This is a genomic window from Streptomyces sp. NPDC014907, assembly GCF_055562975.1.
Genome location: NZ_JBVHEG010000013.1, coordinates 1 through 57,671 on the forward strand (window position 1 = coordinate 1; position 57,671 = coordinate 57,671).

At 73.1% G+C, this 57,671-nt stretch carries 42 protein-coding genes, 1 tRNA gene and 1 rRNA gene (1 of these 44 running past the window's edge); 28 read left to right on the forward strand and 16 right to left on the reverse strand.

The window, feature by feature from the left end; translation table 11 throughout:
- Both rrf and ACZ3IL_RS25925 read left to right on the forward strand, forming a co-directional pair.
- Nucleotides 1-94, forward strand: a 5S ribosomal RNA gene (gene rrf, locus ACZ3IL_RS25920); the annotation flags it as partial.
- Nucleotides 95-98: 4 nt separating this feature from the next.
- Nucleotides 99-171: transfer RNA gene (locus tag ACZ3IL_RS25925), tRNA-Thr, on the forward strand.
- Nucleotides 172-286: 115 nt separating this feature from the next.
- Here the strand turns inward: ACZ3IL_RS25925 and ACZ3IL_RS25930 are convergent.
- The gene (locus tag ACZ3IL_RS25930) at nt 287-2,932 is read right to left on the reverse strand and encodes a SpoIIE family protein phosphatase (RefSeq protein WP_467393974.1); all 2,646 of its coding nucleotides are present in this window, start codon (nt 2,930-2,932) and stop codon (nt 287-289) included.
- Nucleotides 2,933-3,202: 270 nt separating this feature from the next.
- Here ACZ3IL_RS25930 and ACZ3IL_RS25935 point away from each other — a divergent pair, with 270 nt between their 5' ends.
- The 10 genes from ACZ3IL_RS25935 (at nt 3,203) to ACZ3IL_RS25980 (ending at nt 18,051) form a co-directional block, all read left to right on the forward strand.
- Nucleotides 3,203-8,671 carry a HAMP domain-containing protein gene (locus tag ACZ3IL_RS25935; protein ID WP_467393976.1) on the forward strand — a complete coding sequence of 1,823 codons (5,469 nt, stop codon included), beginning with the start codon at nt 3,203-3,205 and terminating at the stop codon, nt 8,669-8,671.
- Between the two features lie 295 nt (nt 8,672-8,966).
- The gene (locus ACZ3IL_RS25940) at nt 8,967-9,638 is read left to right on the forward strand and encodes a response regulator (protein ID WP_467393978.1); all 672 of its coding nucleotides are present in this window, start codon (nt 8,967-8,969) and stop codon (nt 9,636-9,638) included.
- Between the two features lie 137 nt (nt 9,639-9,775).
- Nucleotides 9,776-12,571, forward strand: a complete 2,796-nt coding sequence (locus tag ACZ3IL_RS25945) for a DNA translocase FtsK (RefSeq protein ID WP_467393980.1) — start codon at nt 9,776-9,778, stop codon at nt 12,569-12,571.
- A gap of 251 nt (nt 12,572-12,822) precedes the next feature.
- Complete coding sequence (locus tag ACZ3IL_RS25950) at nt 12,823-13,650, forward strand: helix-turn-helix domain-containing protein (RefSeq protein ID WP_467393982.1); 828 nt, start codon at nt 12,823-12,825, stop codon at nt 13,648-13,650.
- A gap of 89 nt (nt 13,651-13,739) precedes the next feature.
- Complete coding sequence (rimO, locus tag ACZ3IL_RS25955; protein WP_467393984.1) at nt 13,740-15,233, forward strand: 30S ribosomal protein S12 methylthiotransferase RimO; 1,494 nt, start codon at nt 13,740-13,742, stop codon at nt 15,231-15,233.
- Nucleotides 15,230-15,904, forward strand: a complete 675-nt coding sequence (gene pgsA / locus ACZ3IL_RS25960) for a CDP-diacylglycerol--glycerol-3-phosphate 3-phosphatidyltransferase (RefSeq protein WP_467393986.1) — start codon at nt 15,230-15,232, stop codon at nt 15,902-15,904. Before rimO ends, pgsA begins: the two co-directional genes overlap by 4 nt.
- A complete protein-coding gene (locus ACZ3IL_RS25965; RefSeq protein WP_467393988.1) occupies nt 15,901-16,437 on the forward strand; it encodes a CinA family protein in 537 nt (178 codons plus the stop codon). Before pgsA ends, ACZ3IL_RS25965 begins: the two co-directional genes overlap by 4 nt.
- Before the next feature lie 94 nt (nt 16,438-16,531).
- Nucleotides 16,532-16,906: a helix-turn-helix domain-containing protein gene (locus ACZ3IL_RS25970; protein WP_388694338.1), complete on the forward strand. Its 375-nt coding sequence runs from the start codon at nt 16,532-16,534 to the stop codon at nt 16,904-16,906.
- A gap of 148 nt (nt 16,907-17,054) precedes the next feature.
- Nucleotides 17,055-17,525, forward strand: coding sequence for a Dps family protein (locus ACZ3IL_RS25975; RefSeq protein WP_467393990.1), 471 nt, complete (start codon nt 17,055-17,057; stop codon nt 17,523-17,525).
- A gap of 253 nt (nt 17,526-17,778) precedes the next feature.
- Nucleotides 17,779-18,051 (forward strand): hypothetical protein, encoded by a 273-nt coding sequence (locus ACZ3IL_RS25980; RefSeq protein WP_467393992.1) that lies wholly within the window; start codon nt 17,779-17,781, stop codon nt 18,049-18,051.
- 170 nt (nt 18,052-18,221) lie between these two features.
- On the opposite strand, the gene ACZ3IL_RS25985 is transcribed toward ACZ3IL_RS25980, so the two are convergent.
- The 3 genes from ACZ3IL_RS25985 to ACZ3IL_RS25995 form a co-directional block, all read right to left on the reverse strand.
- Nucleotides 18,222-19,034, reverse strand: a complete 813-nt coding sequence (locus tag ACZ3IL_RS25985) for an Fpg/Nei family DNA glycosylase (RefSeq protein ID WP_467393994.1) — start codon at nt 19,032-19,034, stop codon at nt 18,222-18,224.
- A gap of 267 nt (nt 19,035-19,301) precedes the next feature.
- Nucleotides 19,302-23,951: an ATP-dependent helicase gene (locus ACZ3IL_RS25990; protein WP_467393996.1), complete on the reverse strand. Its 4,650-nt coding sequence runs from the start codon at nt 23,949-23,951 to the stop codon at nt 19,302-19,304.
- A gap of 369 nt (nt 23,952-24,320) precedes the next feature.
- Nucleotides 24,321-25,244 (reverse strand): hypothetical protein, encoded by a 924-nt coding sequence (locus ACZ3IL_RS25995; protein ID WP_467393998.1) that lies wholly within the window; start codon nt 25,242-25,244, stop codon nt 24,321-24,323.
- A 79-nt stretch (nt 25,245-25,323) separates the two neighbouring features.
- Between ACZ3IL_RS25995 and ACZ3IL_RS26000 the strand changes: the two genes are divergently transcribed.
- The 4 genes from ACZ3IL_RS26000 (at nt 25,324) to recX (ending at nt 29,080) form a co-directional block, all read left to right on the forward strand.
- Entirely contained in the window at nt 25,324-25,518 is a 195-nt protein-coding gene (locus tag ACZ3IL_RS26000; RefSeq protein WP_041662943.1) for a DUF3046 domain-containing protein, read from the forward strand.
- 428 nt (nt 25,519-25,946) lie between these two features.
- A complete protein-coding gene (locus ACZ3IL_RS26005; RefSeq protein ID WP_467394208.1) occupies nt 25,947-27,077 on the forward strand; it encodes an AI-2E family transporter in 1,131 nt (376 codons plus the stop codon).
- Between the two features lie 298 nt (nt 27,078-27,375).
- Nucleotides 27,376-28,509: a recombinase RecA gene (gene recA / locus ACZ3IL_RS26010; RefSeq protein WP_467394000.1), complete on the forward strand. Its 1,134-nt coding sequence runs from the start codon at nt 27,376-27,378 to the stop codon at nt 28,507-28,509.
- 4 nt (nt 28,510-28,513) lie between these two features.
- On the forward strand, nt 28,514-29,080 hold the full coding sequence (gene recX / locus ACZ3IL_RS26015) for a recombination regulator RecX (RefSeq protein ID WP_467394002.1): 567 nt from the start codon (nt 28,514-28,516) through the stop codon (nt 29,078-29,080).
- Nucleotides 29,081-29,165: 85 nt separating this feature from the next.
- On the opposite strand, the gene ACZ3IL_RS26020 is transcribed toward recX, so the two are convergent.
- The 8 genes from ACZ3IL_RS26020 to ACZ3IL_RS26055 form a co-directional block, all read right to left on the reverse strand.
- A complete protein-coding gene (locus ACZ3IL_RS26020; protein WP_467394004.1) occupies nt 29,166-29,573 on the reverse strand; it encodes a rhodanese-like domain-containing protein in 408 nt (135 codons plus the stop codon).
- Entirely contained in the window at nt 29,570-30,082 is a 513-nt protein-coding gene (locus tag ACZ3IL_RS26025; RefSeq protein ID WP_467394006.1) for a cupin domain-containing protein, read from the reverse strand. Before ACZ3IL_RS26025 ends, ACZ3IL_RS26020 begins: the two co-directional genes overlap by 4 nt.
- 255 nt (nt 30,083-30,337) lie before the next feature.
- On the reverse strand, nt 30,338-30,424 hold the full coding sequence (locus ACZ3IL_RS26030; RefSeq protein ID WP_388694379.1) for a putative leader peptide: 87 nt from the start codon (nt 30,422-30,424) through the stop codon (nt 30,338-30,340).
- A gap of 32 nt (nt 30,425-30,456) precedes the next feature.
- Entirely contained in the window at nt 30,457-32,166 is a 1,710-nt protein-coding gene (locus tag ACZ3IL_RS26035) for an FAD-dependent monooxygenase (protein WP_467394008.1), read from the reverse strand.
- Between the two features lie 325 nt (nt 32,167-32,491).
- Nucleotides 32,492-33,382 (reverse strand): amino acid ABC transporter permease, encoded by an 891-nt coding sequence (locus ACZ3IL_RS26040; protein ID WP_467394009.1) that lies wholly within the window; start codon nt 33,380-33,382, stop codon nt 32,492-32,494.
- Complete coding sequence (locus ACZ3IL_RS26045; protein WP_467394011.1) at nt 33,379-34,053, reverse strand: amino acid ABC transporter permease; 675 nt, start codon at nt 34,051-34,053, stop codon at nt 33,379-33,381. The genes ACZ3IL_RS26040 and ACZ3IL_RS26045 overlap by 4 nt, the downstream gene beginning before the upstream one ends.
- Before the next feature lie 120 nt (nt 34,054-34,173).
- Nucleotides 34,174-34,995 carry a glutamate ABC transporter substrate-binding protein gene (locus tag ACZ3IL_RS26050; protein WP_467394013.1) on the reverse strand — a complete coding sequence of 274 codons (822 nt, stop codon included), beginning with the start codon at nt 34,993-34,995 and terminating at the stop codon, nt 34,174-34,176.
- A gap of 53 nt (nt 34,996-35,048) precedes the next feature.
- A complete protein-coding gene (locus ACZ3IL_RS26055) occupies nt 35,049-35,834 on the reverse strand; it encodes an amino acid ABC transporter ATP-binding protein (protein WP_467394015.1) in 786 nt (261 codons plus the stop codon).
- A gap of 359 nt (nt 35,835-36,193) precedes the next feature.
- On the opposite strand from ACZ3IL_RS26055, the gene ACZ3IL_RS26060 reads away from it, so the two are divergent.
- Both ACZ3IL_RS26060 and ACZ3IL_RS26065 read left to right on the forward strand, forming a co-directional pair.
- Nucleotides 36,194-36,907, forward strand: a complete 714-nt coding sequence (locus ACZ3IL_RS26060) for a response regulator transcription factor (protein ID WP_467394017.1) — start codon at nt 36,194-36,196, stop codon at nt 36,905-36,907.
- Nucleotides 36,908-36,925: 18 nt separating this feature from the next.
- The gene (locus ACZ3IL_RS26065; protein ID WP_467394019.1) at nt 36,926-38,347 is read left to right on the forward strand and encodes a sensor histidine kinase; all 1,422 of its coding nucleotides are present in this window, start codon (nt 36,926-36,928) and stop codon (nt 38,345-38,347) included.
- Nucleotides 38,348-38,535: 188 nt separating this feature from the next.
- Here the strand turns inward: ACZ3IL_RS26065 and ACZ3IL_RS26070 are convergent, their stop codons facing one another.
- Nucleotides 38,536-39,534: a TAXI family TRAP transporter solute-binding subunit gene (locus ACZ3IL_RS26070; protein ID WP_467394021.1), complete on the reverse strand. Its 999-nt coding sequence runs from the start codon at nt 39,532-39,534 to the stop codon at nt 38,536-38,538.
- Nucleotides 39,535-39,626: 92 nt separating this feature from the next.
- On the opposite strand from ACZ3IL_RS26070, the gene miaB reads away from it, so the two are divergent.
- Together miaB and ACZ3IL_RS26080 are read left to right on the forward strand one after the other, a co-directional pair.
- Nucleotides 39,627-41,147 (forward strand): tRNA (N6-isopentenyl adenosine(37)-C2)-methylthiotransferase MiaB, encoded by a 1,521-nt coding sequence (gene miaB / locus ACZ3IL_RS26075; RefSeq protein WP_467394022.1) that lies wholly within the window; start codon nt 39,627-39,629, stop codon nt 41,145-41,147.
- A 292-nt stretch (nt 41,148-41,439) separates the two neighbouring features.
- The gene (locus tag ACZ3IL_RS26080) at nt 41,440-42,156 is read left to right on the forward strand and encodes a class III extradiol dioxygenase subunit B-like domain-containing protein (protein ID WP_467394024.1); all 717 of its coding nucleotides are present in this window, start codon (nt 41,440-41,442) and stop codon (nt 42,154-42,156) included.
- 137 nt (nt 42,157-42,293) lie between these two features.
- Here the strand turns inward: ACZ3IL_RS26080 and ACZ3IL_RS26085 are convergent, their stop codons facing one another.
- Complete coding sequence (locus ACZ3IL_RS26085; RefSeq protein ID WP_467394026.1) at nt 42,294-42,614, reverse strand: antitoxin; 321 nt, start codon at nt 42,612-42,614, stop codon at nt 42,294-42,296.
- Between the two features lie 419 nt (nt 42,615-43,033).
- Here ACZ3IL_RS26085 and miaA point away from each other — a divergent pair, with 419 nt between their 5' ends.
- The 6 genes from miaA (at nt 43,034) to hflX (ending at nt 51,346) form a co-directional block, all read left to right on the forward strand.
- Complete coding sequence (miaA, locus tag ACZ3IL_RS26090) at nt 43,034-43,972, forward strand: tRNA (adenosine(37)-N6)-dimethylallyltransferase MiaA (RefSeq protein WP_467394028.1); 939 nt, start codon at nt 43,034-43,036, stop codon at nt 43,970-43,972.
- Nucleotides 43,973-44,080: 108 nt separating this feature from the next.
- Nucleotides 44,081-44,593: a hypothetical protein gene (locus ACZ3IL_RS26095; RefSeq protein WP_467394211.1), complete on the forward strand. Its 513-nt coding sequence runs from the start codon at nt 44,081-44,083 to the stop codon at nt 44,591-44,593.
- Between the two features lie 22 nt (nt 44,594-44,615).
- Nucleotides 44,616-45,494 carry a diaminopimelate epimerase gene (dapF, locus tag ACZ3IL_RS26100; protein ID WP_467394030.1) on the forward strand — a complete coding sequence of 293 codons (879 nt, stop codon included), beginning with the start codon at nt 44,616-44,618 and terminating at the stop codon, nt 45,492-45,494.
- Nucleotides 45,495-45,752: 258 nt separating this feature from the next.
- Complete coding sequence (locus ACZ3IL_RS26105; protein ID WP_467394032.1) at nt 45,753-47,954, forward strand: RelA/SpoT family protein; 2,202 nt, start codon at nt 45,753-45,755, stop codon at nt 47,952-47,954.
- Between the two features lie 147 nt (nt 47,955-48,101).
- Nucleotides 48,102-49,595 carry a M1 family metallopeptidase gene (locus tag ACZ3IL_RS26110; RefSeq protein WP_467394034.1) on the forward strand — a complete coding sequence of 498 codons (1,494 nt, stop codon included), beginning with the start codon at nt 48,102-48,104 and terminating at the stop codon, nt 49,593-49,595.
- Nucleotides 49,596-49,852: 257 nt separating this feature from the next.
- Nucleotides 49,853-51,346 carry a GTPase HflX gene (gene hflX / locus ACZ3IL_RS26115; protein ID WP_467394036.1) on the forward strand — a complete coding sequence of 498 codons (1,494 nt, stop codon included), beginning with the start codon at nt 49,853-49,855 and terminating at the stop codon, nt 51,344-51,346.
- A gap of 78 nt (nt 51,347-51,424) precedes the next feature.
- On the opposite strand, the gene ACZ3IL_RS26120 is transcribed toward hflX, so the two are convergent.
- Together ACZ3IL_RS26120 and ACZ3IL_RS26125 are read right to left on the reverse strand one after the other, a co-directional pair.
- Nucleotides 51,425-52,594, reverse strand: coding sequence for a trypsin-like serine peptidase (locus tag ACZ3IL_RS26120; protein WP_467394038.1), 1,170 nt, complete (start codon nt 52,592-52,594; stop codon nt 51,425-51,427).
- A 228-nt stretch (nt 52,595-52,822) separates the two neighbouring features.
- Nucleotides 52,823-53,998 carry a trypsin-like serine peptidase gene (locus tag ACZ3IL_RS26125; protein ID WP_467394040.1) on the reverse strand — a complete coding sequence of 392 codons (1,176 nt, stop codon included), beginning with the start codon at nt 53,996-53,998 and terminating at the stop codon, nt 52,823-52,825.
- Between the two features lie 565 nt (nt 53,999-54,563).
- Between ACZ3IL_RS26125 and ACZ3IL_RS26130 the strand changes: the two genes are divergently transcribed.
- Together ACZ3IL_RS26130 and ACZ3IL_RS26135 are read left to right on the forward strand one after the other, a co-directional pair.
- Nucleotides 54,564-55,922 (forward strand): diaminobutyrate--2-oxoglutarate transaminase family protein, encoded by a 1,359-nt coding sequence (locus ACZ3IL_RS26130; RefSeq protein WP_467394213.1) that lies wholly within the window; start codon nt 54,564-54,566, stop codon nt 55,920-55,922.
- A 370-nt stretch (nt 55,923-56,292) separates the two neighbouring features.
- On the forward strand, nt 56,293-57,671 hold the 5' portion of the coding sequence (locus ACZ3IL_RS26135; protein WP_467394215.1) for an IucA/IucC family protein. The gene runs 427 nt beyond the window's last position; only the first 1,379 of its 1,806 coding nucleotides appear in the window; its start codon is at nt 56,293-56,295; the stop codon falls past the right edge of the window.

Sequence of the window (57,671 nt, forward strand, 5' to 3'; positions counted from 1 at the left end):
AACGCCCGGTTACATTCCGAACCCGGAAGCTAAGCCTTTCAGCGCCGATGGTACTGCAGGGGGGACCCTGTGGGAGAGTAGGACACCGCCGAACACCTGCCCTTTTAGCTCAGTCGGTAGAGCGTCTCCATGGTAAGGAGAAGGTCAACGGTTCGATTCCGTTAAAGGGCTCAGACGAAAAGGCCCCCGCCTTGTGGCGGGGGCCTTTTCGCGTTTCCGGAACGGTGAGAACACCTTCCGGTGCCTTCCCCCGAAGGGAAGGCACCGGAAGCGGGACACCCGAGGGTCAGCGGTCGTCCGGCTCGCGGAGACGCATCGCGAGAATGGCCATGTCGTCGGAGGCCGGCTCCTGGGCGAAGCGCTCGACCGCGCGCAGCACACGGGCCCCGACCGCACCGGCCGTCAGGCCCGTACACGTCTTGAGGACGTCGGCGAGGCCGTCGTCGCCCAGCATGCGGGAGCCCTCGCGGCGCTCCGTGACGCCGTCCGTGACACAGAGGAGGACGTCGCCCGGATCGAGCGTCACCGTCTCCTCGTACAGCTCCAGGTCCTCCATGACGCCCAGGAGCGGCTGCGGTTCGGCCGCGGGGCGGACCGTGCCGTCCGGGCTGAGGCGCAGCGGAAGCGGATGGCCCGCGCAGACGACCTTGAGGATCGCGGAACCGTCCTCCTGCGGACGCATCTCGCCGTAGAGGAGGGTCAGGAAGCGGCTGCGCGCGCCCTCGTCCAGGATCGCCGCGTTCAGGCGCTCCAGGACGGCCGGCCCGCCCAGGCCCTCGCGGGCCAGGAGCCGCAGCGCGTGACGGGCCAGGCCCGTGACGGCGGCCGCCTCCGGACCCGTACCGCAGACGTCGCCGATGGCGAAGCCGTACGCGCCGTCGGCGATCGGGAACAGGTCGTAGAAGTCGCCCCCGACCTCGTTGCCCTCGCCGGCCGCACGGTAGATGACGTCGACCTCGACGCCCGGGATCTCGGGGAGGCCGGGCGGCAGGAGACTGCGCTGGAGGGACTGGCTGATCGCCACGCGCTCCGAATAGAGACGGGCGTTGTCCAGGGCGAGGGCGGCCCGGCGGGAGAGGTCCTCGGCCAGCTCCAGGATCTCCTGGCGGAAGTGGTCCTCGGAGGGCCGGCCGAGCGTCAGCATGCCGATGACCCGGTTCCGGGCCACCAGGGGCAGGACGACCGTCTCGCCGGCGACCGTGGTCGCGGTGGCCAGAGTGGTGTCCACACCCGGCGGAAGAGGACCCGACAGATGGTTCAGGGCCTGCGTCGAGGCGTCCAGCGCGGCCCGGTGGGCGGCGTCGCCCGGCGCGGTCCAGACCCGGGCGCCGGGAGTCGGCACCGGATCGGGCGGAGCGATCGAGGAGAGCAGCTCCTTGAGGCCGTCGATGCGGTCCTCGTCCTCGTGGAGCACGTACGAGAGGTACGGGTCGGAGGACTGGTCCGCGATCGTGTAGACCGCGCACCAGGTCGCGAGGGTGGGGACCGTCATCTGGGCCATCAGGGCCAGGGTCTGGTCGCGGTCGAGCGTGCCGGCCAGGAGGTCGGAGGCCTCGACGAGGAAACTGAGGGAACCGCGGCGCAGGCGCTCCAGCTCGCCCAGGCGGGCGGACTCGACGGCCAGGGCGATGCGGTCGGCGGCGAACTGGAGGCGGAGGGCCTCCTCGTTCGAGTAGCGGTTCGCGGCCTCGGCCGCCACGCCCAGGGAGCCGGTGAGCCGGCCCTCGACCTTCAGGGGCACGGTGACCACCGAGCGCATCCCGGTGTTCTCCAGGAGCGGTACGGCGCCCGGGACGGCGGCCAGGTCCTCGTGGACGGCGGGCATCCGGGCGGAGCCGTAACGGCTGGCGCCGGTCTCGACGGGGACGCGGGCGAAGCGCTGGCGGGCGGCCGGAAGACCCGTGGAGGCCCGTACCTCCAGCTCCGTCTCGTCGTCGGTGGCGAGCAGCAGGAAGGCGGCGTCGCCGTCGAGCATGTCGCGGGCGCGCTCCACCGTGCGCTGGAGGAGGCCGTCCAGATCGTCCGGCGCCGGGGAGCCGATGAAGACCTCGAAGGGATCGGTGGCGCGGCTCTCGGCGCCCGGCTCGGCGGCCGGGCGCTGCGGGGTCTGCAGGACGGCCCGCTCGTGCTCGCGCACCAGGAGACAGACCGTGGAGGGCTCGCCCTGGGAGTCGCGGACGCGCAGGTGCGAGGCGTAGACGGGGACGATCCGGCCGTCGGCGCAGCGGATGCCGTAACTGCCCTCCCAGCGGGAGAGGCGCAGCGCCTCGGCGAGACCGGTCCCGATGCCCGGGGTGTGGGGCCAGGCGGCGAGATCGCCCAGGGGCTTGCCGGTGACCTGGCCGGAGGCGTACCCGAAGAGTTCCTCGGCGTCCTCGTTCCAGGCGCCGACCGTCCCGTCCCGGCCGATCTGGACGACGGCGACGCGGACGCGGCTGTCGGCGACCGGGAGGAGGGCGTCGGGGAGGACGGGACCGGCGGAACGGGTCCCGACGGGGCGCTGCGGGAGGTCGAGGTGGAACCAGACGTGCTTGCGGGTGGGGGAGTAGTCGACGCCCCAGCGGTGGGCGAGGGCGGCACAGAGCAGCAGGCCGCGGCCGCTCTCGCGGTCCGGGGCGGCCAGGGTGCGGCCGCTCTGGACGGGGATCTCGCGCTCCGGATAGCGGTCGGACACCTCGACGCGGACGCTGTCGTCGGAGAGCAGGCAGAGCACGTCGGCGGAGGTGCCGGCGTGGATGACGGCGTTGGTGACCAGCTCGCTGGTGAGGACGACGGCGTCGTCCACCAGTTCGGGGTGTCCCCAGCCCTGGAGGGTGTCCCGGACGAAGGCGCGGGCGGACGCGACGGACCGCCCGACGGGCTCGAAGGTGGCAGTCGCCCGCGCGGTGATCACAGCTCTCCTCGTACGAGTCTCGACGCCCGGCTCTGCCATGCTCGGTCTGCCCCTCCCGCTGCCCGGTGGTCGTGCGCTCACCACACCGCCCCGGCCGGGCGGACCGGAGCGGCTGGACAGCCGGATGCCAGGTTACTTACCTTCGCTGTCCCAGCGGATGCCGGTCACCGCAGATTCCGCCCCCCGGGGGGGGCGAGGACGCCGTCGAAGCTGCCGAACTGTTATCGCCTGGTTCGGTCACGGTGAAACACTGGGCAGGCTACCGGCAGAGCCGGAGCGGTACGGTCGACCCCTTTCGGGAGGGACACGGTGGAGTCTGGCACGGCGGCGCGTCGCGGCGGAGGCAGCGGTACGCGCACGAGAGGCGGCCGTTCCCGTGGAGGGACGGTCCAGGTGGAGGCGGCGGCGCTGGAGCGGCTGCTCGCCGCCCTCGCGGCGATGCGGGACGGAAACCTCCGCAGAAGGCTCACGGTCTCCGGGGACGGGGTCATGGCGGAGATCTCCGCCGTGTTCAACGAGGTCGCCGACCGCCAGATGCACGTGACGGGCGAGCTGTCGAGGGTCCGGCGGGTGGTGGGGCGCGAGGGCAAGCTGTCCGAACGCCTGGATACGGGCCCCACCGAAGGGGCGTGGGCGGCGGCGATCGAGGCCGCGAACGCGCTCGTCGACGACCTGGCCCGGCCGGTGTCCGAGGTGGGGCGGGTGCTCTCCGCGGTCGCGGAGGGCGACCTGGAACAGCGGATGGACCTGCGTTCGGAGGGGTCCGACGGGACGGTGCGGCCGCTGCGGGGCGAGTTCCTGAAGGTCGCGCGCACCGCCAACAACCTGGTGGACCAGCTGTCCGTGTTCGCGTCCGAGGTGACCAGGGTCGCCGTCGAGGTGGGGACCGACGGCAAGCTGGGCGGGCAGGCACAGGTGCGCGGGGTGTCCGGTTCGTGGAAGGACCTCACCGACTCCGTCAACACCATGGCGAACCAGCTGACGGCCCAGGTGCGGGACATCGCGCTCGTGACGACGGCGGTCGCGGACGGCGACCTGTCGCAGAAGGTCACCGCGAACGTCGCCGGCGAGATGCTGGAGCTGAAGAACACCGTCAACCGGATGGTGGACCAGCTGTCGTCGTTCTCCTCCGAGGTGACCCGGGTCGCGCGCGAGGTGGGGACCGAGGGCGAGCTGGGCGGCCAGGCCGAGGTGGCCGGCGTCGCCGGCGTGTGGAAGGACCTGACCGACTCCGTCAACACGATGGCGGGCAACCTCACCAATCAGGTGAGGGGGATCGCCGAGGTGACGACCGCCGTCGCCAACGGAGACCTGTCGCAGAAGGTCCGGGTCTCGGCGCGCGGCGAGATCGCCCAGCTCGCGGACACGATCAACCAGATGACCGAGACGCTGCGGACGTTCGCCGACGAGGTGACCCGCGTCTCCGGCGAGGTCGGCGCACAGGGCCTGCTCGGCGGTCAGGCGCAGGTGCCGGGGGCGGCGGGGACCTGGAAGGACCTCACGGACTCCGTCAACACGGTCTTCCGGAACATCACCACGCAGGTGCGGGACATCGCGCAGGTGACGACGGCGGTGGCCAACGGCGACCTGTCGCAGAAGGTCACGGTCGACGTGGCCGGCGAGATGCTGGAGCTGAAGAACACCGTCAACACGATGGTGGACCAGCTCTCCGCGTTCGGCTCCGAGGTGACCCGGGTGGCCCGGGAGGTCGGCGTCGAGGGCCTGCTCGGCGGCCAGGCCGAGGTGCCGGGGGCGGCGGGAACCTGGAAGGACCTCACGGACTCCGTCAACACGGCCTTCCGCAACCTGACCGGTCAGGTGCGGGACATCGCGCAGGTGACGACGGCGGTGGCCAACGGCGACCTGTCGCAGAAGGTCACCGTGGACGTGGCCGGCGAGATGCTCGAACTGAAGAACACCGTCAACACGATGGTGTCGCAGCTGTCGTCGTTCGCGGACCAGGTGACCCGGATGGCCCGGGACGTGGGCACCGAGGGCCGGCTCGGCGGCCAGGCGCGGGTGGACGGGGTCTCCGGACGCTGGCGGGAACTCACCGACTCGGTGAACTTCATGGCCGGCAACCTGACCTCGCAGGTGCGCCAGATCGCCCAGGTGACGACGGCCGTGGCGAGCGGCGACCTGTCGCAGAAGATCGACGTGGACGCGCGCGGCGAGATCCTGGAGCTGAAGAACACCATCAACACGATGGTCGACCAGCTCTCCGCGTTCGCGGACCAGGTGACCCGGGTCGCCCGCGAGGTGGGCACCGACGGGCGGCTCGGCGGTCAGGCGCAGGTGCCCGGCGTGGCCGGGGTGTGGCGCGACCTGACCGACTCGGTGAACGGCATGGCCGGGAACCTCACCACCCAGGTCCGCAACATCGCGCAGGTCGCCACGGCGGTCGCGCGCGGCGACCTGTCGCAGAAGATCGACGTGGACGCGCGCGGCGAGATCCTGGAGCTGAAGAACACCCTCAACACGATGGTGGACCAGCTCTCCAACTTCGCCGAGCAGGTGACCCGGGTCGCCCGCGAGGTGGGCACCGAGGGGATCCTGGGCGGTCAGGCCGAGGTGCAGGGGGTCTCCGGCACCTGGAAGGACCTCACCCAGTCGGTGAACTTCATGGCGAACAACCTCACCATCCAGGTGCGGAACATCGCCGAGGTCACGACCGCGGTCGCCATGGGCGACCTGTCGAAGAAGATCACGGTCGACGCCCGGGGCGAGATCCTGGAACTGGTGACGACCGTCAACACGATGGTCGACCAGCTCTCCAACTTCGCGGACGAGGTCACGCGCGTGGCCCGCGAGGTGGGTACGGAGGGCATCCTCGGCGGCCAGGCGCGCGTGCGCGGCGTCACGGGCACCTGGAAGGACCTCAGCGACAACGTCAACCTGATGGCCAACAACCTGACCAGCCAGGTGCGGAACATCTCCCGGGTCTCGGCGGCCGTCGCCAACGGCGACCTGACCAAGAAGGTGACCGTCGAGGCGCGCGGCGAGGTCGCGGAGCTGGCCGAGACCGTCAATACGATGGTGACGACCCTGTCGTCCTTCGCGGACGAGGTCACGCGGGTCGCCCGGGAAGTGGGCACGGAGGGCGAACTGGGCGGCCAGGCCCGGGTGCCGGGGGTCTCCGGCACGTGGAAGGACCTGACCGAGTCGGTGAACTCGATGGCGTCCAACCTGACCGGTCAGGTGCGGCAGATCGCGGCCGTCACGACCGCGATCGCCAAGGGCGACCTCACCAAGAAGATCGACATCGACGCGCGCGGTGAGATCCAGGAGCTGAAGAACACCATCAACACGATGGTCGACCAGCTCTCCAACTTCGCCGAGGAGGTCACGCGCGTGGCCCGCGAGGTGGGTACGGAGGGCATCCTCGGCGGCCAGGCGCGCGTGCGGGACGTCGACGGCACCTGGCGCGACCTGACCGAGTCCGTGAACGAGATGGCCGGGAACCTGACCCGCCAGGTGCGGGCCATCGCGGCCGTCGCCACGGCGGTCACCCGGGGCGACCTCAACCTCAAGATCGACGGCGTGGACGCGGCCGGTGAGATCCAGGCGCTCCAGGACAACATCAACACGATGATCACCAACCTGCGCGACACGACCCTCGCCAACGAGGAGCAGGACTGGCTCAAGGGCAACCTGGCCCGCATCTCCGGCCTCATGCAGGGCCGGCGGGACCTGGACGACGTGGCGTCGCTCATCATGAGCGAGCTGACCCCGGTGGTCTCGGCCCAGCACGGTGCCTTCTTCGTGGCGATGCCGACCGGCTCCGCCCACGGCGACGCCGAACTGGTCGGCGAGGGCGACGGCTCGTACGAACTGCGGATGCGCGGGAGTTACGGATACTCCACCGGGTCCATGCCGACCTCGTTCCGTCCCGGCGAGACCCTCATCGGGACGGCGGCCGAGGAGAAGCGGACCATCCAGGTCAACGTGCCGCCCGGCTACCTGAAGATCTCCTCCGGGCTCGGGGAGGCCGCGCCCGCGCACGTGATCGTGCTGCCGGTCCTCTTCGAGGGCAAGGTCCTCGGGGTGATCGAGCTCGCCTCGTTCCAGCCGTTCACCCAGATCCAGCGCGACTTCCTCAACCAGCTCGCCGAGCTGATCGCCACCACCGTCAACACCATCAGCGTCAACACCAAGACGGAGGTGCTGCTCCGGCAGTCGCAGGAGCTCACCGAGCAGCTCAAGGAGCGCTCGGCCGAGCTGGAGCACCGGCAGAAGGAGCTCCAGGGCTCGAACCTGGAGCTGGAGGAGAAGGCCGAACTGCTCGCCCGGCAGAACCGCGACATCGAGGTGAAGAACACCGAGATCGAGGAGGCCCGGCAGGTCCTGGAGGAGCGGGCCGAACAGCTCGCCGTCTCCATGCGGTACAAGTCCGAGTTCCTGGCGAACATGTCGCACGAGCTGCGCACGCCGCTCAACTCGCTGCTGATCCTGGCGAAGCTGCTCGCGGACAACGCCGAGTCGAACCTGACGCCGAAGCAGGTCGAGTTCGCGGAGACCATCCACGGCGCGGGTTCCGACCTGCTCCAGCTGATCAACGACATCCTCGACCTGTCGAAGGTCGAGGCGGGCAAGATGGACGTCTCGCCGACCCGGATCGCGCTCGTCCAGCTCGTCGACTACGTGGAGGCGACCTTCCGGCCGCTGACCGCCGAGAAGGGGCTCGACTTCTCGGTGCGGGTCTCGCCCGAGCTGCCGGCCACGCTCCACACCGACGAGCAGCGACTGCTCCAGGTGCTGCGCAACCTCCTTTCGAACGCGGTGAAGTTCACCGACACGGGCGCGGTGGAGCTGGTGATCCGGCCGGCCGGTTCGGACGTGCCGCAGTCGATCCGCGAGCAGCTCCTGGAGGCCGGTTCGCTGCGCGATCCGGAGGCCGACCTGATCGCGTTCTCGGTCACCGACACCGGGATCGGGATCGCGGCGAGCAAGATGCGGGTCATCTTCGAGGCCTTCAAGCAGGCCGACGGCACGACCAGCAGGAAGTACGGCGGCACGGGGCTGGGGCTCTCGATCAGCCGGGAGATCGCGCGGCTGCTCGGCGGTGAGATCTTCGCCGCGAGCGAGCCCGGCCGGGGTTCGACGTTCACCCTGTACCTGCCGCTGAACCCGACCGAACCCCTCGCGCAGGGGACCGGGCAGGGGACGCAGGAGGGCGACGCGCCGCAGCAGGACGCGGAGGAGGGGGAGGCCGGGGCCGTCCACCCGTTCCCGCACTTCCCGCCGCCCGTGCGGAAGGAGGCGCGGTCGGGTGCCGGGGCGCTGTTCCGGCACCGCAGGAAGGCGGCCGCGGAGGCGACGGGATCGCGGGACGCGGTGCCGGGGCGGTCCGCTGCGGAACGGCCGGAGCAGGAGGCGGAGGAACCGCGCCGCACCTTCTCCTTCTCCGGCGAGAAGGTCCTCATCGTGGACGACGACATCCGCAACGTCTTCGCCCTCACCAGCGTCCTGGAGCAGCACGGGCTCGCGGTGCTGTACGCCGAGAACGGGCGGGAGGGCATCGAGGTCCTGGAGCAGCACGACGACGCGGCGGTCGTGCTGATGGACATCATGATGCCGGAGATGGACGGGTACGCGACGACCACCGCGATCCGGCGGATGCCGCAGTTCGCCGGGCTCCCGATCATCGCGCTGACGGCGAAGGCGATGAAGGGCGACCGGGAGAAGGCGATCGAGTCGGGCGCCTCGGACTACGTGACGAAGCCGGTCGACCCCGACCACCTGCTGTCCGTCATGGAGCAGTGGATGCGGCGGAAGTGAGTCCGGTCCCGGGGGCCCGCGCGGAGCGCCGTGCGGGCCCCCGGTCCCGGGCGGCGTACTGTCGCCAGGGGCGTGTGAAGTGCCCGGTCACGGGGAACCTTCTGGTCTTCCACCGCGTTTTTCCTCAGTGCACAGTGACATCGCGGTGACAGGGTGTGGCGACGGGCGGGGTGCGGCTACGATGACCGGCACAAGGACTGACGGCGCTAGGGAGTCGTCTTCCGGGGCGGCGCCCGGTGCTTCCCCCGGTCAGGGGGGCCGGGGAGAGCCGTCGCCGGGACGAGGAGGACGGGGCATGGTGCAGAAGGCCAAGATCCTCCTGGTCGATGACCGGCCGGAGAATCTGCTGGCGCTGGAGGCCATTCTCTCCGCGCTCGATCAGACGCTGGTGCGGGCATCGTCCGGGGAGGAAGCGCTCAAGGCGCTGTTGACGGACGACTTCGCGGTCATCCTGCTGGACGTCCAGATGCCGGGCATGGACGGTTTCGAGACCGCCGCCCACATCAAGCGGCGCGAACGGACCCGGGACATCCCGATCATCTTCCTCACCGCCATCAACCACGGCCCCCACCACACCTTCCGGGGGTACGCGGCGGGAGCGGTCGACTACATCTCGAAGCCCTTCGACCCGTGGGTGCTGCGGGCCAAGGTCTCCGTCTTCGTCGAGCTCTACATGAAGAACTGCAAGCTGCGCGAGCAGGCCGCCCTGCTGCGGCTGCAGTTGGAGGGCGGCGAGAGCGGTCACGGCAAGGAGTCCGCCGGTCTGCTCGCCGAACTGTCCGCCCGCCTCGCGGCCGTCGAGGAGCAGGCCGAGGCGCTGTCGAAGCAGCTCGACGACGACTCGGCCGACGCGGCCGCCGTCGCCACCGCCGCGCACCTGGAGCGCAAGCTGACCGGACTGCGCAGGGCCCTGGACGCCCTGGAGCCCGGTACCGGCGCCACGCCGTCCCTGCCCTCCCCGAGCTGACGCGCCGTCACCCGGCGTCCCGGCCCGCAGCGGCCGGGGCGGCCACCGGTGAGGCCGCGTCAGCTTCGCGCCCCGGTGCGAACGACACGAACGGGTGAGTGGGGACAGCCGGTTCCCACACGGGTAACCTCGGCCCCATGGCTTCACGTACGTCCGGCAAGGGTTCCCAGGGCACGGCGGGCACCGCAAAGCCGCGCGCCGGCCGTACGGCGGGCGCCGCGAAGAAAGCGGCACCCGCGAAGTCCCCCGCCAAGCCGCCCGCGAAGAAGGCGCCGGCCAGGAAGGCCGCGCCCGCCAAGCGCGCGCCCGCGCGGAAGACCGCGGCGAAGAAGGCCCCGCCCCGGCCGGCCCCGTCCCCGACCGGGGGCGTCTACCGGCTCGCGCGCGGCGCCTGGCTCGGTCTCGCCCACGCGGTCGGAGCGGTGTTCCGGGGGATAGGGCGCGGCGCCAAGGGGCTCGACCCCGCCCACCGCAAGGACGGCCTCGCGCTCCTCCTCCTCGGCCTGGCGCTGATCGTCGCCGCCGGGACGTGGTCCCGTCTGAGCGGTCCGGTCGGCGACCTCGTCGAGATGCTGGTCACCGGGGCCTTCGGCCGGCTCGACCTGCTGGTGCCGCCGCTGCTCGCCGGAATCGGCGTACGCCTGATCCTCTATCCGGAACGTCCCGAGGCCAACGGCCGGATCGTCATCGGTCTCTCCGCCCTCGTCATCGGTGTCCTCGGCCAGGTGCACATCGCGTGCGACTCGCCGGGACGCGGCGACGGCGCCGACGCCCTCCAGGACGCGGGCGGCCTCATCGGCTGGGCGGCGTCCCAGCCCCTCGTCTTCATGATGGGCGAGGTCCTGGCCGTACCGATGCTGGTGCTGCTCACCGTCTTCGGCCTGCTCGTCGTCACCGCCACCCCGGTCAACGCGATTCCGCGGCGGCTCCGCGCCCTCGGCGTCAGGCTCGGCATCGTCGAACCCGCCTACGACCCGGTCCACGACCCGGCGGAGGAGGAGTACGGGGACGAGTGGCGGGACGCGGAGGCGCGGCCCGCGCGCCCCGTCCGGCGCCGCGCGCCCGCTCCGGCGGACCCGTACGGGACGGACCCGGCGGGGGCGGAGGAGGGGACGCGGCGCGGTCGTCCGGCGCGCCGCTCCACCGGGCGGACCGCGTTCGACGCCGGCATGGACCCGGTGGACGTCGCCGCCGCGGCGGCCGCCGCGCTCGACGGCGCGGTGCTGAACGGCATGCCCCCGTCCCCGGTCGTCGCCGACCTGACCAAGGACGTCACCGCCGAGCGGGACGCGGTCGCGGCCTTCTCCGCCGGAGCCGCGGAGAAGACCCCCGCGCCCGTACCGCCGGCGCGGGGAGGGGAGGCGCGTTCCGGCGCCGTGCCCGACCTGACCAAGCCCGCGCCCGAGCCGACCGACCTGCCGTCGCGGGCCGAACAGCTCCAGCTCTCCGGCGACATCACGTACGCCCTGCCGTCGATGGACCTCCTGGAGCGGGGAGGGCCCGGCAAGACGCGCAGCGCCGCCAACGACGCCGTCGTGGCCGCGCTCACCAACGTCTTCGGCGAGTTCAAGGTCGACGCCGCCGTCACCGGCTTCACCCGGGGGCCGACGGTCACCCGGTACGAGGTCGAACTCGGCCCCGCCGTGAAGGTCGAGAAGATCACGGCCCTGGCCAAGAACATCGCCTACGCCGTGGCCTCCCCGGACGTGCGGATCATCTCGCCGATCCCCGGCAAGTCGGCGGTCGGCATCGAGATCCCGAACAGCGACCGCGAGATGGTCAACCTCGGGGACGTGCTGCGGCTCGCGGACGCGGCCGGCGACGACCACCCGATGCTGGTCGCGCTCGGCAAGGACGTCGAGGGCGGCTACGTGATGGCCAACCTGGCGAAGATGCCGCACATCCTGGTCGCCGGCGCCACCGGCTCCGGAAAGTCCTCGTGCATCAACTGCCTCATCACCTCGGTGATGATAAGAGCGACCCCCGAGGACGTCCGGATGGTGCTCGTCGACCCCAAGCGGGTCGAGCTCACCGCCTACGAGGGCATCCCGCACCTGATCACCCCGATCATCACCAACCCCAAGAAGGCCGCCGAGGCCCTCCAGTGGGTGGTGCGCGAGATGGACCTGCGCTACGACGACCTGGCGGCGTTCGGCTTCCGGCACATCGACGACTTCAACGCGGCCATCCGGGCCGGGAAGGTCAAGCTGCCGGAGGGGAGCGAGCGCGAGCTCAACCCCTATCCGTACCTCCTGGTGATCGTCGACGAGCTCGCCGACCTGATGATGGTCGCCCCCCGGGACGTCGAGGACGCGATCGTCCGCATCACCCAGCTGGCCCGCGCCGCCGGCATCCACCTGGTGCTCGCCACCCAGCGGCCGTCCGTGGACGTCGTCACCGGCCTCATCAAGGCGAACGTGCCCTCGCGGCTCGCCTTCGCCACCTCCTCGCTCGCCGACAGCCGGGTCATCCTCGACCAGCCCGGCGCCGAGAAGCTGATCGGCAAGGGCGACGGGCTCTTCCTGCCGATGGGCGCCAACAAACCCGTCCGCATGCAGGGCGCCTTCGTCACCGAGGACGAGGTCGCGGCCGTCGTGCGGCACTGCAAGGACCAGATGACGCCCGTCTTCCGGGACGACGTCACCGTGGGCAGCAAGCAGAAGAAGGAGATCGACGAGGAGATCGGCGACGACCTCGACCTGCTGTGCCAGGCCGCCGAGCTGGTCGTCTCGACCCAGTTCGGCTCCACCTCGATGCTCCAGCGGAAGCTGCGCGTGGGCTTCGCGAAGGCCGGCCGGCTGATGGACCTGATGGAGTCGCGGAACATCGTCGGTCCGAGCGAGGGCTCGAAGGCGCGGGACGTCCTGGTGAAGCCCGACGAGCTGGACGGGGTGCTCGCCGTGATCCGGGGGGAGCCGGCCCCCGGCGCGTAGCGGCGGGGAGCGGGGGAGGGGCCGGGTGTGGGTGCCGGAAGGCGGGGTACTCGTTCGAGATCTCGCTGAGACTCACTCGTAAGAATGGGTGAGCAACCGTTTCCCCGGGCCGTACGTCAAGTTGGACGGAGGGACAGAAGGACGTCCCAGCCTCATGGCGTACAAACAGCACCCGCCCGGTTGCCCCACCCTTTCGTACCACCCATAGACTGAACGTCCAGCAGGTGGCTACACGCTCGAAAGGCGCTCTCGTGTCCATCGGCAACTCCCCCGAAGACGACCGGATCTTCCCGGCAGACGACCGGGACTCGATCGGTCGCGCTCTCCAGCAGGCCCGTATCGCCGCCGGTCTCACCGCCGAGGAGGTCAGTGCCTCCACCCGCGTCCGGACCCCGATCGTGCACGCGATCGAACAGGACGACTTCTCGCGCTGTGGCGGCGACGTCTACGCCCGCGGCCACATCCGTACCCTCGCACGCGCCGTCGGCCTCGATCCGGCTCCCCTGGTCGACCGGTTCGACGCCGAGCACGGCGGCCGGCCCGCCCCCACCCCCGCCGCCCCGCTCTTCGAGGCGGAACGCATCCGCCCCGAACCGCGCCGGCCCAACTGGACCGCCGCGATGGTCGCGGCCATCGTCGCCGTCGTCGGGTTCGTCGGCTTCACGATGTTCAGCGGGAACGACGCGCCGAAGGGGACCACCGCGGCCGACGGCGGCCCGGCGCCCGCCCCGGAGAAGGCGACCTCGGCCGCCAAGCCGAAGCCCGTCAAGCCCGTCGCGCCCAAGCCCACCGAGAGCGCGATCGCCGCCGTCCCGCAGGACAAGGTGACGGTCAAGCTCTCCGCCGTCGACGACAAGAGCTGGATCTCGGCCAAGGCCCACGACGGCAAGCTGCTCTTCGACGGCCTGCTCCTCAAGGGCGAGTCCAAGACCTTCCAGGACGACGAGCGCGTCGACCTGGTCCTCGGCAACGCCGGAGCCATCGAGCTGTACGTGAACGGCAAGAAGGTCGCGGACAAGTTCGAATCCGGCCAGGTCGAGCGCCTCACCTACACCAAGGGCGACCCCGAGGCCGGCTGAGCCGTCCGGCGCCGCCGTGATGTGACCTCCGTCGCGCGGGCGAACCCTGCGCGACGGGGGAACGGCCGGGACGAAGTAGTCTTGAGCCCATGCCCGAACGCCGTACCGTCGCCCTTGTCACTCTTGGCTGCGCCCGTAACGAGGTGGACTCGGAGGAGCTCGCAGGCCGCTTGGCAGCGGACGGCTGGCAGCTCGTCGAGAACGCCGAGGAAGCGGACGTCGCCGTCGTCAACACCTGCGGATTCGTCGAGGCCGCCAAGAAGGACTCCGTCGACGCCCTCCTCGAAGCCAATGACCTGAAGGACCACGGCAGGACCCAGGCCGTCGTCGCCGTCGGCTGCATGGCCGAGCGGTACGGCAAGGAACTCGCCGACGCCCTCCCGGAGGCCGACGGCGTCCTCGGCTTCGACGACTACGCCGACATCTCCAACCGCCTCCAGACCATCCTCAGCGGTGGCAGCGTCGAGGCCCACGCCCCCCGCGACCGGCGCAAGCTGCTGCCGCTCTCGCCCGTGGAGCGCCAGGAGGCCGCCGCGGCCGTGGCCCTGCCGGGACACGGCGGCGCCGCCGAGCCCCCCGCCGAAGCCCCGGCCGACCTGCCCGAGGGGATCGCGCCCGCCTCCGGCCCCCGCGCGCCGCTCCGCCGGCGGCTGGACACCAGCCCCGTCGCGTCGGTGAAGCTGGCCTCCGGCTGCGACCGCCGCTGCACCTTCTGCGCGATCCCCTCCTTCCGCGGCTCCTTCGTCTCGCGCCGCCCCTCGGACGTGCTGAACGAGACGCGCTGGCTCGCCGAGCAGGGCGTGAAGGAGATCATGCTGGTCTCCGAGAACAACACCTCCTACGGCAAGGACCTCGGCGACATCCGGCTCCTGGAGGGCCTGCTGCCCGAGCTGGCGGCGGTGGACGGCATCGAGCGCGTCCGCGTCAGCTACCTCCAGCCCGCCGAGATGCGCCCCGGCCTGATCGACGTCCTCACCTCCACCGAGAAGGTCGCCCCCTACTTCGACCTGTCCTTCCAGCACAGCGCCCCGGACGTGCTGCGGGCCATGCGCCGCTTCGGCGACACCGACCGCTTCCTGGAGCTCCTGGAGACCATCCGGGCCAAGGCCCCCACGGCCGGCGCCCGCTCCAACTTCATCGTCGGCTTCCCCGGCGAGACCGAGGCGGACTTCGCCGAGCTGGAACGCTTCGTCACCCACGCCCGCCTCGACGCCATCGGCGTCTTCGGCTACTCCGACGAGGACGGCACCGAGGCCGCCACGTACGAGCACAAGCTCGACCAGGAGACCGTCGACAAGAGACTGGCCCACCTCTCCCGGCTCGCCGAGGAACTCACCGCACAACGTGCGGAGGAGCGGATCGGAGAGACCCTGGAAGTACTCGTGGAGTCCCTGGACGAGGAGGACGGCTGGATCGGCCGCGCCGCCCACCAGGCTCCCGAGACCGACGGCCAGGTGATCCTCACCACGGCCGGCGGAACGGAGCCCGACCTGGCCCCGGGCCTTATGGTCAGGGCGAAGGTCGTCGGCACGGAAGGCGTCGATCTGGTGGCCGAGTGTCTTTCCGAGGAGGCGGGCAGATGACCGGAGTCCCGGCATCCGCGACGGGCGGGACCGGCAGGCCGGCGCCCCGCGGCAAGCTGGGCACGGCGGCCGTCAACCAGGCCAGCCTGTGGAACATCGCCAACATCCTCACCATGATCCGGCTCGTGCTCGTGCCGGCCTTCGTGCTGCTGCTGCTCCAGGACGGCGGACACGACCCCGCGTGGCGCGCCTGGGCGTGGGCCGCGTTCGCGGTGGCCATGATCACGGACGTCTTCGACGGGCACCTCGCCCGCGCGTACAACCTGGTCACCGACTTCGGGAAGATCGCCGACCCCATCGCGGACAAGGCGATCATGGCGGCCGGACTGATCTCCCTGTCCTGGCTCGGGGATCTCCCCTGGTGGGTGACGGCGGTCATCCTGGCCCGGGAACTGGGGATCACCCTGATGCGGTTCTGGGTCATCCGGCACGGGGTCATCCCGGCCAGCCGCGGCGGCAAGATGAAGACGCTCGCCCAGGGCACGGCCGTGGGCATGTACGTGCTGATGCTCGTCGGACCGCTGGCCACCCTCCGCTTCTGGGTGATGGCGCTGGCCGTCGTGCTGACGGTCGTCACGGGCCTGGACTACGTACGGCAGGCCGTCGCGCTGCGGCGGAGGGGCATCGCCGCCGAGCGGGCGGCCGCGCGGACGGAAGCGGCGGCCCGGTGACCGAGGCCGCCCGCGTGCTCGCGCTGCTCGCCGAACGCGGTCAGACCCTGGCCGTCGCGGAGTCCCTCACGGGCGGCCTGGTGGCCGCCGAGCTGACCGGCGTCCCCGGGGCCTCGGCCTCCTTCCGGGGGGCCGTGACCGCCTACGCCACGCCCCTCAAGCACGAGCTGCTCGGCGTGGACGGGGACCTGCTCGCGGAGCGCGGCGCGGTGGACCCGGAGGTCGCGCTGCAGATGGCGGCCGGCGTGCGGGACAGACTGGGGGCCGACTGGGGCGTCTCGACGACCGGGGTCGCGGGCCCCGATCCGCAGGACGGACAGGCCGTGGGAACCGTCCACGTGGCGGTCGCCGGCCCGGCCGCGACGGAGATCCGTCCGGGGAAAGTGGTGTCGTTGAGGTTGAACGGCGACCGGGGGGAAATTCGTAGGGAGAGCGTACGGAGCGCGCTGGAACTGCTCCACGGGGAACTCTTGGGAAATGTGCGGGCACAGGATACGGAACAGAACGGGGGGAATGGATGTTTGCAGCCCTGAGTGAACACGACATCGCTCCCCGCACGGCCGCGTCGCGAGGCGGTACGGTGGGGCGTGAAGGATGCGGCTACGCGGTCCGAGGAGGGAGCCACCGATGATTCTGCTCCGTCGCCTGCTGGGTGACGTGCTGCGTCGGCAGCGCCAGCGCCAGGGCCGTACTCTGCGCGAAGTCTCCTCGTCCGCCCGAGTTTCGCTCGGCTATCTCTCCGAGGTGGAGCGGGGGCAGAAGGAGGCTTCCTCCGAGCTGCTCTCCGCGATCTGCGACGCGCTGGACGTACGGATGTCCGAGCTCATGCGTGAAGTGAGCGACGAGCTGTCACTGGCCGAACTGGCCGAGTCGGCAGCCGCGAGCGAACAGGTGCCGGCACCTGTCCGTCCGATGCTCAACTCCGTGTCGGTGGCAGGTGTGCCCACCGAGCGGGTGACCCTCAAGGCACCCGCGAAGGCGGTCGACGTCGTCGCCGCCTGAACCGGAACGGGGAAAAGCCCCGGTCAACGCCCTCACAGGGTGGTGACCGGGGCTTTTCCTTTTGGGTTTTGGCGCGGTTTGTTTGAGATGCCGGTTTCCGGAGAGCCGTGCCATGGTGGAACAACGTTCGACTGGTTGGAGATTCCGCATGTCTGTCGTGAAGAGCACGCTGTCCGAGGCCGACCTCAAGACGGTCGGCAACGCACTCCAGGGGGCGCTGGCCGACCTGGTCGACCTCTCCCTGGTCGCCAAGCAGGTGCACTGGAACGTCGTGGGACCGCGCTTCCGCTCCATTCACCTGCAGCTCGACGAGGTGGTCACCACCGCCCGGACGCACTCCGACACCGTGGCCGAGCGCGCCTCCGCCCTGGGGGTCAACCCGGACGGGCGCGCGGCGACCGTGGCTTCGTCGAGCGCGATCGGCACGGTGCCGGAGGGCTGGATCAAGGACGTGGACGCGGTGCAGATCCTCGTCTCCGCCCTCGCTGCCGTCACCGGCCGGATGCGGGAGCGGATCGACGCGACCGGCGACCCGGACCCGGTCACCCAGGACATCCTGATCGGGCTGACGGGCGAGCTCGAGAAGCACGCGTGGATGTTCCAGGCGGAGAGCGTCTAGGAACGGGACGGCCGTGAAGGTGCCGGTCGTGAAGGCCCCGGTAGTGAAGGTGCCGGTCGTGACGCCCCCGTCCCGGGCCCAGGCGGTGCCGGGCGGGGTGTCCCCGGCCCCGGGCGCCGCTCCGCCGGGTGCCGTGTCCCCGGTCCCGGTGGCACCGGGCGGGGCGATATCCGCGGCGCGCGCCGGGGCGCACCCCGGTGCGCCCTCCCACAGGGTGATCCTGCCGGTCTAGCGTCGACCGCGGGAGGCGGCCATGGTACGGCGAGGATTTCCGCCGACAGTGCTCGCACTGCTGGTGGCGGTCGGGCTGGTGGCCGGAGGACTCTGGTGGTGGGCGGTACTGCGCGTGCTGCTCGTCCCGGAAGCCGCCGGACCGGTCGAGGGCGTGGTGGCCGCGGGCGGCTGGGGCCTGAGCCTCCTGCCCGTGCACGTGACCGCCTCGTCGGGACGGCCCAGCACGATCGCCCGGCGCATCGGCAGGATCACGCGGGGCCGCCGCCGGAGCGCGGGGCCCGGCGCGGTGTGAGCCCGGCGCGTCCGGAGGGCGGGCACGGGGTGTGAGAGAGGGGCGGACGCGGGGCGTCGGAGGAACGGGTACGGAGTGCGGAAGAGACGGGCGCGGAGTACCGGAGGGGACGGACGCGGGGCGCGCGGGCCGTCGACCCGACCGCCGTCGGGCCCGGTGGGTGATCCGCGTCAGGACGAAGGGCGCGTACCGGTTTCCCGGTGCGGGCCCTTTTGGCATCCCGGGCACCAGTACGTGACGCGGTCGCCGAGCTCCGCCTTGCGGATCGGGGTCCCGCAGCGCAGGCACGGGTGTCCCGCCCGGCCGTAGACGTGGAGCGGGGTGCCGGGGCGGCGCGTGGTGGTGACGCGCCGGTCGGGATGGTCCTTGTTCGTGTCGAGCAGGCGGTGGGCGGTCGCGACCAGGCGCGCGGGGACGTCGGGGCCCAGCTCTCCCACGGGGAGCCAGGGGGTGACGGCGGCGAGGAAGGCCAGCTCCGACTTGTAGATGTTGCCGATGCCGGCCAGGTTGCGCTGGTCGAGCAGGGCCTCCCCGAGCGTTCTCGCCGGGTCGCCCGTCAGGCGTCGCACGGCCTCCTCCGGGTCCCAGTCGGGGCCGAGCAGATCCGGGCCGAGGTGACCCACGACGCGGTCCTCCTCGGCAGTGCGGATCAGCTCCAGGACCGGGAGGCGGTAGCCGTACGCGGTGGACTCCGCGTTTCCGAGAACGGCCCGGATCTGGTGTTCGGGGCCGCCGCGCGGACGCTCCCCGGCGGCGTGGATGCGCCAGGCCCCGTCCATGCGCAGATGGGAGTGGAGGGTGAGGCCGCCCTCGACGCGGGCGAGCAGGTGCTTGCCGCGCGGGGTGAAGTCCAGGAGCGTGCGACCGGTGAGGTCGGCGGTGGCGAACCGGGGCACCCGGAGGTCCGAGCGGGTCAGCACCCGCCCAGCGAGGGCGGCGTGCAGGCGGTGGGCCGTCTGCCAGACGGTGTCTCCTTCGGGCACGGGTCCATGATGCCGGGTCCGGGGTTGATGATGCCGGGCCCGGGGTTGATGGTGGCGGGTGGCGGGTGGCGGGTGGCGGGTGGCGGGTGGCGGGTGGCGGGTGGCGGGTGGCAGGGCGGTGGGCTTGTGGGCGCCGGACGTGGTGGTGCGGGGAGGCGGCTGGCGCGCGGGCGGAAGCCGGAGAGGGGCCGCCGTGAGGTTTCCTCAGCCGTGGGGTTCCCCTCAGCGGGGAGGCCCGGCCCTACGAGTCCCCTCCGGAAGAGGCCCCTACGCGCGCAGGCGGAGGCCCCGGGGAGTCGCCAGGAAGCCCGCGGCCTCCAGGGGACGGGCCAGGGGAGAGGTCAGGGCCGGAGCACCGTTGAGCCGTTCCACCGTGACCGTGCCGAGGGTGCCCGCGCGGGCGGCCGCCGCCAGGGCCCCGGCCGCCGCCGTCAGGGCGGGGTCGTCCGGGTCGTCCGGCCAGGACAGCAGGGTCTTGCCGCCCCGCTCCATGTAGAGCGTCAGTTCGCCGTCGACCAGGACCACCAGGGCGCCCGCCTTGCGTCCGGGCTTGTGCCCGGCGCCGGAGGGCGGTTCCGGCCAGGACAGCGCGGCGCCGTACGCGTTCGCCGGATCGGCCGCCGCCAGGACCAGGGCGCGCGGACCGGCCGCCGCCTCGACGCCCCGGTCGCGCGCGGTCGCCGCCGCCCGCAGCCGGTCCACCGCCCCGTCCATCGCGAACTGGGCCGCGCCGAGGCCCTCCACCACGTAACCGCGACGGGCCTGCCCGCTGTCCTCGAAGGCGGCCAGAATCCGGTACGTGGCCGAGAAACCGCCCTCCACGCCCTCGGCGGCCACCGCGCCCCGGGTGACCACCCCGTGCCGGTCCAGGAGGGTGCGGGCCAGGGCGTGCGCCCGGTGGGTCGGCTCCGGTTCGGCCGGCGGAAGCAGGGACCAGCGACCGGAGACCGTGGGAGGCCCCGAACGGGACACGGGCCGGGCGGAGGCGGTCGGGGTGCCGTACCGGCCGCGGGGGACCGTGCGGCGCGCCCGGTGCGCGGTCGAGCCGGCCGTGCGGCCCGAACCGAGCAGCGCGCGCAGCGGGGCGAGGGTGTCGTTGGTGAGCCGGCCCGACCAGGCCAGGTCCCAGAGGGCGTCGGCGAGCTGCGGATCGGTGACGTCCGGATGGGTGGTCGCCCGGACCTGATCGGCGATCTGACGGAAGAACAGCCCGTATCCGCCGGAGAGGACGGTGAGCACCGACTCGTGCAGCGCGGACAGCTCCAGCGGGTGCGGCGGGGGAAGGAGCAGCGGTGCGGCGTCCGCGAGGTAGAGCGAGACCCAGCCGTCCTTGCCGGGCAGCGCGCCGGTGCCGGCCCACACCACCTCGCCGGTGGTCGTCAGTTCGTCCAGCATCGCCGGGGAGTAGTCCCGGACCCGGGACGGCAGGACCAGTTTCTCCAGGGCGGAGGCCGGGACGGGCGCGCCCTGGAGCTGTTCGACCGCGCGGGCCAGGCCGTCGACGCCGCGCAGGCTGTTGCCCCCCAGGTGCTGCCACTGCGGCAGGAAGGTGGCGAGGGCGGCCGGGGGCACCGGCTCCAGCTCGTGGCGCAGGGCCGCCAGCGAGCGCCGGCGCAGCCGGCGCAGAACGGTGGCGTCGCACCACTCCTGGCCGATGCCGGAGGGATGGAACTCGCCCTGGACGACCCGGCCCGACGCGGCGAGCCGCTGGAGGGCGCCGTCGGTGACGGCCGTGCCCAGCCCGAAGCGGTCGCCCGCCCGGGAGGAGGTGAACGGCCCGTGCGTGCGCGCGTACCGGCCGAGGAGGTCGCCCAGAGGGTCCCTGACCGGCTCGGTGAAGGCCTCGGGCACGCCGACGGGCAGGGCGGTGCCCAGGGCGTCCCTGAGCCGGCCCGCGTCCTCGATCGCCGCCCAGTGCTCCCGCCCCCCGATCCGCACCCGGATCGCACGGCGGGCGGCCTCCAGGCCCGGGGCCCAGTCCGCCTCGGCGCCGCGCTCGGCGAGTTCGGCGTCGGTGAGCGGGCCCAGCACCCGCAGCAGGTCCGCGACGCCCTCCGCGTCCTTGATCCGCCGGTCCTCCGTCAGCCACTGGAGCTCCCGCTCCAGCTCCGTCAGGACGTCCGCGTCCAGGAGTTCACGCAGCTCCGCCCGGCCCAGCAGCTCCGCGAGCAGCCGGGAGTCCAGGGAGAGCGCGGCGGCCCGCCGCTCCGCCAGCGGCGAGTCGCCCTCGTACAGGAACTGCGCCACGTACCCGAAGAGCAAGGAGCGGGCGAAGGGGGACGGTTCGGGGGTGGTGACCTCGACCAGACGGACCCGGCGGGCCTCGATGTCGCCCATCAGCTCCGTCAGGCCGGGGAGGTCGAAGACGTCCTGGAGGCATTCGCGGACGGCCTCCAGGACGATCGGGAACGAACCGAACTCGCTCGCCACCTGGAGGAGCTGGGACGCGCGCTGGCGCTGCTGCCAGAGCGGGGTGCGCTTGCCCGGGTTGCGCTTCGGCAACAGCAGGGCGCGGGCGGCGCATTCGCGGAAGCGGGAGGCGAACAGGGCGGAGCCGCCCACCTGGTCGGTGACGATCTGCTCGATCTCCCCCTTGTCGAAGAGGGTGTCGGCCGCGCCGACCGGCGCCTTGTCGGCGTCGTACGCGGTGTCCGCGTGCCGGCCGGGGTCGACCGGCTCGTGGTCGAGGAGGTCCAGGCCCATGTCCAGGCCCATCAGGTCGGCGTCCGGCAGGCGCAGCACGATGCCGTCGTCCGCGTGCATCACCTGCGCGTCCATGCCGTACCGCTCGGTGAGCCGGGCGCCGAGCGCCAGCGCCCACGGGGCGTGCACCTGCGCCCCGAACGGGGAGTGGATGACGACCCGCCAGTCCCCCAGCTCGTCCCGGAACCGCTCGACCAGGATGGTCCGGTCGTCCGGCACGTGGCCGCAGGCCTCGCGCTGCTCCCCGAGGTACGCCAGGACGTTCTCGGCGGCCCACGCGTCGAGCCCGGCGGCGAGCAGCCGCAGCCGCGCGTCCTCGGTTCCGAGGGCGCCGACCTCGCGGAGGAACGCGCCCACCGCCCGGCCCAGTTCGAGCGGCCTGCCCAGCTGGTCGCCCTTCCAGAAGGGCAGTCGGCCCGGCGCGCCGGGCGCGGGGGTGACGAGCACCCGGTCCCGGGTGATGTCCTCGATCCGCCACGAGGTGGTGCCGAGCGTGAACACGTCGCCCACCCGCGACTCGTACACCATCTCCTCGTCCAGCTCCCCGACCCGGCCCCCGCCCTTCTTGGGGTCCGAACCCGCCAGGAACACGCCGAACAGGCCCCGGTCGGGGATCGTGCCGCCCGAGGTGACGGCGAGCCGCTGCGCGCCCGGCCGGCCCGTGACCGTCCCGGCCACCCGGTCCCAGACCACGCGCGGGCGCAGTTCGGCGAAGGCGTCCGACGGGTACCGCCCCGCCAGCATGTCGAGGACGCTCGTGAACGCCGACTCGGGCAGCGAGGCGAACGGAGCGGCCCGGCGCACCACCGCGAGCAGGTCGTCCACCTGCCACGTGTCGAGGGCCACCATCGCGACCAGCTGCTGCGCGAGCACGTCCAGCGGGTTGGCGGGAATCCGCAGGGACTCGATCGCCCCCGTACGCATCCGCTCGGTGACCACGGCCGCCTGCACCAGGTCGCCCCGGTACTTGGGGAAGACCACGCCCGTGGAGACCGCGCCGACCTGGTGACCGGCGCGGCCCACCCGCTGGAGCCCGGAGGCCACCGAGGGCGGTGACTCGACCTGCACGACCAGGTCGACCGCGCCCATGTCGATGCCCAGCTCCAGGCTGGAGGTGGCCACCACGGCGGGCAGCCGGCCCGCCTTCAGGTCCTCCTCCACCTGGGCGCGCTGTTCCTTCGAGACCGAGCCGTGGTGGGCCCGGGCGAGCAGCGGCGGAGCGCCCTGCGCCGCACCCGACTGGGCCATGACCTCGGCCGGGGGAGCCCCCTCGGGCAGGGGCTCGCCGGTCGCCCGTTCGTAGGCGATCTCGTTGAGCCGGTTGCACAGGCGCTCGGCGAGGCGGCGGGAGTTGGCGAAGACGATGGTGGAGCGGTGGGCCTGGACGAGGTCGGCGATCCGCTCCTCGACGTGCGGCCAGATCGACGGCCTGTCGCCGCCCTCCTTGCCCTCGGAGGCCGGGGAGCCGCCCAACTCGCCCATGTCCTCGACGGGGACGACGACGGAGAGGTCGAACTCCTTTCCCGACGGCGGCTGCACGATCTCCACGGCCCGCCCGGGGGAGAGGTAGCGGGCCACTTCCTCGACCGGGCGGACCGTGGCCGAGAGACCGATGCGGCGCGCCGGGCGGGGCAGCAGTTCGTCGAGCCGCTCCAGGGAGAGCGCCAGGTGCGCGCCCCGCTTGGTCCCCGCGACCGCGTGGACCTCGTCCAGGATGACCGTTTCCACGCCCGTCAGGGCTTCGCGCGCGGCGGAGGTCAGCATCAGGAACAGGGACTCGGGGGTGGTGATCAGGATGTCCGGCGGCCGGGTCGCCAGCGTTCGGCGCTCGGCGGCGGGCGTGTCACCGGAGCGGATGCCGACCCGGATGTCCGGTTCGGGCAGTCCGAGCCGGACCGACTCCTGGCGAATGCCGGTCAGCGGGGAGCGCAGGTTCCGCTCGACGTCCACGGCGAGCGCCTTCAGCGGGGACACGTAGAGCACGCGGCAGCGCTTGACCGGCTCGGCGGGCGGCGGTGAGGACGCCAGCCGGTCCAGGGAGGCGAGGAAGGCCGCCAGCGTCTTGCCCGAGCCGGTCGGGGCGACGACGAGGACGTCGGAGCCCGCCCCGATGGCGTTCCAGGCGCCTTCCTGCGCCGCCGTGGGCGCGTCGAAGGCCCCGGCGAACCAACCACGGGTGGCGGGGGAGAACGAGTCGAGCGCGGACCTGACCATGCCCCCCATCCTGCACCCGGCCACCGACAGTCGCCCGGACCTGTGGACGACGGCCTGTGGAAAACGGTCCGGGCAACGGGCCCGTGAACACCGTTCGGGTGAGGCGCGGGCGGGAACGGCGGAGGCCGGGCCGACCGCCCCGGCCGGCCGGCGCCCGGAACGCGGCACGCGCGCGTGCGGTCCCGGAGGGCCGGACTCCGGCCCCGGAGGGGCCCGCCGCCGAACCGGTCACCGGCCCCTTCGCCCCGCTCCGGGTCTTCCGGGAGGCGTACGGGATGCCGCCGCACGCCTGGCGGCCGGCGCGCGGCCGGTCCCGGATGCCGTGCTGAGTCCGTGCGGGGGCCGTGCCGCTCCTTCCGCGCGTACTCCTCAGTCGATGGGCCGGCCGTGCGCGCGGAGGGTGCGCAGTGCCTCCACGGTGACGATCGGGCGCCACTCCAGGGCCGAGCCGGGGGCCCAGGCGCGCCAGCGGATCGGCCAGCCGCCGTCCTCCTGCTGGTCGGCCGCGAGCCGGTCCAGGGACCGGGCCGTCTCCTCCTGCGTGAACCAGCGCGCGGCCAGCGAGTCCGGTACGCGCGCGTAGTCGTGCGGGAAGTGGTGCTCCCCGGGCGCGTACCCGTCCGCCACGGGATAATCCTCCGGCCGGTCCGGGTCGAGAACGGCGAGCCCCTGCTCCCGGACGAGCCTGCCGAGCCGGTCGGCGGCCGCCTCCGCGCGCGGACGGTCGGGGGCCCCGTCGAGGAAGGCGACGGCCGCCTGGACCTCGTACGGATGGGACTTCTCCAGGTTCTCCACGGCCGACCAGCAGAACTCGGTGGCCCGGAACAGCCAGGCGTGCCACACCTGGTTGCGGTGCAGCAGCCCGACCACCGGGCCGGTCGAGAGCAGCGCGCTCGGCGGGGAGTCGACGACCGGGACGAAGGGCGCCGAGGGGTAGCCGCGCTGGGACGGGTGGATCGCCGGGAGCGCCCCGTCGTGCGTGGACACCGTCGTGAGGTAGCGGCAGATCCGCTCGATCCGGGGGCCGCCGCAGCGTCCGACGGAGTCCAGGACGCGCAGGGCGTGCGCGGTGTGCAGCGGCTGGCTGACGGGGCCGCGCAGGTCCGGTTCGAGCGCGTGACCGTAGCCGCCGTCCTCGTTGAGGTACGCGGTGAGGGCCGTCTCGACCTGGTCCGCGCCACCGCGCCGGAAGTGGTAGGCGAACCGGCGCTGTTCGAGGACCCGGGCCGTCAGCCAGACGAAACGCTCGGCGCGGGCCAGAGGGGTCGGGGAGGAAAGGGTGGTTTCGGCCATGCACCGACCGTAGGGCGGAAAGCCCCGGTGACAAGGGTCATGGGGCGGGCTGCACTCTTGGGAGCGGGATACTGGGGGCATGCGGTTGACGATTTTCTGGGAACGGATGGCCGACCACTTCGGCGCGTCGTACGCCGAGTCCTTCGCGCGGGACCACGTGATGGCGGAGCTCGGGGGCCGGACCGTGCGGGAGGCGCTGGACGCAGGCTGGGAGGCGAAGGACGTGTGGCGCGCCGTCTGCGCGGCCGTCGACGTCCCCGCCGACAAGCGCTGAGGGACCGGCCGTAGGGCGCCGCTCCCGGGAGCCGCCCCCCGGGGGGCGTGACCGGGGCGGCCCCGGAAGCGCGCGGCGGGGCGGCCGGCGGTGGACGGAGGGGCACGGCGGAGCGGCCCGCGGTGTGACGGGAGCCGTACGGCAGGACGTCCGGCGGGGACGCGCGGGGCCCCCGGCGGAACGCCGGAGCGGTGCGCGAGACTGGCGGGGTGGCCCCGACTGACGACAGCGACGACATCGCCAAGCCCGACGACATCACCGAACCCGACGCGTCCGCCGAGCCCGGAAGGCCCCGGCCGTCCGGTGCGACGGTCTCCCCGGCCCCGGCCACCGGGACCGGGAGAGGCGTCGCCGCGGGCACGTCCTCCGCCCCGGGGGCCGCGCCTCCGGGCCCCGCCGCCACGGCGCCCCCGGCGGGCGCCGAGCGGATGCCCCGCTGGCTGCCCCGCGCGCTCGTCCTGGCCCTCGCCCTCTACGCCTGCTTCAGGCTGGGCGACTGGGCCTTCCACCAGCTCATCGGCCTGCTCGTCAACATCCTCCTGGCCTTCTTCCTCGCCCTCGCCATCGAGCCGGCGGTCGGACGCATGGCCGCGCGGGGGATGCGCAGGGGCCTCGCCACCTTCCTGGTCTTCCTCGCCGTCCTGGTCTTCGGCGTCGGGTTCGTCTTCCTCCTGGGGTCGATGCTCGCCGGCCAGATCATCGACATCGTCGAGAACTTCCCCAAGTACCTCGACTCGCTGATCAAATGGATCAACGACAGCTTCCACACGGACCTGTCGCGGGTCGAGGTCCAGGACAGCCTGCTCCGCTCCGACTGGCTGCAGAAGTACGTGCAGAACAGCGCGTCCGGGGTCCTCGACGTCTCCGCCACGGTCCTCGGCGGCCTGTTCCGGCTCCTCACGATCTTCCTCTTCTCGTTCTACTTCGCGGCCGACGGGCCCCGGCTGCGGCGCGCGCTCTGTTCCGTCCTGCCGCCCGCCCGGCAGGCCGAGGTGCTGAGGGCGTGGGAGATCGCGGTCGACAAGACCGGCGGCTACCTCTACTCGCGCGGTCTGATGGCCCTCGTCTCGGGCATCGCGCACTTCGTGCTCTTCGAGATCCTGGACGTGCCGTACGCCCCGGCGCTCGCCGTGTGGGTCGGTCTGGTCTCGCAGTTCATCCCGACCATCGGCACCTACCTGGCCGGTGCCCTGCCCATGCTGATCGCCTTCACCGTCAACCCCTGGTACGCGGTGTGGGTGCTCGGCTTCGTCGTGATCTACCAGCAGTTCGAGAACTACGTCCTCCAGCCGAAGCTCACCTCGAAGACCGTGGACATCCACCCGGCGGTGGCCTTCGGCTCGGTCATCGCGGGGACGGCGCTGCTCGGCGCCGTCGGCGCGCTGATCGCCATTCCGGCCGTCGCCACCCTGCAGGCCTTCCTCGGCGCCTACGTGAAGCGCTACGACGTGATGGACGACCCCCGCGTCCACGGTCACCGCAGGTACGGCGAGGCGGTGGTCGCCCGGCTGCAGAAGGCCCTGCACCACAAGAAGGAGTCCGGGCCGGAGGAGTCCTGACCCGGCGGCCCGGGCCGGAGGAACCCCGACCCGGCGGCCCGGGCCGGAGGAACCCCGACCCGGCGGCCGGCGGCGCGGGAGCGGTTCCCGGCGGGCGGATCGCGGCCTCACTCCGGCCCCGCGTGGCACGCTTGACACTAAAATCGAACATCCATTCTCATGGAAGTCCGGGCCTTGGGATCACGGGGTTGTCGCGGAGTTGTCCACAGGCCGGGCGGGAGGGCGAGGCCCATTGTCAGTGGCAGGGGTTAGCGTCTTTCACATGAAGCGATCGACTCAAGCAAACCGGGTGGAACCCATGGCAGGAACCGACCGCGAGAAGGCGCTCGACGCCGCGCTCGCACAGATTGAACGCCAATTCGGCAAGGGCGCGGTCATGCGCATGGGCGACCGCACCCAGGAGCCGATCGAGGTGATCTCCACCGGATCGACCGCGCTGGACGTCGCCCTCGGCGTCGGCGGACTGCCGCGCGGCCGTGTCGTGGAGATCTACGGCCCGGAGTCCTCCGGCAAGACGACCCTGACCCTGCACGCCGTCGCGAACGCGCAGAAGGCCGGCGGCCAGGTCGCCTTCGTGGACGCCGAGCACGCCCTCGACCCCGAGTACGCCAAGAAGCTCGGCGTCGACATCGACAACCTCATCCTGTCCCAGCCGGACAACGGTGAGCAGGCCCTCGAGATCGTCGACATGCTGGTCCGCTCCGGTGCCCTCGACCTGATCGTCATCGACTCCGTCGCCGCGCTCGTCCCGCGCGCGGAGATCGAGGGCGAGATGGGCGACTCGCACGTCGGCCTCCAGGCCCGTCTGATGAGCCAGGCCCTCCGCAAGATCACCAGCGCGCTCAACCAGTCCAAGACCACCGCGATCTTCATCAACCAGCTCCGCGAGAAGATCGGCGTGATGTTCGGTTCGCCGGAGACCACGACCGGTGGCCGCGCCCTGAAGTTCTACGCCTCGGTGCGCCTCGACATCCGCCGCATCGAGACCCTCAAGGACGGCACGGACGCGGTCGGCAACCGCACCCGCGTCAAGGTCGTCAAGAACAAGGTCGCGCCGCCCTTCAAGCAGGCGGAGTTCGACATCCTCTACGGCCAGGGCATCAGCCGCGAGGGCGGCCTGATCGACATGGGCGTGGAGCACGGCTTCGTCCGCAAGGCGGGTGCCTGGTACACCTACGAGGGCGACCAGCTCGGCCAGGGCAAGGAGAACGCCCGCAACTTCCTGAAGGACAACCCCGACCTCGCCAACGAGATCGAGAAGAAGATCAAGGAGAAGCTGGGCGTCGGCGTCCGGCCCGCGGCCCTGCCGGCCGAACCGGGCGCGGACGCGGCGGGCACGGACGCGGCCGGTGCGGACGACGCCGCCAAGAGCGTCCCGGCACCCGCGGCCAAGACCGTGAAGGCGACCAAGGCCACCGCGGTCAAGAGCTGAACCGGTGACCGGTCGCACCGAATGGCCGGGTGACGGTCCCGACTCGTCGAGGGCCGAAAAGGAACCGTCACCCCAGGAACCGGCTGAGCGGGCGCGGGCGATCTGCCTGCGCCTGCTCACCGGGACCCCCCGCACGCGCAAACAACTGGCCGACGCGTTGCGCAAGCGGGAGATTCCCGACGAGGTCGCGGAAGAAGTGCTCTCCCGCTTCGAGGACGTCGGGCTCATCGACGACGCGGCCTTCGCCGGGGCCTGGGTGGAGTCCCGTCACCACGGGCGGGGACTCGCCCGGCGGGCTCTCGCCCGGGAGCTGCGCACCAAGGGCGTCGAGCCCACCCTCATCCAGGAGGCGGTGGACCGGCTCGACTCCGAGCGGGAGGAGGCCACGGCGCGCGAACTGGTGGCCCGCAAACTGCGCGCCACCCGCGGTCTCGACCGCGACCGGCGGTTGCGGCGGCTCGCCGGCATGCTCGCCCGCAAGGGATACCCCGAGGGCATGGCCCTCCGTGTCGTCCGCCAGGCCCTGGAGGCGGAGGGCGAGGACACGGAGGGGCTGGACGAGCCCTACTGACACGGAGGAGGACGGAAGACCCCGCGCCGACGAGGGACCTGCCGTCCGCCGTCCGCCGCCCTCTCCGTTTCCGGTCTCGGTCCCGTCAGGAGCGGGTGGGCGGGAGCAGGACCGGGAGGCCCGCGGCCCGCCAGGCCTGGAAGCCGCCGATGAGATCGGTCGCCCGGTGAAGGCCCAGGCGGCGCAGGGACTCGGCGGCGAGGGAGGAGGCGTAACCCTCGTTGCAGAAGACGATCACCCGCAGGTCGTGGCTGTCGGCCTCCGCCGCGCGGTGGCTGCCCAGCGGGTCGAGCCGCCACTCCAGTTCGTTGCGCTCCACGACCAGCGCGCCCGGGACCAGCCCGTCCCGTTCCCGCAGGGCCGCGTAGCGCGTGTCCACCAGGAGGGCGTCCCCGGCCCCGTACGCCTCGTACGCCGCCCGGGGGGAGATCCGGTCGAGGCCCGACCTGACCCGCTCCAGAAGGACGTCGATGCCCACGCGCTCGTCGCTCACCCCCAGTCCTCCGGACGCTCGACCTGCTCCAGGCGGAGCACCGCGCCCGTCCGGCTGAAACGCCGGATCAGCGGAAGGGGCGGATGGTAGACGTGCACCGACACCGCGTGGGTGTCCGGGGACCCGTTGAACACCTCGTGCACGTGGTGGCGGCCGAAGGCCCGTCCCGCCCCCTCCCCGAGACGGCGGGAGCGGTCGACCCCTCCGGTCAGTTCCAGGGTCTTCCAGCCGCTCGCCGGCAACCGGACCGCGAGCGCGTTCTCGGTCAGCGTGCCGCGCGCGGTGGCGAAGGCGCCCTGCGACTCGGCGTGGTCGTGCCAGCCGGTACCGGTGCCGGGAGGCCAGCCGATGAGCCAGGCCTCGCTGCCGCCGGGACCGTCGAGCCGTACCCAGGTGCGGCCCTCGGGGTCGAGCGGCAGGGAGGAGACCAGTTCCCGGTCGGCGGCCGTGCGCCGGACGAACTCCAGCAGTTCGGCCGCTGTCGGAGCTGTCGGAGCTGTCGGAGGCACCGGAGCTGCCGGAGCTGCCGGGACCGGAGCGGCCGCGGCAGCCGGGGCAGTGGGAGAAGTGACGGGGGCTGCGGACAGGGAAGGGGCGGCGGAGACGCCGGGTACGGGTGGGGGAAACGTGACGTGCTGGGACACGGGTGACCGTCCTGGGGTTCGCGAAGGGCGCGCGGCGGCACGCGGCACACACGGACCCGCGTCGGCCGGTGAGGACGACGGGACGCGGAGCGGCGGCGGGGCGCGCGGGGAAGGGCGAGGTCAGCGGGACGGTCGACACACGCAGCCCGCATAGCGGAGGAGGTCCACATGGACCCTCCGCCACAGGCGCGCATCGGTGTCGGTCACGTCCCGGAGTACACCACGCGGTCCCGCCGGAATCAACGCGTGTCCGCCGTGCGGTCACTCCCCACGGCCGCTCCGGGGGACACACCGGACTTCTCCGCCTCGTCCCCTTCCCCGTCGGTGCCCTCCCCGCCGCCGGCGACGGAGCCGCCGCGCACCGCGTCCGCCGCCGCGTACAGCTCCTCGGGGCGGACCCCGGAGAAGGAGGCCACGAGGTGTCCGTCGGGCCGCACCAGCAGGACGGCGTGGGCCGGGGCGCCCGGGTAGGCCTCCGTCACCAGGACCTCGGCCTTCACCGGGAGGGCGCGGACGGCTTCTTCGAGACGGGGCATCACCCCGGCGGTCCGCCAGTGGCGCCGGTCCCACACCCCGGTGCCGGGGGCGATCAGGACGACCAGGAGGCGGCCCCGCCCGAGCCGGTCCCGGAGCCGTACGGTCGTGCCGTCGGGGGCGGTCACATGGACGTCCTCGACGGGGGCGCCCGGCGGGGTGCCCACCGGGGTCCACCCCTCGGTGTACGGGGGCGCGAGGGGGGAGTGCGGGTACGCGGGGGGCGCGCCGAGCGGCCCGCGCCCCACGTGGCCGTCGGTCAGCAGCGCGTCGTGACCGCGCGAGGCCCCCGGGAGGTAGGTCCGCAGCCCCCCGCCGCCGCGCAGCACCGACAGGGACTGGTCCGCCGCCCGCAGCCGGGTGGCGACGGCCGCCCGTCGTTCGCTCTGGTAGCTGTCGAGCAGCCGGTCCGAGCCGCCGTGGTGCCAGGTCAGGGCGAGCTTCCAGGCGAGGTTGTCCACGTCCCGGAAGCCCTCGTCGAGCCCCTGGGTGCCGACCGCGCCGAGCAGGTGCGCCGCGTCCCCGGCGAGGAGCACCCGGTCGACCCGCCAGCGGCGTGCGAGCCGGTGGTGCAGCGTGTACACCCCGGTGTCGATGAGTTCGTACGGCGGCGTCACGCCGTCGCACCAGCCGGCCAGGGTCTCGCGGATGCGCGCGATCAGCGCGTCCGGGGTGACCAGGTCGCCACGGGGCGGCAGCAGCCAGTCGATCCGCCACACCCCGTCGGGCAGCGGGCGCGCGCCGATCTCCTCGGCGGCGCCGCGCCAGGCGGGCTGACGGTGCAGCAGGGCCTCGCCGGGCCAGGGGAGTTCGGTGCGCAGGGCGGCGACGGCGTGCCGTTCCACCGCCGTGCGGCCGGGGAAACGGATGCCGAGCAGCTTGCGCACGGTCGAGCGGGCGCCGTCGCAGCCGACGAGGTGACTGCCGCGCCACCAGGTGCCCGCCGGGCCCCGGGTGTGGGCGACGACCCCGTCCCGGTCCTGCTCGACGGAGTCGAGCCGGGCCTCCGTGACGAGCCGGACCAGTTTCTGCCCGGCGACGGCGGCGCGCAGTCCGCGTGCGAGGGCGTGCTGGGGGATGTGCAGCGGGGCGGCCGGGGCGGCGGGCGCGGAGGGGTCCTCGGACCACTCCTCCGTACCGCCGAGCCCCAGATCCAGGTCCGTCCGGCGCACCACCTGGCGGCGGCGCATGCCGCGCCAGCCGATCCAGCGGACGCCCTCCTCACGGAGGGTCGTGCAGCCGAGGCGTTCGACCATGGCGGCCATGTCGGCGCGCAGGACGACGCTCCGGGCCGGGCGGGGTTCCTCCTTGCCGGAGCCCTCGTCGAGGACGACGCTGGGCACGCCCTGGGCGGCGAGCGCGAGGGAGAGCGCGAGACCGACCGGCCCCGCGCCCACGATGATCACCGGGTCCACGGCGCGGCTCCTGAAGGCCGGACGGTCATGAGGGCAGCACACCTGAGTGTGGCACGAACCCGGTGCTTGATCACAGAACGTATGCAACCCACTGAGAGTGCCCGCGTCAAGCGACGGGTGCCCGCGTCAGGCGTCGGGGTGCTTGCGCCGGGGGAGGGAGCGTGGTGAGCCCTCACCGGAGGGGGCGGACACCGCCGGCGCCGCGCGAAGGGGCGGGTCCGGCGCGGCCGACTCGACGTCGTACCGCTCCGGCCCGCCCCTGTCGTCCCGGGACTCCGCCGCGGGACCGGCGAATCCCCGCGGAATCCGCCGGCCTCCTCCGGTGTCAGGCGCCGGTCGGGGCCTCCGCCGGGGTCTCGCCGGTCTTCACGGCGGCGCTCTCGGTCACGCCGGACGTCTTCCGGCCCTGCCGCAGCCGCTGTTCGAGCCGGCTCGCGAAGGTGGTGAGGGCGAAGTTGAGGCCGATGAAGATCAGCGCGATGACCGTGAAGGTGGCGATCGTGTTGGCGCCGTAGTTGGCCGTGATCTGCCGGTTCTGGCTGAGCAGTTCCGCGAAGCCGAGCAGGGCGCCGCCGAGCGCGGTGTCCTTGACGATCACGACGAGCTGGCTGACCAGGGCCGGCAGCATGACGGTCACGGCCTGCGGCAGCAGGACGTACAGCATGGTCTGGCCCTTGCGCATGCCGAGCGCCACGGCCGCGTCGCCCTGGCCACGGGGCAGCGAGAGGACGCCGGCCCGGACGACCTCGGCGATGACCGAGGCGTTGTAGAGCACCAGGCCGGTGACGACCGCGTACAGCGGACGGAAGTCGGAACTCACGGAGGTGAACTGCGCGTACACGGCGCTCGCGAACATCATCAGGAGCAGCACCGGGATGGCGCGGAAGAACTCGACGACCACACCGACGGGCACCCGCACCCAGCGGTGGTCCGAGAGCCGGCCGATGCCGAGGAGGGCGCCGAACGGCAGTGCGATCAGGATGGAGAGCGCGGCGGCCTTGAGGGTCTCGACCAGACCCGGCAGCAGGTACGTCGTCCAGACCCGGGAGTCGGTGACGAACGGGCTCCACTTGTCGGCCGACAGCTGGCCCTTCTCGGCCAGGGCGGAGAGCACCCACCAGGCCAGCAGGGCGAGGACGACGAGGAAGCCGACCGTGTAGAGGACGTTGCGCCGCCTGGCGCGCGGGCCGGGGGTGTCGTACAGGACGGAAGTCATCGCTTCACCGCCAGTCGCTTGGCCGCCCAGCCCAGGACCAGGCCGGTGGGGAGGGTGAGGACGATGAAGCCGAACGCGAAGACGGCGAAGACCGCGAAGAGCGCGTCGGCCTCGTTCTCGATCATCTCCTTCATCAGGAACGCCGCCTCGGCGGCGCTGATGGCCGCCGCCACGGTGGTGTTCTTGGTGAGGGCGATGAGGACGTTGGCGAGCGGGGTCACCACGGCGCGGAAGGCCTGCGGGAGCACCACCAGGCTGAGGACCTGGAAGAAGCTCAGTCCCAGCGCGCGGGCGGCCTCGGCCTGGCCGGGCGGGACGGTGTTGATGCCGGAGCGCAGCGCCTCGCAGACGAAGGTGCCGGTGTAGGCGACCAGTCCGAGGATCGCGAGCCGGAAGCCGATCGTCTCGGAGTCGTCGGCGCCGAGCGTGATGCCGAGGGTCTGGTCGAGTCCCAGCGAACAGGCCACGATGACCACGGTCAGCGGGGTGTTCCGGACGAAGTTGACGTACGCGGTGCCGAAGGCCCGCATGAGCGGGACCGGGCTGACCCGCATGGCGACCAGGGCGGTGCCCCAGATCAGGGAACCTATCGCCGAGTAGAAGGTGAGTTGCGCCGTCACCCAGAAGGCGCCGAGCAGGTCGTACTGCCCGGAATCAAGAAAGTCGAACACGATGCCCCGCGCTCTCCCCTGGTGGTCGGTCGGTGTGGAGGCCGCCGCGGGGGCGGCGGCCGGTGCCCGCGCGACGGCCGTCCCGTACGGGGAAGGCCGTCACGATGGGGGCGGGGTGGGTCAGCTCTCGACCTTCGGCGCGGGCTCGTACTTGTAGCCGGACGGGCCGAAGTGCTCCTTGACGAGCTTCTCCCAGGTGCCGTCGGAGACCATCTTCTCCAGCGCCTTGTTGATCTTGCCGCGCAGCTCGGCGTCGCCCTTCTTGAGGCCGATGCCGTACTTCTCGTCGCTCATCCGCAGGCCGGCGAGCTTGAACTTGCCCTGGTTCTCCTTCTGGGAGGCGTAGCCCGCCAGGATGGAGTCGTCGGTGGTGAGGGCGTCGACGCGCTTGTTCTCCAGGCCGGTCAGGCACTCGGAGTAGCCGCCCAGCTGGCGCAGGTCGGCCTTGGGGGCCAGCTTGTCGCGGACGTTCTGCGCGGAGGTCGAGCCGGTGACCGAGCAGAGCTTCTTGGAGTTGAGGTCCTCGACCTTGGTGATCGAGGTGTCGTCGGCGCGCACGAGCAGGTCCTGGTGGGCCAGGAAGTACGGACCGGCGAAGTCGACCTCCTTCTTGCGCTTGTCGTTGATCGAGTAGCTGGCGACGATGAACTTCACGTCGCCGTTCTTGATCAGGTTCTCGCGCTCGGCGCTCGGCGCCTGCTTGAAGTTGATCTTGTCCTCGGCGTAGCCGAGCTCCTTCGCCACGTACCGGGCCACGTCGACGTCGAAGCCGGCGTACTTGCCGTCCGGGGTCTTCAGGCCCAGGCCCGGCTGGTCGAACTTGATGCCGACGGTGATCTTGTCGCCGTTGCTCCCGGAGTCGGACCCGCCACCACAGGCCGTCGCGGTCAGCGCGAGCAGGACGACGGCCGCGGCGGCGGCGGAGGTGTTGCGAAGCTTCATGGAGGAATGTCCCTTGGCTAGGCGTGAGTGGGGAAGAATAGGCCCGAACTCGCTCAGTGGTGAAGGATCTTGGAAAGGAAGTCCTTGGCACGGTCGCTGCGCGGGTTGCTGAAGAACTCCTCGGGCGAGGCCTGTTCGACGATCTTCCCGTCCGCCATGAAGACGACCCGGTTGGCGGCGGAGCGCGCGAAGCCCATCTCGTGGGTCACGACCACCATGGTCATGCCGTCCCGGGCCAGCTGCTGCATGACCTCCAGGACCTCGTTGATCATCTCGGGGTCGAGCGCCGAGGTCGGCTCGTCGAACAGCATGACCTTCGGATCCATCGCGAGCGCGCGGGCGATCGCCACGCGCTGCTGCTGACCGCCGGAGAGCTGGGCGGGGTACTTGTCCGCCTGGGTGCCGACGCCCACCCGGTCGAGCAGGGCGCGGGCCTTGGCCGCGGCGGCCGTCTTCTCCGTCCCGCGGACCTTGACCTGCCCCAGCATCACGTTCTCGAGCACCGTCTTGTGCGAGAACAGGTTGAACGACTGGAAGACCATGCCGACGTCGGACCGCAGCCGGGCGAGCTCCTTGCCCTCCTGCGGCAGCGGCTTGCCGTCGATGGTGATGGTGCCGGAGTCGATGCTCTCCAGCCGGTTGATCGTGCGGCACAGCGTCGACTTGCCGGACCCCGAGGGTCCGATGACGACCACGACCTCGCCGCGGGTGATCGTCAGATCGATGTCCTGGAGGACATGCAGTGCGCCGAAGTGCTTGTTCACGCCGGACAGTACGACCAGGTCCTCCGCGGCACGCGGGGCGTTCTCCGGACCCTTGGACACTGACTCTCCGCTCATCGGCCTCTTGCTCCGTCCTCCTCGGTTGGGGAGGACACTAGAGACCGGGTGTGACGAGCGTCATCACATCTGAGCGGAAATTGAGGATAACGATCCGGCCGCGCACGGACACGCCGTGTGAAGACGCCGCCGCGGACCGCCCCGGAGGTGCCGCGCGGACGACCCCGTCGCGGGGGGACGCGTGAGCACGTCACCGATGAACGGTGTTCATGTTCCGGTACCACCTGATACACAGAGACCCGTCACCCGGCACGGACGTCCCGGGGGACACGGGGAACCCGCGAGGGCCCCGCAAGAAGACCGGAGAACCCAGACGGCCCAGACAGCCCACGGAACCCGGGGACACGGAGGAGGTACGCATGCGACTGCTGCTCGTGGAGGACGACGACCACGTCGCCGCCGCCCTCTCCGCGATCCTCGCCCGGCACGGCTTCAGCGTCACCCACGCGCGCAACGGCGAGGAGGCGCTCCAGGCCGTCCTGCCCACCGCGCAGGGGGAGCGCCCCTCCTACGGGGTCATCCTGCTCGACCTCGGCCTGCCCGACCAGGACGGCTACCAGGTCTGCGGCCGCATCCGGAAGCTCACCACCACCCCGGTGATCATGGTGACCGCGCGCGCGGACGTGCGCTCCCGCATCCACGGGCTCAACCTCGGCGCCGACGACTACGTCGTCAAGCCCTACGACCCCGGAGAACTCCTCGCCCGCATCCACGCCGTCAGCCGGCGCAGCACCGGACCCGAGGAGACGGCCGGCGCCGCCGGAACCGCCGACGGGACCCTGCTGCGGCTCGGCTCCGTCACCGTCGAACTGCCCACCCGCAGGGTCAGCGTCGACGGCGAGGGCGTCCAGCTCACCCGCAAGGAGTTCGACCTGCTCGCCCTCCTCGCCCAGCGGCCCGGTGTCGTCTTCCGCCGGGAACAGATCATCAGCGAGGTCTGGCACACCAGTTGGGAGGGGACCGGCCGCACCCTGGAGGTGCACGTCGCCTCCCTGCGCTCCAAGCTGCGGATGCCGGCCCTGATCGAGACCGTGCGGGGCGTCGGCTACCGCCTGGTCGTCCCCGCCGCGTAGCCCTCCGGCGGTCCCTCCGTGCGCACCCGACTCCTCCCCCTGCTCATCGTCCTGATGGCGGGCGTCCTGCTCGCCCTCGGCTTCCCGCTCGCCGCCAGCCTCGCCGCCACCGAACAGCAGCGGGTCGTCGTCGACCGCCTCGACGACGCCGCGCGCTTCGCCGCCCTCGCCCAGTTCGTCAGCGAGAGCGGCCCCGGCGTGGACGAGCGGCGCGTCACGCTCGGCGGTGAACTCGCCAGCTACCACGACGTGTACGACATCCGGGCCGGGGTCTTCTACCGCGGCAACCGGGCCATGGCCGCCGCCCCCGAGGACTGGGTCGTCCCGTACGACGGCGAGGGCAGGCGCGCCTTCAACGAGGCGCTGCTCGGACGCCGCAGCCACGACCCGCCCCAGGTCTGGCCCTGGCAGGACGACGCGCGGCTCACCGTCGCCTCCCCGGTCGTCCGGGACGGCGACGTCGTCGCCGTCGTCGTCACCGACTCGCCCACCGGGCAGCTCCGCTCCCGCATCCTGCACGGCTGGCTGCTGATCTTCGCCGGCGAGGCCGCCGCGATGCTGGTCGCCGTCGGCGCGGCCTTCCGGCTCACCGGCTGGGTGCTGCGGCCGGTCCGGGTCCTCGACGCCGTCACCCACGACATCGCCACCGGACGGATGAACTCCCGGGTCGCCGCCGCCGGGGGCCCGCCCGAACTGCGGCGCCTGGCGCGCTCGTTCAACGAGATGGCCGACAACGTGGAGGAGGCGCTCGAACAGCAGCGGGCCTTCGTCGCCGACGCCTCCCACCAGCTGCGCAACCCGCTCGCCGCCCTGCTCCTGCGCATCGAGCTGCTCGCCCTGGAGCTGCCCGAGGGCAACGAGGAGATCGCCTCCGTGCGGACCGAGGGAAAGCGCCTCGCCCGGGTCCTCGACGACCTCCTCGACCTGGCGCTGGCCGAGCACACGGCGGCCGAACCGCGGCTCACCGACGTCGGCGCGCTCACCGCCGAGCGCGTCGCGTCCTGGCGGCCGGTCGCCGAGGACAAGGGCGTCGTCCTGGAGGGGGAGTGCGGTGCGGTCACCGCCTGGGCGGACCCGGTGGCCCTCTCCAGCGCCCTCGACGCGGTGATCGACAACGCGCTGAAGTTCACCCCGGCCGGGGAACGGGTCACGGTCGGCGTGGCCCCGGACGGGAAGAGCGTCGCCGTCGTCGTGGCCGACCACGGACCCGGCCTCACGGAGGAGGAACTGGGCCGTGTAGGCGACCGCTTCTGGCGTTCGGGCCGGCACCAGAACGTCAAGGGCTCCGGTCTCGGCCTCTCCATCGCGCGCGTCCTGCTGACGGCGGGAGGGGGCGGGGTGGCCTTCGCCCCGAACGAGCCGCACGGGCTCCGGGTGACGGTCACCGTCCCCCGGAACGCGCCGGCGGAGACGGCGACGGGGGAGGGACAGGGGACGTAGGGAAGGGCGCCGGGCCCGGAGAGACGGAGCGCGCTGGACCGGAGAGACAGGGCGCGCGCCGGACCGGGAAGGCAGGGGCCCCGCCCGACCCGCGTCCCCGGGCCTCACCGCACGCCGGACCGGAGAGACAGGGCCCCGCCCGGCCCGCTTCCCCGGGCCTCACCGCACGCCGGGCCCGCGCCTCCGGGTCAGGGCTTCACCGAGCGGTAGTAGCGGCGGGCGCCGTCGTGGAGCTTCAGGGGTTCCGTGTACACGGCGGTGCGCAGGTCCACCAGCTGGGCCGGATGGACCTGGCGGCCGATCCCGTCCCGGCTCCTGATCACCGTGCGGGTGAACCCCTCCACCAGGTCCGTGTCGGCCTCCTCCGTGGTGACCAGGAGGTTCGCCACGGCCACCGTCTCCGTCGGCTGGCCGTCCTGCGCCTTCGCGTACGCCTCGGCCGGTATCACCGCCGAGCGGTAGTGACGGGTCGAGGCGCCGACGTCGTGCAACCGGTCGACCAGCTCCGCGTCCAGCGGGAGCAGCCGGACGGGGAAGCGTTCGGACAGCGACTGCACGGCCTGCGTGGGCAGCCCGCCCGACCAGAAGAAGGCGTCCAGGTCGCCGCGCTCCAGGAGCCCGGGCATCGTGTCGATGCCCGCCGAGACCGCCTTCACGTCCCGGGAGGGCGCGAGCCCCGCCGCCGCGAGGACCCGGTCGGCTATCAGCCGCACACCGGACCCGTCCTGGCCCACTCCCACCCGGAGGCCCTTCAGGTCCCGCACCCTCTGCCACGGCGACCCCTTGCGCACCACGAGCTGCACGTAGTCGTCGTACAGCCGGGCGCAGCCCCGCAACCGCTCGGAACCGGGCCTGCGCTCCCGCTGGTACTGGGCCACCGCGTCGGCCGTGGCGACGGTGAAGTCCGCCTCGCCCGTGGCCACCCGCGCCAGGTTCTGCTGGGAGCCCTCGCTGTCCTTGAGCCTTATCGAGACCTCGGGCAGGTCCTGGGCCAGGGAGTTCCTGAGGAGTTCCCCGTACCGCTGGTAGACGCCGGTGGGGACGCCCGTGCTGAAGGTGACCGTGCCGCGCGGGACGGAGGGGCCGAAGGGGGCCAGCCACCACAGGAGCACCCCGCACACCGCGAGCAGCGCGCCCGAGACCACCGGAACACGGCGGCGGGCTGCGCGGGAGAGCGAGGCGGACATGGCGGCGATCCTGCCAGCTCGCCACCGTCCCTGGCCAGGGACGGGCGCCGTGCACGGAAGGGGCCCCGCTCCGGACCGCCTACCCTTGACGCATGACGAGCAGCAGCGACCGGAGCACCGCAGTGAGCGTTGACGGCACCAAGACCTACGAGATCCGCACCTACGGGTGCCAGATGAACGTCCACGACTCCGAGCGGCTCTCCGGTCTGCTGGAGGAGGCGGGTTACGTACGGGCCGCCAAGGGCTCCGACGGCGACGCCGACGTCGTCGTCTTCAACACGTGCGCGGTCCGTGAGAACGCCGACAACAAGCTGTACGGCAACCTCGGCCGGCTCGCCCCCATGAAGACCGCGCGCCCGGGCATGCAGATCGCCGTCGGCGGCTGCCTCGCCCAGAAGGACCGCGACACCATCGTCAAGAAGGCCCCCTGGGTCGACGTGGTCTTCGGCACGCACAACATCGGCAAGCTGCCGGTCCTCCTGGAGCGCGCCCGTGTCCAGGAGGAGGCGCAGATCGAGATCGCCGAGTCCCTGGAGGCCTTCCCCTCCACGCTGCCGACCCGCCGCGAGTCCGCGTACGCCGCCTGGGTCTCGATCTCCGTCGGCTGCAACAACACCTGCACCTTCTGCATCGTCCCCGCCCTGCGCGGCAAGGAGGAGGACCGCCGGCCCGGCGACATCCTCGCCGAGATCGAGGCCCTGGTCGCCGAGGGGGTCTCCGAGATCACCCTGCTCGGCCAGAACGTCAACGCGTACGGCTCCGACCTGGGCGACCGCGAGGCGTTCTCCAAGCTGCTGCGCGCCTGCGGGCGGATCGAGGGCCTGGAGCGGGTCCGCTTCACCTCCCCGCACCCCCGCGACTTCACCGACGACGTGATCGCCGCCATGGCCGAGACCCCCAACGTCATGCCGCAGCTGCACATGCCGCTCCAGTCCGGCTCGGACGCGATCCTCCGGGCGATGCGCCGCTCGTACCGGCAGGAGCGCTTCCTCGGCATCCTGGAGAAGGTCCGTGCGGCGATCCCGCACGCCGCCATCTCCACCGACATCATCGTGGGCTTCCCCGGCGAGACCGAGGAGGACTTCGAGCAGACCATGCACACCGTCCGCGAGGCCCGCTTCGCGAACGCCTTCACCTTCCAGTACTCCAAGCGTCCCGGGACCCCGGCGGCCGAGATGGAGGGGCAGATCCCCAAGGAGGTCGTGCAGGAGCGCTACATGCGGCTCGTCGCGCTCCAGGAGGAGATCTCCTGGGAGGAGAACAAGAAGCAGGTCGGCCGCACCCTGGAGGTCATGGTCGCCGAGGGCGAGGGCCGCAAGGACGGCGCCACCGACCGCCTCTCGGGCCGCGCCCCCGACAACCGGCTCGTCCACTTCACCAAGCCGGACGAGGACGTGCGCCCCGGTGACGTGGTGACCGTCGGCATCACCTACGCCGCCCCGCACCACCTGCTCGCCGAGGGCCCGGTCGCCTCGGTGCGCCGCACCCGCGCGGGCGACGCCTGGGAGAGGCGCACCGCCGAGAAGCCGAAGGGCGTCCTCCTCGGCCTCCCGAAGATCGGCGTCCCGGCGCCCCTCCCGGCGGCCGAGGTCCCGGCCTGCGGAACCCACTGACGCACTGACCCGGGGGCCCGCCCCGGCGGCCGTGAGGCCCGGGGGCGGGCCCGCGACGCCGTCCTCCCGGACCCCGGCGGCGGACACCGTCCCGCCCCGGACGGTCCGGAAGCGGCACCCCGGGGACGACCGCTCCCGGGGTCGGCCCCGCGACGCCCGTCCCCGGGCGCCATCCCCACCCCGGCGACGACCGCTCCCGGAACGGCCCCGCGACGGCCCTCCCCGGGCGCCGTCCCCACGCGGGTCCGGCCACCCCCGGACGGCGCGGACCGGGAGCAGTAAGGTGCGGATCATGCTTGTCGCCGCAGCCGTCTGTCCCTGTCCGCCGCTTCTCGTGCCCGAGGTCGCGACCGGCGCCGCTCCCGAACTGGACGCCGTGCGGGCGGCCTGCGCGGACGCCGTGGGAGTGCTCGCCGCCGCGCGTCCGGACCGGCTCCACGTCGTCGGCCCCGCCGCCGAGGGCACGGAGGGCGTCTTCCCCTCCGGTACCACGGGCTCCTTCGCGGGCTTCGGCGTCGACCTCTCCGTACGGCTCGGCGACACTCCCCTGGCGGTCGACGCCGACCGTCCCCTGCCCGCGTCCCTCGCCGTCGGGGCCTGGCTCCTCGCACGGGCCGACTGGGCCGGCGTGCCCGTCGAAGGCCTGGGCGTGGCCGAGTCGGCCGCCGCCGACCTCTGCGCCGGGGCCGGACGCGCGCTCGCCGCCTCCGCGGAGCGCGTCGCGCTCCTCGTCATGGGTGACGGCAGCGCCTGCCGGACCGTGAAGGCCCCCGGCTACCTGGACGAGCGGGCCGAGGGCTTCGACGCGGAGGCCGTCCGGGCGCTGGGCGGGGCCGACCCGTCCGCGCTGCTGGCCCTCGACGCCCGGCTCGCCCGCGAGCTGAAGGCGGCGGGCCGTGCGCCCTGGCAGGTCCTCGCGGGCGCCGCCGAGGGCGCCGGCCTGGGCGGCCGGCTCCTGCACGAAGACGCCCCCTACGGGGTGGAGTACGTCGTCGCCGTCTGGTCCTGAGGCGTGCCGTAGAAGGCCGCGGCGCGGGCCGCCGACGGGGCCGCAACGGCCCCGGTACGACGGCGGACGGCCGCGGAGCGAAGTGCTCCGCGGCCGTCCGCCGCGACGGGAACAGCCCGCCGGTGTTCTCCGGGCCCTCAGGCGGCCGGCGGCGTCGTACCGCCGTTCCCCGGGAAGCCACCGGCGCCGGGCGCGGTGCCGGTCCCGGGCGCGGTGCCCGGCGCACCGCCGGTCCCGGGCGCGCCCCCGTCCTTGTGGCCCATCCGGTCGATGGCCTCCTTCGCCTTGCCCGTACCGGACCGGATCTTGTCGCTGTACTTGCCCTTGGTCCGCTCGTCGACCGCCTTCGCGGCCTTGTCCAGGCCCTGGTCGATCTTGTCGCCGTGCTGCTGCGCCAGGTCGGCGACCTTCTCCTTGGCCGGGCCGAGCTTCGCCTTCAGCGAGTCCATGAGACCCATGGGGCACCTTCCCTCCACGGGCCCTCGCGGGCCCGTCCTCGTGTCCTGCCCCCGGCGTTCCGGGGGCACCGACCGCGTGCGTCTTCGCCGCCCCGCCGTCCGCGGCGGCCCGGTCCGCGGCCGCTCCGGAGATCCCGGGGCTCCGGCGGCGGCCGTCACGGCCGGCGCCGAGACCGTTCCGGCGTCCGCCGTACCGTCCGCGTTCCCGCTCTCCCCCGGAGAACTCCCGACCGCGTCCGTCCGTTCCGCTTCTCGCGGCGAAAACTCACCCAAACGCCCCTCTTCACTCCACAGCGCACTCGGGGGAGGGGTTCCGGACGGTGACCGGCGGCCGCGGTCGCCGCCCGGACGGCGAAGCCGGAAGCCGCCGGTCACGCGGCCCGTTCGGGGCGGGCCGCGAGGTTTGCGAGACTGGGGCGGTGAGAAGCGCAGCTCCCGCCCCGCGGGTCATCGCCGTCGTCGGCCCCACGGCGGCCGGAAAATCCGATCTGGGCGTGTTCCTGGCCCGTGAGCTCGGGGGCGAGGTCGTCAACGCCGACTCGATGCAGCTGTACCGGGGGATGGACATCGGGACCGCCAAACTGACCCCCGAGGAGCGCGGCGGCGTCCCCCACCACCTCCTCGACGTCTGGGACGTCACGGAGACCGCCAGCGTCGCCGAGTACCAGCGCCTCGCCCGCGCCGAGATCGACCGGCTGCTCGCCGCCGGCCGCACCCCCGTCCTCGTGGGCGGTTCCGGACTGTACGTCCGGGGAGCCGTCGACGCCCTGGAGTTCCCCGGCACCGACCCCGCCGTCCGGGCCCGCCTGGAGGCCGAACTCGACGAGCACGGCCCCGGCGTCCTGCACGCCCGGCTCGCCGCGGCCGACCCCGGCGCGGCCCGCGCGATCCTGCCGGGCAACGGGCGCCGCATCGTCCGGGCCCTGGAGGTGATCGAGATCACCGGCAAGCCCTTCACCGCCAACCTCCCCGGACCCGACTCCGTCTACGACACCGTCCAGATCGGCGTCGACGTCGCCCGCCCCGAACTGGACGAGCGGATCGCCACGCGCGTGGACCGGATGTGGGAGGCCGGTCTGGTGGACGAGGTGCGCGCCCTGGAGGCGCGGGGCCTGCGCGAGGGGCGCACCGCGGCCCGCGCGCTCGGCTACCAGCAGATCCTCGCCGCGCTCGCGGGGGAGTGCACCGAGGACGAGGCCCGTGCCGAGACCGTGCGCGCCACCAAGCGCTTCGCCCGCCGTCAGGACTCGTGGTTCCGCCGCGACCCGCGCGTGCACTGGCTCAGCGGAGCCGCCGACCACCGGGGGGAACTCCCGGGGCAGGCGCTCTCGTTGGTCGAACGAGCGGTTACAGCCTGATCACGTGATGGCATCGGGACGCCCTGCCCGTCATTCCGGCGGGCGGGAGCGTGCCATCATCGAGCATCGATCGACCGAGTCGAGTCCGAGTGGGGAGGGCGCGTGGCGATGGAGGCCGGCCCTCGCGACAGAGAACAGCACGAAGCGGCCCTGGGCGACCCGACGGCCGACCCGTCGGGCGGGACACCCGGGCGCCCCGCCGACGGTGCTTCGGCCGTCGTTCCCGGACTGACCCCGGACGGTCCCGACGACGCGGTCGGCACCGCCGTCGAGGTGGACGCCGACGAGGTCGAGGTCGAACTGCGCCCCCAGCGGCGCCTGCGGATCTGGCAGCTGGCCCCGATCGTCGGCCTGGGCGCCGTCGGCTCGCTGATGTTCGCGTTCCCGCTCGCCTTCGGCTCCGGCGACGGCGGCGCCGTCCTCGCCATGCTCGGACTGCTCATCAGCTCCTGTGCGGCGGGCTGGGGAGTGATGGCCGCCCGCAAGGTCGGCCACACCTGGCCCGGCCTTCCGGCGCGCGGTTCCGGCGAGCGCCCGGACTGGCGCGTCCTCGCCCTGTACGCGGCCACCATCGCGGTCCTGGTCGCCCTCGCGGTCTGGCGCGTGGCCCGCCTCCGCTGACCCGCCCCGTACAGTTGATCCCGTGACCAGCGCGCAGACCTCCCCGTTCCGTTTCCTCAAGGGCCACGGCACCGAGAACGACTTCGTGATCGTCCCCGACGCGGAGAACGTCCTCGACCTGCCCCCCGCCCTCGTCGCCCGGCTCTGCGACCGGCGGGCCGGCATCGGGGGCGACGGTCTGCTGCACGTCGTGCGCAGCGCCGCCCACCCCGAGGCCCGGCACCTGGCCGGCGAGGCCGAGTGGTTCATGGACTACCGCAACGCGGACGGCTCGGTCGCCGAGATGTGCGGGAACGGGGTCCGGGTCTTCGCCCGCTACCTGGAGCACGCCGGGCACGTCACCACGGGCGAGGTGGCCGTCGCCACCCGCGGCGGGACCAAGCACGTCCACCTCGACAAGGACGGCTCCGTCACCGTCGCCATGGGCCGCGCGGTCCTCCCCGGGGACGGCGTCACCGTCACCGTCGACGGGCGCAGCTGGCCCGCCCGCAACGTGAACATGGGCAACCCGCACGCGGTCGCCTTCGTGGAGGACCTCGGCCACGCCGGGAACCTCCTCACCGAACCGTCCTACGAGCCCGCCTCGGTCTACCCGGACGGGGTGAACATCGAGTTCGTCGCCGACCGGGGCCCCCGCCACGTCGCCATGCGGGTCCACGAGCGCGGCGCCGCCGAGACCCGATCCTGCGGCACCGGCGCGTGCGCCGTCGCCGTCGCCGCCGCGCGCCGGGACGGCGTCGACCCCGCCGGGAGCGGCACCCCCGCCACGTACACCGTCGACGTCCTCGGCGGGACCCTGGTCGTCACCGAGCATCCCGACGGACGGATCGACATGACCGGCCCGGCCGTCATCGTCGCCGAGGGCTCCGTCGACCCGGCCTGGCTCGCCGCGGAGTCCTGAGGCAGGACGGCCCCGGGGCGGAGCGGGCCCCTGGGCCGCACGGGCCCCGGGGCGGAACGGGACAGGGAAACGGGACAGGGGAAACGGAGCAGGCCCCGGAATCGAAACTGTCAACGACCGATTTGTCGCTCGAATGGGTGATCCGTTTCACGCTGGGCGAGAGCGCGACTGCGCCGCGTGGTGGGGTCGGTAGCATCAAGCACCGGCCCCGGGCACGCCTGGCCCGCCCACCGCCGGTCGATGTCGCCGGAGGTGCCCATGAGCGCAGAGGCCACCAACCCTGGAAGCGCGGCGGAGGACGCCGCCACCGACGTGACCGTCCGCAGACGCGGACGCGCCCGTATCGACCTGCGCCGGCTCGGTCGCGCCGCCCTCCTCGGCGCCACCGCCGGCCCGGCCCCCCGCGACCGGCTGCCCGACGCCATCAGCCACGTCGCGGAGGCCCACCGCGCCCACCACCCCGAGGCCGACCTGGGCGTGCTGCGCCGGGCGTACGTCCTCGCCGAGTCCTCGCACCGCGGCCAGTTCCGCAAGAGCGGCGAGCCGTACATCACCCACCCGCTCGCGGTGACCCTCATCCTCGCCGAACTCGGCGCGGAGACCACCACCCTGACCGCCTCCCTCCTCCACGACACCGTCGAGGACACCGAGGTGACGCTCGATCAGGTGCGCCGCGAGTTCGGCGAGGAGGTCGCCTACCTCGTCGACGGCGTCACCAAGGTGGAGAAGATCGACTACGGCGCCGCCGCCGAACCCGAGACCTTCCGCAAGATGCTCGTCGCCACCGGCAACGACGTCCGGGTCATGTCGATCAAACTCGCCGACCGCCTCCACAACATGCGCACCCTCGGCGTGATGCGCCCCGAGAAGCAGGCCCGGATCGCCAGGGTCACCCGGGACGTCCTCATCCCGCTCGCGGAACGGCTCGGCGTCCAGGCCCTCAAGACCGAACTCGAAGACCTCGTCTTCGCCATCCTCCACCCCGAGGAGTACGAGGCCACGCGCGCCCTCGTCGCCGGCGCCCCGCACGCCGCCGGTGAACTCGGCGCCGTCGCGGAACAGGTCGAAACGATCCTGCGGGAGGCGGGCATCGGCGCCGAAGTCCTGGTCCGCCCCCGGCACTTCGTCTCCGTCCACCGCGTCCGCCTCAAACGGGGCGAGCTGCGCGGCTGCGACTTCGGGCGGCTCCTCGTGCTCGTCGCGGAGGACGCCGACTGCTACGCGGTCCTCGGCGAACTGCACACCTGCTTCACCCCGGTGGTCTCCGAGTTCAAGGACTTCATCGCGGCGCCCAAGTTCAACCTGTACCAGTCCCTGCACACCGCGGTCGCCGCCCCCGACGGGGCCGTGGCCGAGGTCCTCATCCGGACCCACCGGATGCACAGGGTCGCGGAGGCCGGGGTCGTCGCCCTCGGCAACCCCCACGGGGGACAGGAGACGGCCGGGCCGCCGGACGGCACCCCCGCCGCGCACCCGGACGCCGCCGCGCCCCCGGCCGAGGACGGCGAGCGCGCCGACCCCACCCGCCCCGGCTGGCTCTCCCGCCTCCTCGACTGGCAGCAGGCCGCACCCGACCCCGACACCTTCTGGTCCTCCCTCCGCGCCGACCTCGCCGAGGACGACGAGATCACCGTCTTCCACACGGACGGCACCACCCCCGGGACGCTCAGCCTGCCCGCCGGCGCGAGCTGCGTCGACGCCGCCTACGCCCAGCACGGCGAGGCCGCCCACGGCTGCCTCGGGGCCCGTGTCAACGGGCGCCTCGCACCGATGGGCACCGTCCTCGGCGACGGCGACACCGTCCAGCTCCTGCTCGCCCGGGACACCGTGTCCGGCCCGTCCCCGGCATGGCTGGACCACGCCAGGACCCCCGCCGCCCGGATCGCCATCACCGACTGGCTGCGGGGCCACCCCGAGAACGCCGCGCCCGCCGTCGTCCCCGCCGACCCCCGGCCCCCCGCGATCCCGGCCGCCGACCGCCGCGCGGGCACCGAACTCCACGCCGACCTGGACGGGGAGCAGCCCGCGGCCGTCCGGCCCGCCGGATGCTGCACCCCCGTGCCGCCCGACGAGATCACCGGCTTCCGGGTGCACGGCGGATCGGTCACCGTCCACCGCTCCGGCTGCGCGTCCGCCGCGGCCATGCGCCGGGTGGGCCGCGCGCCCGTCACCGTCCGCTGGGGCGACACCGCCCAGGGCAGGGTCACCCTCGTCGCCGAGTCCTTCGGGCGGCCCGGTCTCCTCGCCGACCTCACCGAGGCCATCGCCACCGCCGGTGCCGCCGTCGTCTCCGCGACCGTCGAACCGCCCAGCGAGCAGCGGGTCCGCCACACCTACACACTCCACCTCCCCGACGTGACGGAGCTCCCCGCCCTCATGCGGGCCATGCGGGACGTGCCCGGGGTGTACGACGTGCGCCGCGCCCGCCACCGGGCGTCACCGCGGCCGCGCCGGACGTGACCGGGCGCGGGCGCCCCGGTCGCGCGGCCGGCGCCGCCCCCCGGGCGCGGCCGCGACCCCCTTCGGGTGGCGGGCGAGCGCGCCGTCCCCGTGATCGGGGGAACCCCTGGTAGCCGTAGGTCCAGTCCTCCGGAAAGGCCCTGGCCCATGCCGCTCGTCCGATCCTCCCCGTCCCGTGCGCGACGGCTCCGTGCCGCCGCCGCGGCCGCCGCCTCGGCCGCGCTCGTCGCCGCCGCACCGCCCGCCCCCGCGCCGCTCGGCATCGGCGACCCGCTCTTCCCGCACCTCGGCAACCCGGGCTACGACGTCCTGGCGTACGCCATCGACGTGGCGTACCCCGGCGTGAACACGAAACCCCTCTCCGCCGTGACCCGGATCGACGCGCTCGCCACCGACGACCTGGAACGGATCAACCTCGACTTCACCCACGGCGAGGTCTCCGCCGTCACCGTCGGCGGACGGCCCGCCGCGTACGCGAGCAGCGGCGAGGACCTGGTCGTCACCCCCGCCGAACCGATCGGCGCGGGCGAACCGGTCCGGATCACCGTCACCCACACCAGCGACCCCTCCGGCCCCGCCGCCACCGGGGGCTGGGTCCGCACCGGCGACGGCCTGGCCATGGCCAACCAGGCCGACGCCGCCCACCGGGTCTTCCCGTCCAACGACCATCCGGCGGACAAGGCCTACTTCACCTTCCGGATCACGGCCCCCAGCGAGTTCACCGCCGTCGCCAACGGCCTGCCCGGCGGTCGCGTCCGCCACGGCTCCACCACCACCTGGACCTACCGCACCCGCCACCCCATGGCCACCGAGCTGGCCCAGATCTCCATCGGCCGCTCCGCCGTCGTGCGCCGCGAGGGGCCCCGCGGCCTGCCCCTGCGGGACGTGGTGCCCGCCGCGGACCGGGAACGGCTGGAGCCCTGGCTGCGCAAGACCCCGGGCCACCTGGAGTGGATGGAGCGGCGGGTCGGCCCGTACCCCTTCGAGACGTACGGCGTCCTCGTCGCGAACGCCGCCACGGGCTTCGAGCTGGAGACCCAGACCCTCTCGCTCTTCGAGCGCTCCCTCTTCACCGAGCCCGCCTACCCGGAGTGGTACGTCGACTCCGTCATGGTCCACGAGCTGGCCCACCAGTGGTTCGGCGACAGCGTCTCCCCGCGCACCTGGTCCGACCTGTGGCTCAACGAGGGACACGCCAGCTGGTACGAGGCGCTGTACGCCGAGGAGAACGGCGGCCCGGCCCTGGAGCGGCGTATGAAGGCCGCCTACGCCGCCTCCGACGGGTGGCGCGCGGCCGGCGGCCCGCCCGCGGCCCCCGAGCCCCCCTCGCCGGGCCACAAGATCAGCCTCTTCCGGCCGGTCGTCTACGACGGCAGCGCCCTCGTCCTCTACGCGCTCCGCCGGGAGATCGGCACCGGGGCCTTCGAGCGCCTGGAACGCCGCTGGGTGGCCCGGCACCGGGACGGGAACGCCGCCACCGCCGACTTCGTCGCCCTGGCCGGCCGGACCGCCGGGCGCGACCTCACCGGCTTCTTCAAGGCCTGGCTGTACGGGACGAAGACCCCGCCCATGCCCGGGCACCCGGACTGGCGCAGCGAACCGGTCCGGCCGCCGGCGGGGAGCGCGCCGGAACACCGCTGACGGGCTCCGGCGGCCCCCCGGGACCGGCGGTCGACGGACCCCCGGCGGCGTTTCGGGGCCGGCGGGCGACGGGCCCCGGCCGGAAGCCGGAGAGCCGCCCGGCGGGGCCGGCGGGCACCGCGAAACCCGGATGACGCGCCGTGGCGGGCCGTGTCACCATCGTCGGGTCGGTGACGCGGCCGGGCCGGGAATCTTCCGGCGTCCACGGACGTTGTCACCGGCGGACACCTTTTTCTCCTCATCGACGTAAGGATCCAATGACCTCCTCTTCATCCCCTTCCCAGGACGAACAGAGCTTCGCGGAGACGAGCCGTACCGAGAGCCTTCGGGCCGATGCCCTGATGGAAGAGGACGTCGCCTGGAGCCACGAGATCGACGGAGAGCGGGACGGCGACCAGTTCGACCGCTCCGAGCGCGCGGCCCTGCGCCGTGTCGCGGGCCTCTCCACCGAGCTCGAGGACGTCACCGAGGTCGAGTACCGCCAGCTGCGCCTGGAGCGCGTCGTGCTGGTCGGCGTCTGGACCTCGGGGACCGTGCAGGACGCCGAGAACTCCCTCGCGGAACTCGCGGCCCTCGCCGAGACGGCGGGCGCCCTCGTGCTCGACGGCGTGATCCAGCGCCGCGACAAGCCGGACCCGGCCACCTTCATCGGCTCGGGCAAGGCCCGCGAGCTGCGGGACATCGTGGTCGAGACCGGCGCCGACACCGTCGTCTGCGACGGCGAGCTCAGCCCCGGCCAGCTCATCGCCCTCGAAGACGTCGTCAAGGTGAAGGTGGTCGACAGGACCGCCCTCATCCTCGACATCTTCGCCCAGCACGCCAAGTCCCGGGAGGGCAAGGCACAGGTCGCGCTCGCGCAGATGCAGTACATGCTGCCGCGCCTGCGCGGCTGGGGCCAGTCGCTCTCCCGGCAGATGGGCGGCGGCGGCGGTGGCGGCATGGCCACCCGCGGTCCCGGTGAGACCAAGATCGAGACCGACCGGCGCCGCATCCGCGAGAAGATGGCGAAGATGCGCCGGGAGATCGCCGAGATGAAGACCGGCCGCGACATCAAGCGGCAGGAACGGCGCCGCAACAACGTGCCGTCGGTCGCCATCGCGGGGTACACCAACGCCGGCAAGTCCTCCCTGCTCAACCGGCTCACCGGCGCGGGCGTCCTCGTGGAGAACGCGCTGTTCGCCACGCTCGACCCGACCGTCCGCCGGGCCGAGACGCCCACCGGCCGGGTCTACACCCTGGCCGACACCGTCGGCTTCGTCCGGCACCTTCCGCACCACCTGGTCGAGGCGTTCCGCTCCACCATGGAGGAGGTCGGCGACTCCGACCTCATCCTGCACGTGGTGGACGGCTCGCACCCCGCCCCGGAGGAGCAGCTGGCCGCCGTGCGCGAGGTCTTCCGGGACGTCGGCGCGGTGAACGTGCGGGAGATCGTCGTCATCAACAAGGCTGACGCGGCGGACCCGCTGGTCCTCCAGCGCCTGCTGCGGACGGAGAAGCACTCCATCGCGGTCTCGGCCCGCTCGGGCCGGGGCATCGCGGAGCTGCTCGCGCTCATCGACGCCGAGCTGCCGCGGCCGCAGGTCGAGATCGAGGCCCTCGTGCCGTACACGCAGGGCGGTCTGGTCTCGCGGGTGCACGCCGAGGGCGAGCTGGAGTCCGAGGAGCACACCCCCGAGGGCACCCTGGTCAGGGCCCGGGTGCACGAGGAGCTGGCGGCGCTGCTCGCGCCGTTCGTCCCGGCCGCGCACTGACGGTTCCCCGAACCGGTGGCGCCGGTCCCCTCCCGCCCGGGAGGGGACCGGCGCCACCGGTCGTTCCACGGGACGGTCTCAGCGGGCGAACTTCTTGCTGGCCGCCTCGTGAGCCGCCCTGGCCCCCTGGCCCAGCTGCGGTCCGGCGAGCCATCCGTTGCCGTCGGCCGGGCCGATCGAGGTGTTCGAGACGAGCGCCGTCTTCCCGTTCGGCAGCGTCCGGAACCAGCCGCCGCCGGACGATCCCGCCGTCATCGTGCAGCCGATCCGGTACATCACCGGGGTGGCGGGCGCCGTGGTCAGCCGCGTCGCCCGGTCCAGGCACTTGTGCATGATCACGCCGTTGTACGGGGCGGCCTGCGGGTAGCCCCAGGCCCCGACCGTCCCGGCCCGTGCGGGCGCCGGGGCGGAGAAGTCGACCGGCAGGGCGGCGCCGACGGTCTCCTCCAGGGACTTGGTGCCCCGCTGCGGCTTCACGTGCAGCACGGCGTAGTCGTACGGCCAGGCCCGGCCGGTGCCGCCCGACCTGATCCACTCGCCGGACGTCACGGCCCAGTCGGCCCAGTACTGGCCGTACGGGTACACCTCGTGCGGCTTCGCGTTCCGGAGCGCGGCGGGGGACTTGCCCAGGTCGTTGAAGGCCGGGACGAAGGTGATGTTGCGGTACCAGCCGCCCCTCCCGCCCGCGTGGACGCAGTGACCGGCCGTCCAGACGAGGTTGGACCTCCCGGGCCGCCGGGGGTCCTTCACGACGGTGCCGGAGCAGACCATGTGGCCCTGCGGCGCGTCGAAGAAGATCTTGCCGACCGGGGCCGCGTGACGGTGGTACGGCGTCTTCTCGCGCTGTGCCCCGACGGGCCGGGGCGTCGGATCGGTTCCGCCGGTGCCGGCCCGCGCGGTGACCGTCTGGTCCGGGCTCTTCGCCGACTGCATGCGCGCGGGGTTCCAGAGGCCGTCGATCACCGGATTGACGAAGTCCTCCGCCTCACGGAGCCACTTGTCGCGGTCCCAGTTCCTCCACTCGCCGTTCTTCCACTTCTCCGGGTCGACGCCGTGTTCCCTGAGCTTGCCGGCGAGGTCCCCGGGAAGGCTGGAGCCGCCGTCACCGTCGGCGGCGGTGGGCGCGGAAGCGGTCGTCCCGGCTGGTTTGCCCGCGGCCGGGGTCTCGGTCGGACCGCAGGCGGTGGCGGTCAGCGCGAGCGCCGAGGCCAGTCCGAGGACGGCCGGTACGAGTCGTACGGAACGCATGTGGTGTTCTCCCCCTGAAACGTTTCTTCGCCGAGGCGTGTCCCTCTGCGACGTGTCCCTGCCAAGCGTGTCCCCGTCGGGGCCCGATCGCTCCCGCCGACGCTGCGCCGCCGGGGCGTCCTCCCCGCGTGCCGGGGCCGACCCGGCACGGTCCGGTAGGGCACGGCACCGGCCCGGTACGGCACGTGGGGAGGCGGGACCCCCCGGGCCCCGCCTCCCCGGTACGTCCTACCGGCCCGCGTACTTCTTGCTGACCGAGTCGAAGACGGCCTTGGCCTCCGCGCCCAGGCGCGGGCCCGCGAGCCAGCCCGCCGACGACGGGCCGATCGAGGTGTTCGACACCAGCGCGGGCTTGCCGTCGCGGCCCTTGGCCACCCAGCCGCCGCCGGACGAACCGCCGGTCATCGTGCAGCCGATCCGGTACATCGTCGGCTGGTTCGCCTTCAGGGACAGCCGGCCCGGCCTGTCCTGGCACTGGAACATCTTCTGGCCGTCGAACGGCGGCGCCGCCGGGTAACCGGTCGCCGTCATGCTCGCGATCTTCGGCGTCGCGGGGGCGTTGAAGTCCACCGGAAGCGCCGACCCGACCGTCTCCTCCAGGGACTTGCCGGACGACCCCTTCTCCGGGGTCACCCGGATGACCGCGAAGTCGTAGGGAGCGCCCGCGCCGCCCGTGTTCGCGCCCTCGGCGATCCACTGGTCGGAGGTCTTGACCCACTCCGCCCACCACACGCCGTACGGGGCGATCTTCTCCCGCGACGCCTTTTCCAGGTCGGAGGTCGCCAGCGCGGAGTCGTTGTACGAGGGCACGAAGGCGATGTTGCGGTACCAGCCACCCTTCTTCCCCTTGTGCACGCAGTGACCGGCCGTCCAGACCATGTTGGACCTGCCCGGGTGCGCCGGGTCCCGCACGACGGTGGCCGAGCAGACCATGGAGCCCTCGGGGCCGTCGAAGAAGACCTTGCCGGACTCCGGGACCCTGTCGTGGTACTTGGCGCCCACGGCCTTCGCCCGCACCGGGTCCGGCGTCGGGTCGGTCACGCCCTTGTCACCGGAGATGTCCTCCTCCTCGACCGGCCTGTCGGGGCGCTCGGCCTCCCGCATCCGGTCGGGGTTCCAGAGGTCCTCGATGATCGGGTTGACGAAGTCCTTGGCCTCGCGCAGCCACTTGTCGCGGTCCCAGTTCTTCCACTCGCCGCCGCGCCACTTGTCGATGTCGATCCCGTGCGCCTTCAGGCGGTCCTTCAGGTCCTCCGGAATCTTGATCCTGCTGTCCGGGCTCGGGCTCGCGGGCGCGCTGGGCTTGTTCCCCGCGTTCTCCTCGCTCGGCCCGCAGGACGTAACGGTGAGCGTCAGCGCCGCGACGGCGGAAGCCGCCGTCAGCAGCGGACGAATCGATCGCATCTCGTGATCCCCCTGGGACTACGTCAACTTGTACGGCTTGCTCGTGGGCGAGCGGTGGCCGGACCCTCGCGGACCACGGCCGGCGCCCCCACTATGCCGGTGCCGGAGGGGACGGTACGCGCCCCGCCGGCGGTTCCGGGAACCGTTCGGCCGTTGTCGTGCCGTGATCCGGGACACGCCAAGATCTCGCCTCCGGCCCGTGATCCCCGGGAGTTCCCGTCGTTGGTACGTACGGGGGACGCGACGGAGACGCCCGTGACGGGCCTTGCGGCCGCTCCACGACGCCCCGATGTGCAACGCAACCGTTACAGCGGGAGGACACCGAGCCGTGGCCGTGACCGAACCAGCTCCGGCCGTTCCACCGGCCGCGCGCACGCAGACCGGGCCGGCCGGCGGGACCGCCGGCGGACCGCACGCGGCCGCCGGCGCGCCGGCCCGGGGCGCCGCCCCCGACCCGCGCGCCCTGCCCGCCCCGGCGGACGAGGCGGGCGGAGCGGACCCCGGGCCCGGGGAACGACCGGCGTCCCCCGCGGGCCGGACGGTACGGGGGACCGGGTACGAGGGCATCCTGCGCCGCCAGTCCCTGCGCGAGTCCGCCGCCCGCACCTACGCCCGCTCCCTCCCGATCGTGCCGGTGCGGGCCCGGGGCCTGACCATCGAGGGCGCCGACGGCCGCCGCTACCTGGACTGCCTCTCCGGCGCCGGGACGCTCGCGCTCGGCCACAACCACCCCGTGGTCCTCGAAGCCGTCAAGAAGGTCCTCGACTCGGGCGCCCCGCTCCACGTCCTCGACCTCGCCACCCCCGTCAAGGACGCCTTCACCTCCGAACTGTTCGCCACCCTCCCCGGCGAGCTCGCCGACGACGCCCGCATCCAGTTCTGCGGACCGGCCGGCACGGACGCCGTCGAGGCCGCCCTCAAGCTCGTCCGCACCGCCACCGGCCGCGACGGGCTCCTCGCCTTCACCGGCGCCTACCACGGCATGACGGCGGGGGCCCTCGCCGCCTCCGGCGGAGCGACCGACGTCCGTGTCACCCGGCTCCCCTATCCACAGGACTACCGCTGTCCCTTCGGCGTCGGCGGTACGTACGGCGCGGAACTCGCCGCCCGCTGGACCGAGAGCCTCCTGGACGACCCCAAGAGCGGCGTCACCGCCCCCGCCGGAATGATCGTCGAGGCCGTCCAGGGCGAGGGCGGGGTCATCCCGGCCCCCGACGACTGGATGCGCCGGATGCGCCGCGTCACCGCCGACCGCTCCATCCCCCTCGTCGTCGACGAGGTCCAGACCGGGGTCGGCCGCACCGGCGCCTTCTGGGCCGTCGAGCACAGCGGCGTCGTGCCCGACGTGATGGTCCTCTCCAAAGCCATCGGCGGCTCCCTCCCGCTCGCCGTCATCGTCTACCGGTCCGCACTCGACGCCTGGGAACCCGGCGCCCACGCGGGCACCTTCCGCGGCAACCAGCTCGCCATGGCCGCCGGCACGGCCACCCTCGCGTACGTCCGCGAGAACGGGCTCGCCGAACGGGCCGGCGTCCTCGGCGACCGCATCCTCGGACAGCTCCGGGGCCTCGCCGCCGCCCATCCGTGCGTCGGTGACGTCCGGGGCCGGGGCCTGATGATCGGGATCGAACTCGTCGACCCCGACGCGTCGGGACCGGGCGACCCCGTACCGCCCGCCGCCCCCTCCCTGGCCCGTGCCGTCCAGCAGGAGTGCCTGGCCCGCGGGCTCATCGTCGAACTCGGCGGCCGGCACTCCGCGGTGGTCCGGCTCCTGCCGCCGCTCACCCTCACCGACGAGCAGGCCACCGCCGTCCTCGACCGCTTCGCCGACGCCCTCGCCGCGGCCGAACGGGCCCACGTCCCCCGCCCGTCCGTCCCCCACGGCGTCCCGGCCCCCACGATCGCCCCCGAGCGGTCCGACTGATCCCGGACCGACCCGGCCCCACCCCCCAAGGAAGCCCGTGAACGCCACGCCCACCTCCCCGGCACCCGCCACCGAGGTCCCTCCCGTCCCCGAGCCGCCCGCCGCCGGTTCCCCCCTCGCCCCCGAGCCCCCCGGCCCCGCGACCCGTGTTCCCGGGGGGCCCGGCCGGAAGGGGTTCGCCCAGGAGGCGTTCGGCCCCGGCGGGCACGGGCCCGAGGCGCTCGCCCCCGAGACGCTCCGTCCCGGGACCCGCGTCTCCGGGGAACCCGGCTCCGGAGCCCTCGCGTCCGGAGCCCTCGCACTCGGGGCGCCCGCCTCCGGAGCCCTCGCACCCGGGGCGCCCGCCTCCACTGCACTCGTACCGGGGGCCGTGACGCCCGCCTCCGGGCACGGCCTTCCCACGGGTCCCGTCGCCCCGTGCCCGCCCCCCGGCCTCCACGCCCCCCGGCCGGACACCACCGACCCCCTGGACGATCCCGACCCGCGGCGCGCCGCAGACACGGCCACGATCGAGAACCTCCTCCGCTGCTGGGTCCGGGAGAAGAACCTCTCTGCCCCCGGGTCCACCACCCTGCGCGTCCCCCTCGACGCCAGCGGCACCGCCCTCCTCGTCCCGGTCCGCTACTGGTCACCCACCGGCTGGCACCGCTTCGGCGCACCCGTCCTCGAAGGGCTTCCCGCCTCGGTGCCGTCCGTCGACGCCGTCACCGTCGCCGCCCTCATCGGCCGGGAGACCGGCTGTTCCGCAGGCGCCGACCTCGTCGGCCGGGTCGCCGACTCCGCCCGCCGCACCGCCGACTTCCTCGCCGAACGCCGCCGGCGGCCCCAGCCGCACCTGGACGCCGACTTCTTCCTCGCCGCCGAACAGTCCCTCCTGCTCGGCCACCCGCTCCACCCCACTCCCAAGAGCCGTGAAGGCCTCACCGAGGCCGAGAGCCGCCTCTACTCTCCCGAGTCGCAGGGCGCCTTCCCCCTCCACTGGTTCGCCGTCGACACCTCCGTCCTGGCGGCCGATTCCGCCTGGACGGAACAGGGCCGGCCCGTCACCGCCGAACAACTCGCCCTCGAACTCGCCGACGGACTCGCCCTGCCCGCCGGAACCGTCCCCCTGCCCCTCCACCCCTGGCAGGCCCGCGACCTCCGGCACCGTACGGACGTCCGTGCCCTCCTCGACGCCGGCCTCCTCCACGATCTCGGCCCCCACGGCAGGCCCTGGCACCCCACCTCCTCCATCCGCACCGTGCACCGCCCCGGCACCCGGGCCATGCTCAAACTCTCCCTCGGCCTGCGCATCACCAATTCCCGCCGCGAGAACCTCCGCAAGGAACTCCACCGCGGCGTCGAGGTCCACCGGCTGCTCCGCACCGGCCTCGCCGACGAATGGCAGGCCGCCCACCCGGGTTTCGACATCGTCCGCGACCCCGCCTGGCTGGCCGTCGACACCCCGAACGGCGCCCCCGTCACGGGTCTGGACGTCATGATCCGCCACAACCCCTTCGGGCCCGGCGACGACGCCGTCTGCATCGCCTCCCTCACCGCTCCCCGCCCCTGGCCCGGATCCACCGCCATGCGCTCCCGGCTCGCCGACCTCATCGGCGGGCTCGCCGCCCGCACCGGCCGTCCCGCCGCCGCGGTGGCCGCCGAGTGGTTCCTCCGCTACCTCGACCAGGTCGTCCGACCCGTCCTCTGGCTCGACGGGCACGCCGGCATCGCCCTGGAAGCCCACCAGCAGAACACCCTGGTACTCCT

Bases quoted from the DNA above. Each gene is read 5' to 3' on its own strand.
- ACZ3IL_RS25930 (WP_467393974.1), bottom strand. From the start codon at position 2,932: ATGGCAGAGCCGGGCGTCGAGACTCGTACGAGGAGAGCTGTGATCACC.
- ACZ3IL_RS25940 (WP_467393978.1), top strand. From the start codon at position 8,967: ATGGTGCAGAAGGCCAAGATCCTCCTGGTCGATGACCGGCCGGAGAAT.
- ACZ3IL_RS25945 (WP_467393980.1), top strand. From the start codon at position 9,776: ATGGCTTCACGTACGTCCGGCAAGGGTTCCCAGGGCACGGCGGGCACC.
- rimO (WP_467393984.1), top strand. From the start codon at position 13,740: ATGCCCGAACGCCGTACCGTCGCCCTTGTCACTCTTGGCTGCGCCCGT.
- pgsA (WP_467393986.1), top strand. From the start codon at position 15,230: ATGACCGGAGTCCCGGCATCCGCGACGGGCGGGACCGGCAGGCCGGCG.
- ACZ3IL_RS25970 (WP_388694338.1), top strand. From the start codon at position 16,532: ATGATTCTGCTCCGTCGCCTGCTGGGTGACGTGCTGCGTCGGCAGCGC.
- ACZ3IL_RS25975 (WP_467393990.1), top strand. From the start codon at position 17,055: ATGTCTGTCGTGAAGAGCACGCTGTCCGAGGCCGACCTCAAGACGGTC.
- ACZ3IL_RS25980 (WP_467393992.1), top strand. From the start codon at position 17,779: ATGGTACGGCGAGGATTTCCGCCGACAGTGCTCGCACTGCTGGTGGCG.
- ACZ3IL_RS25990 (WP_467393996.1), bottom strand. From the start codon at position 23,951: ATGGTCAGGTCCGCGCTCGACTCGTTCTCCCCCGCCACCCGTGGTTGG.
- ACZ3IL_RS25995 (WP_467393998.1), bottom strand. From the start codon at position 25,244: ATGGCCGAAACCACCCTTTCCTCCCCGACCCCTCTGGCCCGCGCCGAG.
- ACZ3IL_RS26000 (WP_041662943.1), top strand. From the start codon at position 25,324: ATGCGGTTGACGATTTTCTGGGAACGGATGGCCGACCACTTCGGCGCG.
- ACZ3IL_RS26005 (WP_467394208.1), top strand. From the start codon at position 25,947: ATGCCCCGCTGGCTGCCCCGCGCGCTCGTCCTGGCCCTCGCCCTCTAC.
- recA (WP_467394000.1), top strand. From the start codon at position 27,376: ATGGCAGGAACCGACCGCGAGAAGGCGCTCGACGCCGCGCTCGCACAG.
- ACZ3IL_RS26040 (WP_467394009.1), bottom strand. From the start codon at position 33,382: ATGACTTCCGTCCTGTACGACACCCCCGGCCCGCGCGCCAGGCGGCGC.
- ACZ3IL_RS26050 (WP_467394013.1), bottom strand. From the start codon at position 34,995: ATGAAGCTTCGCAACACCTCCGCCGCCGCCGCGGCCGTCGTCCTGCTC.
- ACZ3IL_RS26055 (WP_467394015.1), bottom strand. From the start codon at position 35,834: ATGAGCGGAGAGTCAGTGTCCAAGGGTCCGGAGAACGCCCCGCGTGCC.
- ACZ3IL_RS26060 (WP_467394017.1), top strand. From the start codon at position 36,194: ATGCGACTGCTGCTCGTGGAGGACGACGACCACGTCGCCGCCGCCCTC.
- ACZ3IL_RS26070 (WP_467394021.1), bottom strand. From the start codon at position 39,534: ATGTCCGCCTCGCTCTCCCGCGCAGCCCGCCGCCGTGTTCCGGTGGTC.
- miaB (WP_467394022.1), top strand. From the start codon at position 39,627: ATGACGAGCAGCAGCGACCGGAGCACCGCAGTGAGCGTTGACGGCACC.
- ACZ3IL_RS26080 (WP_467394024.1), top strand. From the start codon at position 41,440: ATGCTTGTCGCCGCAGCCGTCTGTCCCTGTCCGCCGCTTCTCGTGCCC.
- ACZ3IL_RS26085 (WP_467394026.1), bottom strand. From the start codon at position 42,614: ATGGGTCTCATGGACTCGCTGAAGGCGAAGCTCGGCCCGGCCAAGGAG.
- ACZ3IL_RS26095 (WP_467394211.1), top strand. From the start codon at position 44,081: ATGGAGGCCGGCCCTCGCGACAGAGAACAGCACGAAGCGGCCCTGGGC.
- ACZ3IL_RS26105 (WP_467394032.1), top strand. From the start codon at position 45,753: ATGAGCGCAGAGGCCACCAACCCTGGAAGCGCGGCGGAGGACGCCGCC.
- ACZ3IL_RS26110 (WP_467394034.1), top strand. From the start codon at position 48,102: ATGCCGCTCGTCCGATCCTCCCCGTCCCGTGCGCGACGGCTCCGTGCC.
- hflX (WP_467394036.1), top strand. From the start codon at position 49,853: ATGACCTCCTCTTCATCCCCTTCCCAGGACGAACAGAGCTTCGCGGAG.
- ACZ3IL_RS26120 (WP_467394038.1), bottom strand. From the start codon at position 52,594: ATGCGTTCCGTACGACTCGTACCGGCCGTCCTCGGACTGGCCTCGGCG.
- ACZ3IL_RS26125 (WP_467394040.1), bottom strand. From the start codon at position 53,998: ATGCGATCGATTCGTCCGCTGCTGACGGCGGCTTCCGCCGTCGCGGCG.